This window comes from Comamonas sp. CMM02 (genome assembly GCF_014851485.1).
GTDB classification, from domain to species: Bacteria; Pseudomonadota; Gammaproteobacteria; order Burkholderiales; family Burkholderiaceae_C; genus Comamonas; species Comamonas avium.
This window is the reverse complement of the sequence record NZ_JACUZW010000005.1, coordinates 228056-275903: the sequence shown is the minus strand read 5'-3', so window position 1 is coordinate 275903 and position 47848 is coordinate 228056. Positions and strand designations below refer to the sequence as shown.

Annotated in this window: 44 protein-coding genes, 1 rRNA gene and 1 other RNA gene (1 of these 46 only partly in view); 23 read left to right on the top strand and 23 right to left on the bottom strand. The window is 56.9% G+C overall.

Translation table 11 applies throughout. From position 1 onward, the window contains the following. Positions 1-5: 5 nt before the first annotated feature. Together rrf and IB213_RS16575 are read left to right on the top strand one after the other, a co-directional pair. Positions 6-118 (top strand): 5S ribosomal RNA (rrf, locus tag IB213_RS16580). 189 nt (positions 119-307) lie between these two features. Continuing rightward, positions 308-1045 carry a 16S rRNA pseudouridine(516) synthase gene (locus IB213_RS16575; protein ID WP_192407905.1) on the top strand — a complete coding sequence of 246 codons (738 nt, stop codon included), beginning with the start codon at positions 308-310 and terminating at the stop codon, positions 1043-1045. A gap of 1075 nt (positions 1046-2120) precedes the next feature. Here the strand turns inward: IB213_RS16575 and IB213_RS16570 are convergent. Further along, complete coding sequence (locus IB213_RS16570; protein WP_192407903.1) at positions 2121-3041, bottom strand: Ppx/GppA family phosphatase; 921 nt, start codon at positions 3039-3041, stop codon at positions 2121-2123. Positions 3042-3239: 198 nt separating this feature from the next. Here IB213_RS16570 and ppk1 point away from each other — a divergent pair, with 198 nt between their 5' ends. Then, on the top strand, positions 3240-5363 hold the full coding sequence (ppk1, locus tag IB213_RS16565) for a polyphosphate kinase 1 (RefSeq protein WP_370551226.1): 2124 nt from the start codon (positions 3240-3242) through the stop codon (positions 5361-5363). 170 nt (positions 5364-5533) lie between these two features. On the opposite strand, the gene IB213_RS16560 is transcribed toward ppk1, so the two are convergent. After that, the gene (locus IB213_RS16560; RefSeq protein ID WP_192407901.1) at positions 5534-7006 is read right to left on the bottom strand and encodes a Ppx/GppA phosphatase family protein; all 1473 of its coding nucleotides are present in this window, start codon (positions 7004-7006) and stop codon (positions 5534-5536) included. Between the two features lie 275 nt (positions 7007-7281). Between IB213_RS16560 and pstS the strand changes: the two genes are divergently transcribed. From pstS to phoR, 7 genes are all read left to right on the top strand, one after another. Next, positions 7282-8322, top strand: coding sequence for a phosphate ABC transporter substrate-binding protein PstS (gene pstS, locus IB213_RS16555; protein ID WP_191724748.1), 1041 nt, complete (start codon positions 7282-7284; stop codon positions 8320-8322). A 90-nt stretch (positions 8323-8412) separates the two neighbouring features. Beyond that, on the top strand, positions 8413-9426 hold the full coding sequence (pstC, locus tag IB213_RS16550) for a phosphate ABC transporter permease subunit PstC (protein WP_191724794.1): 1014 nt from the start codon (positions 8413-8415) through the stop codon (positions 9424-9426). Beyond that, on the top strand, positions 9423-10307 hold the full coding sequence (gene pstA, locus IB213_RS16545; RefSeq protein WP_191724749.1) for a phosphate ABC transporter permease PstA: 885 nt from the start codon (positions 9423-9425) through the stop codon (positions 10305-10307). Before pstC ends, pstA begins: the two co-directional genes overlap by 4 nt. 17 nt (positions 10308-10324) lie before the next feature. Beyond that, complete coding sequence (gene pstB, locus IB213_RS16540; protein ID WP_191724750.1) at positions 10325-11125, top strand: phosphate ABC transporter ATP-binding protein PstB; 801 nt, start codon at positions 10325-10327, stop codon at positions 11123-11125. Between the two features lie 17 nt (positions 11126-11142). After that, positions 11143-11844, top strand: coding sequence for a phosphate signaling complex protein PhoU (gene phoU, locus IB213_RS16535; protein ID WP_191724751.1), 702 nt, complete (start codon positions 11143-11145; stop codon positions 11842-11844). A 19-nt stretch (positions 11845-11863) separates the two neighbouring features. Next, a complete protein-coding gene (phoB, locus tag IB213_RS16530) occupies positions 11864-12562 on the top strand; it encodes a phosphate regulon transcriptional regulator PhoB (protein WP_191724752.1) in 699 nt (232 codons plus the stop codon). A gap of 9 nt (positions 12563-12571) precedes the next feature. Next, the gene (gene phoR / locus IB213_RS16525; RefSeq protein WP_191724753.1) at positions 12572-13936 is read left to right on the top strand and encodes a phosphate regulon sensor histidine kinase PhoR; all 1365 of its coding nucleotides are present in this window, start codon (positions 12572-12574) and stop codon (positions 13934-13936) included. 166 nt (positions 13937-14102) lie between these two features. On the opposite strand, the gene IB213_RS16520 is transcribed toward phoR, so the two are convergent. The 5 genes from IB213_RS16520 to trxA all read right to left on the bottom strand — a co-directional run bounded on the left by IB213_RS16520 (position 14103) and on the right by trxA (position 19616). Beyond that, positions 14103-15455, bottom strand: a complete 1353-nt coding sequence (locus tag IB213_RS16520; protein WP_192407899.1) for an MATE family efflux transporter — start codon at positions 15453-15455, stop codon at positions 14103-14105. 15 nt (positions 15456-15470) lie between these two features. Continuing rightward, positions 15471-17168, bottom strand: coding sequence for a hypothetical protein (locus IB213_RS16515; protein WP_192407897.1), 1698 nt, complete (start codon positions 17166-17168; stop codon positions 15471-15473). Between the two features lie 193 nt (positions 17169-17361). Next, positions 17362-17607 (bottom strand): type B 50S ribosomal protein L31, encoded by a 246-nt coding sequence (locus tag IB213_RS16510; protein WP_191724756.1) that lies wholly within the window; start codon positions 17605-17607, stop codon positions 17362-17364. A gap of 138 nt (positions 17608-17745) precedes the next feature. Then, on the bottom strand, positions 17746-19008 hold the full coding sequence (gene rho, locus IB213_RS16505) for a transcription termination factor Rho (RefSeq protein WP_191724757.1): 1263 nt from the start codon (positions 19006-19008) through the stop codon (positions 17746-17748). A gap of 275 nt (positions 19009-19283) precedes the next feature. Beyond that, entirely contained in the window at positions 19284-19616 is a 333-nt protein-coding gene (trxA, locus tag IB213_RS16500) for a thioredoxin TrxA (RefSeq protein ID WP_191724758.1), read from the bottom strand. Positions 19617-19854: 238 nt separating this feature from the next. Here trxA and IB213_RS16495 point away from each other — a divergent pair, with 238 nt between their 5' ends. Further along, on the top strand, positions 19855-21186 hold the full coding sequence (locus tag IB213_RS16495; RefSeq protein ID WP_192407895.1) for a TIGR03862 family flavoprotein: 1332 nt from the start codon (positions 19855-19857) through the stop codon (positions 21184-21186). A 166-nt stretch (positions 21187-21352) separates the two neighbouring features. After that, positions 21353-22303: an arsenic resistance protein gene (locus IB213_RS16490; protein ID WP_192407893.1), complete on the top strand. Its 951-nt coding sequence runs from the start codon at positions 21353-21355 to the stop codon at positions 22301-22303. A gap of 354 nt (positions 22304-22657) precedes the next feature. Here IB213_RS16490 and ffs read toward each other — a convergent pair. Next, positions 22658-22753: signal recognition particle sRNA small type (ffs, locus tag IB213_RS16485), an RNA gene on the bottom strand. 102 nt (positions 22754-22855) lie between these two features. Between ffs and dnaX the strand changes: the two genes are divergently transcribed. From dnaX to recR, 3 genes are all read left to right on the top strand, one after another. Next, positions 22856-24874: a DNA polymerase III subunit gamma/tau gene (dnaX, locus tag IB213_RS16480; RefSeq protein WP_192407891.1), complete on the top strand. Its 2019-nt coding sequence runs from the start codon at positions 22856-22858 to the stop codon at positions 24872-24874. An 81-nt stretch (positions 24875-24955) separates the two neighbouring features. Beyond that, entirely contained in the window at positions 24956-25288 is a 333-nt protein-coding gene (locus tag IB213_RS16475; protein ID WP_191724762.1) for a YbaB/EbfC family nucleoid-associated protein, read from the top strand. Positions 25289-25355: 67 nt separating this feature from the next. Further along, on the top strand, positions 25356-25946 hold the full coding sequence (gene recR / locus IB213_RS16470; protein ID WP_191724763.1) for a recombination mediator RecR: 591 nt from the start codon (positions 25356-25358) through the stop codon (positions 25944-25946). Positions 25947-26005: 59 nt separating this feature from the next. On the opposite strand, the gene IB213_RS16465 is transcribed toward recR, so the two are convergent. Both IB213_RS16465 and gloB read right to left on the bottom strand, forming a co-directional pair. Further along, complete coding sequence (locus tag IB213_RS16465; protein ID WP_192407926.1) at positions 26006-27487, bottom strand: transglycosylase SLT domain-containing protein; 1482 nt, start codon at positions 27485-27487, stop codon at positions 26006-26008. Then, entirely contained in the window at positions 27487-28260 is a 774-nt protein-coding gene (gloB, locus tag IB213_RS16460) for a hydroxyacylglutathione hydrolase (protein WP_191724764.1), read from the bottom strand. The genes IB213_RS16465 and gloB overlap by 1 nt, the downstream gene beginning before the upstream one ends. Here gloB and IB213_RS16455 point away from each other — a divergent pair. Next, on the top strand, positions 28259-29032 hold the full coding sequence (locus IB213_RS16455) for a class I SAM-dependent methyltransferase (RefSeq protein ID WP_225561164.1): 774 nt from the start codon (positions 28259-28261) through the stop codon (positions 29030-29032). The two genes, gloB and IB213_RS16455, sit on opposite strands and share 2 nt — an antisense overlap. Further along, positions 29029-29478, top strand: a complete 450-nt coding sequence (gene rnhA / locus IB213_RS16450; protein WP_191724765.1) for a ribonuclease HI — start codon at positions 29029-29031, stop codon at positions 29476-29478. The genes IB213_RS16455 and rnhA overlap by 4 nt, the downstream gene beginning before the upstream one ends. A gap of 393 nt (positions 29479-29871) precedes the next feature. On the opposite strand, the gene IB213_RS16445 is transcribed toward rnhA, so the two are convergent. The 8 genes from IB213_RS16445 to IB213_RS16410 all read right to left on the bottom strand — a co-directional run bounded on the left by IB213_RS16445 (position 29872) and on the right by IB213_RS16410 (position 37126). Beyond that, the gene (locus tag IB213_RS16445; protein WP_191724766.1) at positions 29872-31275 is read right to left on the bottom strand and encodes a HAMP domain-containing sensor histidine kinase; all 1404 of its coding nucleotides are present in this window, start codon (positions 31273-31275) and stop codon (positions 29872-29874) included. Beyond that, the gene (locus tag IB213_RS16440; RefSeq protein WP_191724767.1) at positions 31259-31951 is read right to left on the bottom strand and encodes a response regulator transcription factor; all 693 of its coding nucleotides are present in this window, start codon (positions 31949-31951) and stop codon (positions 31259-31261) included. The genes IB213_RS16445 and IB213_RS16440 overlap by 17 nt, the downstream gene beginning before the upstream one ends. Before the next feature lie 60 nt (positions 31952-32011). After that, entirely contained in the window at positions 32012-33514 is a 1503-nt protein-coding gene (locus tag IB213_RS16435) for a tripartite tricarboxylate transporter permease (protein WP_191724768.1), read from the bottom strand. 3 nt (positions 33515-33517) lie between these two features. Beyond that, positions 33518-33931: a tripartite tricarboxylate transporter TctB family protein gene (locus IB213_RS16430; protein WP_192407889.1), complete on the bottom strand. Its 414-nt coding sequence runs from the start codon at positions 33929-33931 to the stop codon at positions 33518-33520. A 297-nt stretch (positions 33932-34228) separates the two neighbouring features. Further along, complete coding sequence (locus IB213_RS16425; protein WP_192407887.1) at positions 34229-34552, bottom strand: thioredoxin family protein; 324 nt, start codon at positions 34550-34552, stop codon at positions 34229-34231. A gap of 67 nt (positions 34553-34619) precedes the next feature. Continuing rightward, the gene (gene mobA, locus IB213_RS16420; protein ID WP_192407885.1) at positions 34620-35255 is read right to left on the bottom strand and encodes a molybdenum cofactor guanylyltransferase MobA; all 636 of its coding nucleotides are present in this window, start codon (positions 35253-35255) and stop codon (positions 34620-34622) included. A gap of 58 nt (positions 35256-35313) precedes the next feature. Further along, complete coding sequence (moaA, locus tag IB213_RS16415; RefSeq protein ID WP_192407883.1) at positions 35314-36450, bottom strand: GTP 3',8-cyclase MoaA; 1137 nt, start codon at positions 36448-36450, stop codon at positions 35314-35316. A 79-nt stretch (positions 36451-36529) separates the two neighbouring features. Beyond that, positions 36530-37126: a DUF2889 domain-containing protein gene (locus IB213_RS16410; protein ID WP_192407881.1), complete on the bottom strand. Its 597-nt coding sequence runs from the start codon at positions 37124-37126 to the stop codon at positions 36530-36532. Positions 37127-37403: 277 nt separating this feature from the next. On the opposite strand from IB213_RS16410, the gene IB213_RS16405 reads away from it, so the two are divergent. The 6 genes from IB213_RS16405 (at position 37404) to IB213_RS16380 (ending at position 44690) form a co-directional block, all read left to right on the top strand. Further along, complete coding sequence (locus IB213_RS16405) at positions 37404-37931, top strand: DUF962 domain-containing protein (RefSeq protein WP_191724774.1); 528 nt, start codon at positions 37404-37406, stop codon at positions 37929-37931. Positions 37932-38048: 117 nt separating this feature from the next. Further along, positions 38049-38579: an inorganic diphosphatase gene (ppa, locus tag IB213_RS16400; RefSeq protein WP_191724775.1), complete on the top strand. Its 531-nt coding sequence runs from the start codon at positions 38049-38051 to the stop codon at positions 38577-38579. A 131-nt stretch (positions 38580-38710) separates the two neighbouring features. Then, a complete protein-coding gene (locus tag IB213_RS18310) occupies positions 38711-40477 on the top strand; it encodes a methyl-accepting chemotaxis protein (protein ID WP_192407879.1) in 1767 nt (588 codons plus the stop codon). A 221-nt stretch (positions 40478-40698) separates the two neighbouring features. Continuing rightward, complete coding sequence (locus tag IB213_RS16390; protein ID WP_192407877.1) at positions 40699-42456, top strand: methyl-accepting chemotaxis protein; 1758 nt, start codon at positions 40699-40701, stop codon at positions 42454-42456. A 195-nt stretch (positions 42457-42651) separates the two neighbouring features. Continuing rightward, positions 42652-44298 (top strand): NAD+ synthase, encoded by a 1647-nt coding sequence (locus IB213_RS16385; protein ID WP_192407875.1) that lies wholly within the window; start codon positions 42652-42654, stop codon positions 44296-44298. 53 nt (positions 44299-44351) lie between these two features. Further along, a complete protein-coding gene (locus IB213_RS16380; protein ID WP_191724779.1) occupies positions 44352-44690 on the top strand; it encodes a P-II family nitrogen regulator in 339 nt (112 codons plus the stop codon). A 67-nt stretch (positions 44691-44757) separates the two neighbouring features. Here IB213_RS16380 and IB213_RS16375 read toward each other — a convergent pair whose 3' ends face one another. The 5 genes in view from IB213_RS16375 to IB213_RS16355 are tightly spaced (at most 46 nt apart) and all read right to left on the bottom strand, a layout consistent with a single transcriptional unit that may run on beyond the window. Then, a complete protein-coding gene (locus IB213_RS16375; protein ID WP_191724780.1) occupies positions 44758-45354 on the bottom strand; it encodes a TIGR00730 family Rossman fold protein in 597 nt (198 codons plus the stop codon). A gap of 29 nt (positions 45355-45383) precedes the next feature. Further along, positions 45384-45923, bottom strand: coding sequence for an RDD family protein (locus tag IB213_RS16370; protein ID WP_225561163.1), 540 nt, complete (start codon positions 45921-45923; stop codon positions 45384-45386). Between the two features lie 46 nt (positions 45924-45969). Then, entirely contained in the window at positions 45970-46929 is a 960-nt protein-coding gene (locus IB213_RS16365; protein WP_192407871.1) for a DUF3106 domain-containing protein, read from the bottom strand. A gap of 36 nt (positions 46930-46965) precedes the next feature. Then, positions 46966-47439, bottom strand: a complete 474-nt coding sequence (locus IB213_RS16360) for a DUF3619 family protein (protein WP_192407869.1) — start codon at positions 47437-47439, stop codon at positions 46966-46968. Next, positions 47436-47848 carry the 3' portion of an RNA polymerase sigma factor gene (locus tag IB213_RS16355; protein WP_191724784.1) on the bottom strand. Its footprint extends 160 nt past the window's final position, so the window shows 413 of its 573 coding nt (coding positions 161-573); its start codon lies beyond the right edge, outside the window — the gene reads right to left on this strand; it ends in the stop codon at positions 47436-47438. Before IB213_RS16355 ends, IB213_RS16360 begins: the two co-directional genes overlap by 4 nt.

The window sequence follows — 47848 nt, the reverse complement described above, 5'->3', positions numbered from 1 at the left end:
TTATGCCTAGTGACCATAGCAAGTTGGCTCCACTCCTTCCCATCCCGAACAGGACAGTGAAACGACTTTGCGCCGATGATAGTGCGGGTTCCCGTGTGAAAGTAGGTCATCGCTAGGCTCTTACAGCTGCAACACCCCCTGACCTTGAAAGAGGCAGGGGGTTTTGTTTTTGGGGATTTGAATTTAAATAGATAGCTGCTAGCGCTTGTATTGCCTAGATTTAAATATCAAATTACCAGTAAATCTTTGATAGATGAGCGCAAGGCGCTCTGTTTTTGAGACCGCTGGCTGCGGCAGAGGTGATGAGATGCAGTTGCAGGACATTCTTTACTCGCAAGGTTTTGGTATTCGCCGTGTGTGTTCAGGCTTGATTCAACAAGGCTGGGTGCAGGTGTATGAAGAGGGTGCGCCGGAGCCTGTACAGGTGACCGATTCCACGGCTGAATACGATCCACAAGGACTGCGCTTTCGCGTGCAAGGCGTGGATTGGGAGTACCACGAAAAGGGCTATGCGCTGCTGTACAAGCCGGCAGGTACAGAGTGTTCACAAAAACCTTCGGCCCACCCCAGCATCTACAGCTTATTGCCGATGCAGTTGCGCCAGCGGCCGAACAAGGGTGCTGTGCAGGGGCTGCAGGCGGTTGGCCGCCTGGACCAGGATACGACGGGTTTTTTGCTGCTCAGCGATGACGGGCAGTTTATTCACCGCATGAGCTCGCCCAAGAAACATGTGCCCAAGGTGTACCGTGTGACGGCCAAGCATGCAGTGACACAAGCGATGGTGGATAAGCTGCTGGCCGGTGTGGTGTTGGAGGATGACCCCAAGCCGGTAAAGGCAGCAGCGTGCGAGATCATTGCTGAAAATGTGTTGGATCTGACGTTGACAGAAGGTAAGTATCACCAAGTCAAACGCATGCTGGCAGCTGTGGGTAACCGTGTAGAAGGCCTGCACCGCTGGAAGATTGGCAGCATGGCATTGCCCGAGGATATGAAGCCTGGGGAATGGCGTTGGCTGAGTGCGCAGGATTTGGAAAAACTGCGCTAAGCGCTCAAAGCAGCGTGAGCAGCTGTTCTTCACTCCAGCCGGTCTAAGCGATAGAACAGGCGCGCGATGTAGAGCAAAGCTGAACCATGAGGTGCTGGTGGGGGAAGAGACGCCCCGTGCACCGAGAAAAACCAGGCCTGTCATTAACGGCTTGGTTTTTTTTATGGGCTGAGTGCTGGGTAGGCGTTGTGTTGCAGATGATTGAATACTCAAAAACTAGCGTTCCTTGCGTCGCAGTCGAGAGGTGCTGCAGGCAACTGTGACAACATGACAAACGTCTGCGAAGGAGCTGTCATGTTGATTGCCCAGCACAATGGCGCTACGACGATCCCTGTCACGCGTTTGGCCCTGCAGCATGTCAATGCTGCGGACAAGGAACCGGCACTGCAATACGGCTTGGTTTGAACTTGGTGCGCGAGTGGCGGCAGCGCACGGCGGTTCATGATGCCAGCCATAGGGGATGGACCGCCTGCAAGGTACGAGCAAAACGGCGAAGGAGGAGTTGGTCACCTATCTGCGCATTCAGTGCTGCAAGATGACTTATTGGCGTTGGTGGGGGCCATGATTAGCTTTGCGGTGGACCGTCTGCTGCGCCGGGGGAAACACTGCAGATTGCCCGTTTCAATAAACCTGAGGGCGAGCGTAAATCCTTTAGAGCCGATCTGTTGGCATGTGGATATGAAGTACCTGCACCAGATGCAGGGCAGGGACAAATGCTGTTATGTGTTTGTCGCCATCGAGTTGCCCGCCGCTGGGTGTTTATTGCCACCAAACGGCACAAGGCTGCAGCCGCTGCCAAGTCTTTCCTCGCAGCAGTGCGCAAAGCAGTGTCTTCAAGATACAGGCCATCGTCACCGGCAGCGGCAACGGCTCAGCGTTTACGGACCGGCTGTTTGGAAGTTGCAGACGCGGCTCTACAGGAGAGTATGGGATTGACCCGCTGTGCCAGGCGCTGGGGTGAGCACTGGCTGACCCAGCCCAAGAGCTGGAGCGTGAAAGCGCCTTACTTATTTGTCAAGAACGTACGCAATCATCCTGGACCTGGCAGGTGGGCTGAGACGAAAGCCGCGGTGATTCAGTGACCAGTCAGTGACTGGTGCAGCTCAAATATCAGCCCATGGCGCAAAGCGCCTTGGGCAATGCGCATGTGCTGCAGCCCAAGCACGTCAAAGACTGCGCACATGATGCTGACGCCCCCACCAATGACCGGGCGCAGTTCTTCACGCAAACCGTGCAGGGGCAGCCGGTCTATATGGCCAGCTTGCACCAGCTGTGCCTTGAGTTGAAATAGCCCTGCACGCGAAATTTCTCCGACAGGTAGACCCGCTTGCAGCAAAGCCTTGCTGATGGCTCCAGCCGTACCTGAGGAGCCAAATGCTTGCTCCCATGGCGCGTTGCCCAGCGGTGCGAGAGATTGTCTTAAAGCCGCTTGCGCAGCGTTGCCGGCAGCAGCAAAACGTTCAGCGCTCAATATGCCACCCCCAAAGAAACGCTGTGCCCACGCGACGCTGCCAATTGGGCAGGATGTGGCGATGTGCAGTGTCTGGTTGTGGCCCACGCAGATTTCGGTAGAGCGGCCCCCGATGTCGATGACTAGCCGGTTTTCTGGCAGCGCTGGCAGCAGGCGGGTGACACCTTGGTAGATTAGTGCGCCTTCACGTTCGCCTGAAATCAATTCCACTTCACATCCCAAGATGGCATGGGCTTGCGATAAGAACTCGTTGCGATTGCGGGCTTCGCGCAGGGTTTGGGTGGCCACAGCGCGGCGGTGTTCTTTGGCCACGCGAGTCATCAGCCCTGCATAGCGCCGCAAGCATTCCAGGCCGCGCTCCATGGCCTGGGCCTGCAGGTTGCCATGTTCATCCAGGGCACCGCCCAGACGCAGGGTTTCTTTACGCTGCAATTCAATCTGCAATTTGCCATCCACGATGCGGCCGATCAGCAGCAAAACGCTATTGGATCCGATGTCGATGCTGGCAAGCAGGGGAGCTTTCATAGGGCAAAAAGAGGTAGGCAGCCCGCCAGATTACCATCACAGCAAAGTCTTTTCAGTTGGCTGCACACTTTGCGCAGATGAAACAGTCATACAGCTGTCACTGTTTCGTCACATGCAGTGCGGATACTGGTGAGACATCGCCAAAAAGTTTCCATGTATTCAAAGACTGAACCATTCATTGCGCCGCTTCCTGCATTCATGGCACTGCCGAAATCACTGGGTGGTTCAATGCCTGAAGGCGGTGTGCCGCAGGTGGCCAGTGCCACGGCACAGCCGCTGTCGCTAGAGCCGCCCATGGCGCTGCTGCCGCGCGACCATTGCATTTTGGCGTTCAACGAGCGCGTGATGGCTTGGGCGCGCCGTGAAGATGTACCGCTGCTGGAGCGGTTGCGTTACCTGTGCATTGTGTCGTCCAACCTGGATGAGTTTTTTGAAGTACGCGCTGCGCCGCACATCACCGCTGTCAATAGCCTGGCACAAGGCGTATACAACGCGCAAGACGGGCTGGCCCTGCTGCACAAGGCGCAGGATCTGGTGGCGCGTCAATATGCGCTGTACAACGATGCATTGATCCCTGCCTTTGATGCGGCGGGCATTCGTATCGTGAACCACAAAGAGCGCACTGCCGCGCAGCGCAAATGGGTGCACAAGCACTTTAGGCAGGCTGTCAAGCCTTTGCTGGTGCCAGTGGCATTGGATCCCGCACACCCTTTTCCGCAGGTGGCTAACAAGTCGCTCAATATGGTGGTACGCCTGAAGGGGGGCGATGCTTTTGGCCGTGCCAATGAGGTGGCGATCGTCAAGCTCTCGCGTGCGCTGCCACGCCTGATGCAGCTGCCAGCGAGCATCTGCGGCAAAAAACGACTGTTTGTCAGCCTGTCTAGCATGGTGCGGGCACACATCTCGGAGCTGTTTGATGGCCGCGAGGTGGTGGAGGCGGTGCAGTTTCGCGTCACACGCAATACCGAATTGCTGGTGGAAGAAGATGAGGTGGATGACCTGCGCACGGCACTGCGCGAAGAACTGGCGTACCGCCAGTTTGGACAGGCGGTACGCCTTGAAGTGGGCAGCAATTGCTCGGAGTTTCTCGCCAGCACCTTGCAGCAAGAGTTTGATGTGCCGTCGCAGGCGCTGTTTCGGGTGCAGGGGCCGGTCAATCTGGTGCGCCTGTCGGAGTTGATTGATCTGGTCAATGAGCCCGCCATGCTGTTCACACCCTGGCAGGGCAACTGGCCACGCCAGCTCAAACCAGCGGTCAAGATCATGGCGCAGATGCGCAAGCAAGATGTGCTGATTCACCAGCCCTTTGAGCAGTTTGATGCGGTGCTGGAATTGCTGCGTGAGGCGGTATACGACCCTGCGGTGGTGGCCATCAAGCAGACTATTTACCGCACGGGTGTCAAGTCTCAACTGATTGAACTGCTGGCCCAGGCGGTGCGCATGGGCAAGGAAGTGATGGCCGTGGTGGAGTTGAAGGCGCGCTTTGATGAAGAGGCGAACATCAACTGGGCCGATGCGCTGGAGGCGGTGGGTGCCCAGGTGGTATATGGCGTGGTGGGCCTGAAGACCCACGCCAAAATGCTGCTGATTACACGCCGTGAAGGCCGGGGGCTGCGCCGTTACGGTCACCTTTCAACGGGCAACTACAACCCCAAGACCGCACGCATGTATACAGATTTGAGCTATCTGACGTGCGATACGGTGCTGACGGCCGATATGGATGCGGTGTTCCGCCACCTGGCCAGCCCGAATGTGAAGCCCAGGCTGGACAAGCTGGTGATGGCTCCTTTTGCCTTGCAGCACAGCATGCTGACCCATCTGGAGGCCTGCAAGCAAGCTGCGTTGAAGGGTGAATATGCCCGCGTGGTGGTGAAAACCAATGCCATGACTGATGAAGATCTGATTCATGCGCTGATTGACGCAGGCCAGGCCGGGGTGAAGATTGATCTGATTGTGCGCGGTGCATGCATGTTGCCACCGCAGGTGCCGGGGGTGACGGACAACATCCGTGTGCGTTCCATCATTGGCCGTTTTCTGGAGCACTCTCGGGTGTTTTACTTTGCGTGGGGCGACAGTCAGGAGCATGTCTACCTGTCCAGCGCCGACTGGATGCGCCGCAACATGACGCGCCGTGTCGAGCTGGCCTGGCCTGTGCAAGAGCCCAAGCTGCGCCAGCGCGTGATCGATGAATGCCTGGTGGCATATTTGCATGACAACCGTGATGCGTGGACACAGCAGCCCGATGGCAGCTACCTGCCGCCCGCGCAGCCGCAAGATGGCGATGGTATACAAAACGCGCTGATGCATCTGTACAGCACGTAGCTGACCATGGTGCGCGCACAAAAAAAGGATGCATATGGCATCCTTTTTTTTGTGAAGAAGTGGGTGTGGTTGCTTTAATAAAGAGAGCTTGTAACGCTTATAAATAAAAGGTTTCAGATATAAAAGACTTTGAAACCTATATAGATAAAGCGTTGAAAGCTCCTTTTTTCTTAAGCTAGCTGCAGCAGCAACTGCCAGTCGGTTTTTCCTACGGCTTCTGCCTCTTCGCGCAGCAACTGTGCGCTGAGTGGGAAGCGCTGCGCCCAGCCCGGCGCAGTTTGCAGCAGCAATTGCTTGCCATTGCGCTGTAACTGCAGGCCTTGCATATCGGGCGCACGGCGGTTGTTGCAAAGCACCACAGCCAGACGCAGGCACAGCAGTTGCTCTGCATTGGCTGGCAGGTGCATGAAGGCTTCCATTTTTTTGAGCTTGCCGCGATGACCCAGCACCAGCTGACCCAGCTGCGCCAGCTCTGCGGGGGCAAAGCCCGGGGCGTTGCTGTTTTCCAGAATGTAGGCGCTGTGGCGGTGGTAATTGCTGCGCGAGATGCGCCAGCCCACTTCATGGAGCAAGCCAGCCCAAGCCAGGTTGGCGGGGGGGAAGGTTTCTTGCGGGTGCAGCTGCATCCACAGTTGCTGAGCGGTTTCGGCCACATGGCGGGCATGCATGCTATGCACCCCAAAGCGTTGCATCAGGCCCAGAACGCTGGCGGTGTGGATGTCTCCGCTGGGTTCATCGTTGACCAGCCCGTACAGCACGCCCATGCGCAGTGCGCCCTGGGCCACGACCATGCGCTCCAGACCCAGCAAGTCAAACACGGCCCGCAGCACGCTCAGGCCACCGGCCACGACGGGGCGACGGTCTTCTTTCAGGCCTTCCAGCTTGATGCGGTCAATGTGCTGGGCGCGCAGCAGTTGCTGCTGCAGCCAATCGAGGCTGGCGCGGGTAATGACGCCGGGGTCAAACCCATTGGCAGACAGCGTGTCTCCCACTGCGTTGGCGGTGCCTGCGGAGGCGTAGGCAATGTCCCAGCTGCCGGGTGTAAAGGTGTCCAGCGCCTCATCGAGCACGGCACGTGCGGCAATCTCAGCAGTCTCGAAGGCCTCGGGCGTCAGGTGGCCTTGGGGGAAGTAGCGCAGCGTCCACGCCACGCTGCCAATGCGGTAAGAGGCCAGTGACTGCACCACGCTGGCCTGGCCCAATACAAATTCGGTGGAGCGCCCGCCAATATCAATTACCAGACGGTTTTCGTCCGATGCAGGCAACTGGCTGATGACGCCGCGGTAAATCAGGGCGGCTTCTTCTTCGCCCGTTATCACTTCAATGGGAAAACCGAGCAATTCATTGGCACGATCAATAAATTCGTCACGGTTATGGGCCTCGCGCAAGGTTTGTGTGGCCACTGCACGCACATGCTGCGGATCAAAACCGCGCAGGCGTTCACCAAAGCGGGCCAGACAGGCCCAGCCACGTTCCATGGATTCCTGGGTGAGGTTGCGGTTGCTGTCCAAACCATTGCCTTGGCGCACGGTTTCTTTGAGGTACTCGATGCGGTGAATCTGGTGGTGTTCATAACTACCAATTTCAAGGCGGAAACTGTTGGAGCCGAGATCTACGGCAGCAAGTGCAATCGCATTGTTCATTTGAAATGTGTCAGCTGGCGGCGCAAAGTGGGCAGCTTATCAGCCATGGCGGCGTTGAGCGCACAAATGTGGGGCATGACCGAGTGTGAAACAGGGCTGCGATTCTAGATGGCCGTCATGACTGGTTTGTGACATTTTTTTGAATTCACTGAACTGTGGTTTTTGAGGAGGAGTAAATTTTTTTATGTGTCACAAGCTCGTCATAAACGGTTTTTACATTCACGTCATCGAAGTTTTCTTCGACCCCTTGTTCTGCAATCTAAAGAGGTGCTTCCATGAAAATGTCCATGACGCGTGTTTTAGTGACGGGTGCTTTGGTATCCGGCGGTTTGTTCAACATGGCAGCCGCGCAAGATGCAACTGGCGCAGGTGCCAGTTTCCCCGCTCCGCTGTATTCCAAGTGGGCCGCTGATTACAACAAGGCCACAGGCGTGAAGATCAACTACCAGTCGGTGGGCTCTAGCGCAGGTCTCAAGCAAATTGAAGCCAAGACCGTAGATTTCGGTGCTTCGGACGAGCCACTGAAAGACGCAGACTTGCAAGCCAAGGGTCTGGTGCAGTTTCCCACCGTCATTGGCGGGATTGTTCCGGTAGTGAACATCAAGGGCGTGCAGCCTGGCCAGCTCAAGCTCACAGGCCAGATTCTGGGTGACATTTATCTTGGCAAGATCACCCACTGGAACGATGCCGCCATCACGGCGCTGAATCCGGGCGTGAATTTGCCCAACGAAAAAATCACGGCTGTGCGCCGCGCTGACGGCTCTGGCACCACTTTTGGCTTTACCAACTACTTGAGCAAAGTAAATGCCGAGTGGAAAGAAAAAGTGGGTGAGGGCAAGGCAGTGAACTGGCCCACAGGTGCGGGTGGCAAGGGCAACGAAGGCGTGGCCGCTTTTGTGGGGCGTCTGGCCAACTCCATCGGTTACGTGGAATACGCTTACGTTAAGCAAAACAAGCTGACTTTTGCACAGTTGCAAAACAACGAAGGCGCGTTTGTCTCGCCTAACGAAGCCAGCTTCAAGGCCGCTGCTGCAGGCGCTGACTGGAGCAAAAGCTTCTACCAGATCTTGACCAGCCAGCCTGGCAAAGATGCATGGCCAATCACCAGCGCAACGTTCATCTTGATGCACAAGGTGCAGGACAAGCCTGCGCAAGCTGCGACTACGCTGAAGTTCTTTGACTGGGCGTATAAGAGCGGTGACGCCACTTCGAGCGACCTGGATTACGTACCTATGCCTGACTCGGTCAAGGCGCAGGTGTTCAAGGCCTGGGGTGAAATCAAAGACAGCGCTGGCAAGCCAGTAGCTTGGAAGTAAACGACTGCTTGAACAGTCACACCCTGCTGGGCGCGTGTGCGTCTGGCAGGTCTTGTTATTTGTAAAGAGGTGACACCCGTGTCCTCATCCATGTCTTCTGCCAACCCGGTGACCAGCCGGCAACAGCCGATTGCCAGCCGCGCACAGCCGCCTCGCCGCAATCGTTGGATATCTGCAAGCTTTGCCGATCGCCTGTTCGCCTGGATGGCCAAGGGTGCTGCCTTGATCACTCTGGGCTTGCTGCTGGCCATCATGGGCTCGCTGCTGATCGGTGCCTGGCCCGCCATTCATGAATACGGCCTGGGCTTTTTCACGCGCACCGAGTGGGACCCCGTGCAGGACCAGTACGGTGGTCTGGTGATGATCTACGGCACTTTGATGACATCGCTGATTGCGCTGATCATTGCGGTGCCTGTGAGCTTTGGGATTGCGCTGTTCTTGACAGAGCTGGCACCCAGCTGGCTCAAGCGCCCTCTGGGCACAGCCATTGAACTGCTGGCTGCGGTGCCATCGATTGTGTACGGCATGTGGGGCTTGATGGTCTTTGGCCCGGTGCTGGCCACTTATGTGCAGCAACCACTGCAAGCCCTGTTTGATGGCGTGCCTTATCTGGGCGCACTGGTCTCGGGCCCGCCAGTGGGAATTGGTATTTTGTCGGCCGGCATTATCCTGGCCATCATGATCATCCCGTTCATTGCGGCGGTGATGCGCGATGTGTTTGAAGTGACTCCCGCGCTGCTCAAGGAGTCGGCCTACGGTTTGGGGGCCACAACGTGGGAAGTCGTCTGGAAGGTAGTGCTTCCTTACACCAAGGCCGGGGTGCTGGGCGGCGTCATGCTGGGCCTGGGACGTGCTTTGGGTGAGACGATGGCGGTGACTTTTGTGATCGGCAACATGAACCAGCTCAACTCGGTGTCCATGTTTGAAGCCGCTAACAGCATTACCTCTGCATTGGCCAATGAGTTTGCCGAAGCCGGCGAAGGCCTGCACCAGGCATCGTTGATCTATCTGGGGCTGGCACTGTTCTTCATCACTTTCGTGGTGCTGGCATTGTCCAAAATTTTGCTCAACCGCCTGCAAAAGAATGAGGGAGCGCGCACATGAGCACCTCCAGTCAAAAACTGATTTCTGCCGAGCGCCAAGATGCAGCGCGTCAGGCGCGTTTTGCCGCTCGCAAGCGCCTCAACCAGGTGGCACTGGCGCTGTCGCTGGCGGCAATGGCTTTTGGTGTGTTCTGGCTGATCTGGATTCTGTGGGAAACCATTCGGCTGGGCATTGGCGGGCTGAGCCTGGCGCTGTTCAGCGAGATGACACCACCTCCTAATGAGGCAGGTGGTCTGGCCAATGCCATTTTTGGCTCTTTCGTCATGGTGACTTTGGCCACTTGCGTGGGCACTCCGATTGGGGTGATGGCAGGCGTTTATCTGGCTGAATATGACAAAAACAGCTGGCTGGCCAGCACGACGCGCTTTGTCAATGACATTTTGCTGTCTGCCCCTTCCATCGTGATTGGCTTGTTCGTCTACGCGGTAGTGGTGGCCAAGTTCAAAAGTTTCTCTGCTTATGCAGGCATTGTGGCGCTGGCCTTGATTGTGATCCCCGTGGTCATTCGCACCACAGAAAATATGCTGACCCTGGTGCCCTCAGCATTGCGCGAGGCGGCCTACGCTTTGGGTACGCCCAAGTGGAAGGTGATTTTGGCGATCACATTGCGCGCTGCACGCGCCGGTGTGATTACGGGTGTGCTGCTTGCGGTGGCGCGGATTGCGGGGGAAACCGCACCGCTGCTTTTCACTGCACTGAATAACCAGTTCTGGAACGGCGATCTGGGCAAGCCGATGGCGAGCTTGCCAGTGACCATCTTTAAGTTTGCGATGAGCCCCTATGAAAACTGGCAGCAGCTGGCGTGGGCAGGCGTATTTCTGATTACTGTGGCCGTGCTGGGCCTGAATATCTTGGCCCGCGTACTGACGCGCCAAAAGTAAATTGCAAGGATTTGATGATGCCAACTGCAACATTGACGACACCCGCTATTGCACCGATTTCTGGGCGATCCAAGTTATCTGTGCGTGATCTGAATTTCTACTATGGCAAGTTCCATGCGTTGAAAAACATCAACCTGGAAATTCCCGAAAAGAAGGTGACGGCTTTTATTGGCCCGTCCGGCTGTGGCAAATCTACGCTGCTGCGCACCTTTAACCGCATGTACGAGCTGTACCCCGAGCAGCGTGCGCAAGGGCAAATCTTGCTCGACGGCGAGAACCTGCTGACCAGCAAGCAAGACGTTGCACTGATTCGTGCCAAGGTGGGCATGGTGTTTCAAAAACCCACGCCGTTTCCGATGTCCATCTACGACAACATTGCCTTCGGCGTAAAGTTGTTCGAGAGTCTGGATGCCGCAGACATGGAAGAGCGCGTGGAGTGGGCACTGCGCAAGGCGGCGTTGTGGACCGAGGTGAAAGACAAGCTGCACCAAAGCGGCGCCAGCCTCTCGGGTGGCCAGCAACAGCGCCTGTGCATTGCACGGGGCATTGCCATCAAACCTGAAGTGCTGCTGCTGGACGAGCCTTGCTCGGCCCTGGACCCAATTTCTACCGCCAAGGTGGAAGAGCTGATTGCTGAGCTCAAAGACGACTACACCGTCGTCATCGTGACGCACAACATGCAACAAGCCGCGCGCTGCAGTGATTACACCGCGTACATGTATTTGGGTGACCTGGTGGAGTTTGGTGAAACAGAGCAACTGTTTTTCAAGCCCCAGCGCCGCGAAACAGAAGACTACATCACAGGCCGATTTGGTTAATTCCGCAGGAGACAGATATGTCAGATAAGCATTTGTCGACACAGTTTGACAGTGAACTCAATCGTATTTCATCGCGAGTGATGGAGCTGGGCGGGATCGTGGAGCGCCAGATCAGCCAGGCGGTTTTTGCCTTGACCCAATTTAGCCTGGAGGCCGTGGAGCAAGTGGCTGCGCTGGAGGAGCGGGTCAACGCCATGGAGGTGGAAATTGACTATGAGCTGTCTTCCATCATTGGCCGCCGCCAGCCGACAGCACGTGATTTGCGCATGCTGATGGCGTTCTCCAAAGTAACGGCCAACCTGGAGCGCATGGGCGACGAAGCGCACAAGATGGCGCGCATGGTCAAGTCCATCATTGAAAGTGGCGCATCACGCGCCTTGCCCTCCGGGGAGCTGCGAGTTGCGGCAGAAATGGCCTCGGCACTGCTGCGCAAGGCGCTGGATGCTTTGGCCCGCCTGGATACCAAGGCCGCTTTGGGCATCCTGAAAGAAGACGACCTGATTGATGATGAGTTTGATGGCTTTGTGCGCAAACTTATCACTTACATGATGGAAGATCCGCGCACAATTTCTGCCAGCCTGGACCTGCTGTTCCTTGCCAAGGCGGTGGAGCGCATTGGTGATCACTCCAAAAATGTGGCCGAACTCATCATCTACTTGGTGGAGGGCAAGGACATTCGCCACCAGTCCATGGATGTGATTGAGTCGGCGGTGCGTTAAACAAGCCCAGGTAAGAAGCATGAAGAAATTGCCGCAAGTACTGATTGTTGAAGATGAGCCCGCCATTGCCGAGCTGATCGCAGTGAATTTGCGCCACAACGGTTTTACCCCTGTGTGGGCTGAAGATGGTGTGAGCGCACAGCGGGAGCTGGATGCTGCGCTGCCCGACGTGATCTTGCTGGACTGGATGCTGCCTGGTGGCTCCAGCGGCCTGAATCTGGCGCGCAAGTGGCGCGCAGATCAGCGCAGCAAGCACGTGCCCATCTTGATGCTGACAGCGCGTGGTGACGAGCCTGACAAGATTGCAGGCCTGGACGCGGGCGCCGATGACTACATCACCAAGCCGTTTTCAACCCAGGAACTGCTGGCGCGTATTCGCGCCGTACTGCGCCGGCGCACGCCTGAGCAAGCTGGCGAGCGAGTACAGGTGGGAGATCTGGTGCTGGACAGCGAAACACACCGGGTGACTTACCAGGACCAGCCACTCAAGCTGGGGCCCACGGAGTTCAAGCTGCTCAACCACTTTATGCACAACCCAGAGCGCGTGCACAGCCGCGGGCAGCTGCTGGATAAGGTGTGGGGCGACCATGTCTACATTGAAGAGCGCACGGTGGATGTACACATCAAACGCTTGCGCGAAGCATTGGGTGAGGCTGGTAGCCTGGTGGAGACCGTGCGCGGTGCGGGCTACCGATTGTCTGCAGGATCAACCGCCTAAGGATGCGTGATGGCTTTGCGCTGGATGGAGTTATTGCTGTTGCAAACGCTGCTGGTGGGTATCGCAGCTTGGCTCTGGGGGCCGTGGGCAGGGCTGGCCGGGGCACTGCTGGCTACATGGCTGTGGATGCTGTGGGACAACTGGCAGGCGCAGCGCTTGCACCACTGGCTGGTGCGGGGGGATATGACTGTGCAGCCACGCGTGCGTGGGGTGTGGAGTTTGCTGGCCACTTACATGCGCCGATCTGCCCGTTCACGCGAACAGGCTGTGGTTGCCGCTGAGCAGCGCGTGCAGGATATTTTGGCGGCTTTGCAAGCCAGCCCCAATGGTCTGGTGCTGATGGATGCTGAGGGCCATATAGAGTGGTGCAACCACATGGCTGAGCGCCACTTTGGCTTTGATGCTGAGCGTGACATCCAGCAGACCATTGGCAATTTGGTACGCGATCCTGCATTCAGTGGTTATTGGGCGAGCCAGGATTTCTCTCAGCCCGTGCTGATGGCTGGGCGTGAAAGTTCACCTTCACGGCCAGTGATGCTGTCGGTACACATCTACCCCTATGGGGATGGCCGCCATTTGTTGCTGGCACGTGACATCACTGCGCTGGAGCAGGCCGAGGCCATGCGCCGTGATTTCGTTGCCAACGTCTCGCACGAGATTCGCACACCACTGACGGTGTTGGTGGGTTTTGTGGAAACTTTGCAAACTTTGAATTTGTCGCCTCAAGAGCACAAGCACTATCTGTCGTTGATGGCACAGCAGGCCGGACGCATGCAAAACCTGGTGCAAGATTTGCTCACGCTGTCACGGCTGGAGGGTAGCCCGCTGCCGGGTTACAGCGAATGGGTGCCCGTTGCCTCCATGCTCTCGCAATGCACGGTCGAAGCGCAAGCGCTGTCCAAACTACTGACCAAAGGTGCGGCCGGGCATGTCATCAGCTTTCCCCAGCCCGGTGCGCCGGGTATGGACTGGGACATTGCGGGCGCGCAGGCTGAGTTGATCAGCGCCTTCTCCAACCTCATCAGCAATGCTTTGCGCTATACACCTGCGGGTGGCACTGTGCAGGTGCGCTGGGACGTCTTGCCCGATGGTGGCGCGCGCTTTTCGGTTCAAGACTCTGGCCCCGGGATTGATCCCGCACACATTGGCCGTTTGACGGAGCGTTTTTACCGGATCGATCGCAGCCGCTCACGCGATACCGGTGGCACAGGCCTGGGCCTGGCGATTGTCAAGCACGCACTGCAGCGCCATGGTGTCAAGCTGGAAATTCACAGCCAACTGGGCGCCGGTGCAGTGTTCAGCGCCGTCTTTCCCGCGCACCGCTTGCGTGATGCACAGCGTGTGCATGCATTGCCAGAGGCTTTGCCCAAGTAACCCTCGCTGGCAAAAGCATGGATATTGCGGGGGCAGTGGGCAGTGGGCAGTGGGCAGTGGATTGCATTTGCCCGATCTGAGCGGCTGACACGCTGCGGTGCCTGTGGAGCAAGGCTCGCGCAGTACAGGTTTCAATCTTGGTGTAGCTGCAGCGTAGGCGCCACGTCTAGCGAGCGTCAGCTAGCTGCGCCTGAAAAACCTTATGCAGTAGAAAAACAAAAAGACTAGCTACCAGCGTAAGCGCCAAGCCACTTCCAATCCAAAAAGGCATTGGATTTGTTGACCAGTAAGCGCTGGTAGCTTCATTTTTATAAGCAAGCCAGTAGCCTCCGCCCAGACCGCCGCCCCATAGCAAGCCGCAATACACCACCAATGGTGCAACGGTTACGCGCCAGCAGCGCAGCAAGAAAATACAGACGCACTGAATGCTGTCGGATGCGTGGTACAGCGCTACCCAGAGCAGCAGCGATGAGGTGAGCGCGATCACGTGCGGGTCTGCCGTGTAGATGTGGGGAATGTAGGCGCGGGCCAGCAGCAAACTGCTGCACAGCACCAGACCACTGGCCAGCGCAATCTTCACACCCAGCCAGGCCAGCTTTTGGGCCTGGGCTTCATTGCCTGCGCCACGCCACCAGCTGACGCGGGCGCTGATGGCAATGCCCAGCGACAGAGGCACCATGTAGCAAACACCAGCCAGGTTGGCTGCAATCTGGTGGCTGGCTGCGGCCATGGCCCCTTGGCGTGCCACAAAAAGTGCCACCAGCGTAAATGAGGTGACCTCTACCAAGATCGACAGCCCTGCGGGCACGCCCAGGCGCAGAAAAGCGCTGATGCGCTGCCAGTCAGGCGCTTCCATGCGCTGCCATATCTGCAGGGGGACATACAGTTTTTGGCGGCGCATCAGCACGATGGCGACGATGGCGATGGCGTAGTCCACCAGCAAGGTGGCCCAGGCGCAACCGGCTGCACCCTGGGGCTCAAGCCCCCAGCCGCCAAAAGTAAACCAGATGGACAGCGGCACTTTCAACACCAGCGCACCCACCTGCAGCCAAGTGACCAGCTGTGGGTGCCCCAGCGCCTGGTTGAGCGTGGCATACAGTCGAAAAAACATGGCCGAGGGCAGTGCCCAGCCCACAATCATGAGGTAGGCGCGCACATCGGCCTGCATGCTTTGCGGCACCTCGGTCCAGGTCAGGATGGGTTCTGGAAAAACCAAAATAACCATGCCCAGCAACGTAAAGCCAAGCGCCAGATACAGCGACTGGCGAAACGATGCGCCAATCGCCGTGGTCTCGCCTTTGCCGTGCTGCTCGGCCCAGATTGGCAGCAGGGCCTGCAAGATGCCCATGAGTGAGACGTACACACTCACAAACACGGCAGAGGCTACCGACAGGGCGGCCAAGGCTTCTGAAGAAAAGCGACCCGCAACAATGGTGTCAGTCACACCAAAGGCCATGATCGCCAGTTGCCCGGCAAGCACGGTGCCTGCATGCCGCGCAATCGTGGCAAGTTCATGCATAGATGGCCTCTGACTTCAAGGGGTGCGGTGCAAGACCAGCAGGTTGTCTTTGCGCTCTGTCGGGCGTGTCACTTGCTGCACGAATTGCCACTGCGCGGCTGCTTCGGTGTCTACGGCAGACCAGGCGGCAGGTGTTGCAATCAACCAGTTGCACTGGGCATCAGTGGCTGTGGCAATGCCGCGCTGCAATTGCCAGGGTGCGTAAAAACGAAACGCAGTGGTGAGCGCCGGCGTAAAACCAAGTGTGCGCACACAGGACACATCACGTGGAATCACGTGTGCCACGGCATTGACGTGTGGGGTATAGCTGCGGGCATAGTCCAGCATGGGAAGCCACAGCGTCATCAGCAATACCCAGCCTAAAACGGTTCCGCCAGCAGGCACTGCCAGGCTTTTCCATATCGCCGCACGGTGCCGACGTGTGCGCCATGCCACCAAAAGGACCCAGCCAATCGTTGCGGCCACGGCCACTAAGAAGGAGAAAAGCGAAAAGGACGGCTCAAAACCAATGGCCAGACGCTGTATGTTTTCAGCAGGCTTGGCGGGGAAGCCCGTTTGCACAGAAATCCATACCACCCAGATCGTAATGGCCGAAATGGTGAAAAAGAACAGTGTGAGCCAGTCGATCAGTGCCCCCAGACTGCGCTTGAACGTGGGCAATGCAAAAGCAGCCAGCGCTGCAATACCGGGTAAGGCCAAAATCAGTGAGCGATCACCATCCATTGTGAAGATGGTGCAAAACACCGCTATGACCCAGAGCCACAGTGGCCAGGCCAGGTGCGAGTTGTGCCGTGGGTGTACCAATTGCCCGCGCCAGCGCCACAGCGCCCACAGTGCCAGCAGCCACGCCGGCCAGCTGAACCACATCAGCAGGCGGGCAATACTTTGCCAGTCTTTGCCTTGCTGCCAGGGGTTGATCAAACGGTATTCCCACAAGCCAAGCAACCAGGCTGCACTGGCAGCCACTGCCATGGACAGAATCCACCAGGCAGCCCAGCTATAGCGCTGCTGAAGTTTGGGTGTTTGAACGCACAGCGTCATGGCCACAGCGCCCAGACCCAGGAACATGGCCATCGAAGGCGCACCCGAAAGAGCCAGCGCAAGCATGCCAAGCAAGGCTGCAGCGGCAGATAGCTTGGGTTGCCACCACATACAGGCCGCTGCAAAGAAAAGGGCGCACACCGCTGTCAGCTGCACCAGCGTGTGGCTGGTTTCATGCGAAAACTGGGCCAGGCCCAGGCAGGCCATGAGGGCGAGCAAGCCGCCATCAGCCAGCGCGCGCGCGTAGTCAGTAGGGGAGGCTTCTCCGCCAAAAGCAAACACTACAGGCTGTGCCCCGGGGGTGCGAGCCAGGCTAAACACCGCACGCCATGTACACAGCAGGGCCAGAGCCAGCAGTACCATAAAAGGCAGGCGTACCACCACATCTGCAGGCATGGTGGACGGGAGCAACCGCAGTGCCCATGCCCCTAGCCAGTATTGCAATATGCCCGGGACATCAGGCTTGATGCCGTCAATCAAGGGCTGTGTCCAGCTTGTCTCGCTATGCGCCATGGCCTGCATGTAGCCAAAGGCAGCGATGTCGACATCACGCCAGGGCTCGCGACCTACAAAGCCGGCAAGGATGTAAGTGATGCAAAGCAGCAGCATGATCCAGCGTGGCAGGCTGCGGACCGCGTTTTGGGCAACGATGGCGGGTGAGGGCGGATTCATGAAAGCAAAGTAGGCATGCCAATGGAGCGCATGCAGGTAAAGCAAATAACTGGGTGGTGCGCGCTAGCATGCCACGACTACGTGGTGTCTGCAGCCATGTCCATGCTTGTTGCATCCACGTGTCTTACATGTGCTGCAAAAGGAAAAGGCAGCCGGGTTGCCCTGGCTGCCTTTTTGGCGGGAAAGTAAAAAATTACTTCTTGCCGAAGCGGTTGCGGAAGCGCTCCACACGGCCGCCCATGTTGTCCACCGACTTTTGAGTGCCGGTGTAGAAGGGGTGCGATTCAGAAGAAGTATCCAGCTTGAACAGGGGATATTCCTTGCCCTCGAAAGTTTCTGTTTCCTTGGTGTTGGCGCAAGAACGTGTCACGAACTTGAAGTCGTTAGACATGTCAACGAACAGAACTTCGCGGTAATTGGGGTGAATGCCTTCTTTCATGATCTTCCTTTAGTCAAGTGCGGTAGCCGTGCCAAACCCGAAGCAACCTTTGCTTCGAAAATGCATTCAACATACTTTCCGCAATAAAGCCTCTCATTATAGCGTGAGAGGCGAAATTTTCGCAAAACGCGCAGCGGCTTAGCCGCCGCGACGCATCATGTCGAAGAATTCGACATTGTTTTTTGTCTGCTTCATGTTCTTGATCATGAGCTCCATGGACTCAATTTCGTCCATATTGTACATGAATTGACGCAAGATGCGCGTCTTTTGCAAGATTTCGGGTGCCAGCAGCAACTCTTCGCGGCGTGTGCCGCTCTTTGTCAGATCAATCGCAGGGAATACGCGCTTTTCGTACAGGCGGCGGCTCAGGTGAATTTCGCTGTTGCCTGTGCCCTTGAATTCTTCAAAAATCACTTCGTCCATGCGCGAACCGGTGTCAACCAGCGCAGTGGCGATGATGGTCAGAGAGCCACCTTCTTCCACGTTGCGCGCTGCGCCAAAGAATCGCTTGGGGCGTTGCAGGGCGTTGGCATCCACACCGCCGGACAGCACTTTGCCCGACGAAGGCACCACGTTGTTGTAGGCGCGAGCCAGACGTGTGATCGAGTCCAGCAAGATCACGACGTCTTTCTTCAATTCCACCAAGCGCTTGGCGCGCTCAATCACCATCTCGGCGACGTGCACGTGGCGGCTGGCGGTTTCGTCAAAGGTGGATGCAATGATTTCGCCCTTCACGGAGCGTTGCATTTCTGTCACTTCTTCAGGGCGTTCATCAACCAGCAGCACCATCAGGTGCACGTCGGGATTGTTGGCCGTGATGGCGTGGGCGATGTGCTGCATCATCATGGTCTTGCCGCTCTTGGGAGGGGCAACAATCAGTGCACGCTGGCCGCGGCCAATGGGGGCAATGATGTCGATGATGCGGCCAGTAATGTTCTCTTCGGACTTGATGTCACGCTCAAGCTTCATCTGCTCCTTGGGGAACAGCGGCGTGAGATTTTCAAACATCACCTTGTGCTTGTTCGACTCGGGGGAGTCGCCGTTGACCTTGTCCAGCTTGGTCAGCGCGAAGTAGCGTTCCCCATCTTTAGGGGTGCGCACTTCGCCTTCAATCATGTCGCCCGTGTGCAGGTTAAAGCGGCGCACCTGGCTGGGGGAGATGTAGATGTCGTCGGTGCTGGCCGTGAAGTTGGTGTCTGGGCTGCGCAGAAAGCCAAAGCCGTCCGGCAAAATTTCCAGCACGCCATCGGCGAAAACTTGTTCACCGGCTTTGGCTCGCTTTTTAATAATTGCGAACATCAGCTCTTGCTTGCGCATGCGACCGGTGTTTTCAATGTCAAGCGCTTCGGCTTGCTTCAACACTTCAAAGACGTGCAGGGCCTTGAGTTCGTTAAGGTGCATCTGGAGTTACTCCTGGCGGAGTTCAAAGAAATCTGGGGATGTGGCGAATGCCAGAGTAATCGGCGAGGAGCGCAGTACGTCGATGGCTTGCCAAGATGATCAGAAACGGCCGCCAATGCTTTGGGCCGTGATCGGGTTTTATTATGACAGGAAAAGCGGGCAAACTGCATAGTAGTTTGTGTAATGCAGTTTGCCACATGCTGCGGCTTCAGGTTGACATGGGCCTGTGCGCCGTGCCAGCGCAGCCTTCACAGCAGTGCGCTGGCTTTTAAAGATCAGCCAACATGCTGGTCAATGAAGGCGGTCAACTGGGGTTTGGCCAGTGCACCTACCTTGGTGGCAACGAGTTCGCCGTTCTTGAAGATCATCAAGGTAGGAATGCCGCGAATGCCGAACTTGGCGGGAATTTCGCGGTTTTCGTCTACGTTCATCTTGGTGATGGTGATCTTGCCTTCGTAGGCTTTGGAGACGTCGTCCAAAATGGGGGCAATCATCTTGCAGGGACCGCACCATTCAGCCCAGTAGTCCACCAGTACGGTGCTGCCGGGCTGCAGTACATCCGATTCAAAGCTGGCGTCAGTGACATGCTTGATGAGTTCGCTGGCCATGGATTTCTTCCTTGTTGTGAGTGTGGGGGCGGGGCGCATAAAGCGCACGAAAGTTCGAATAATTGTGACAGAAACGAATGTCCAGACGTGCCTTGTGGCTGGGCAAAAACAACTATGGCTTTTATAGGCGTGCCCAATGGGTGGCATTGGCGTGGTTGCCCCCGGGTCTTCGAGCAGGCGTTATGCTGCCTGCCCTTTGGCGCTTGGTCGCCGGTATTTGTGAAAGATAGGTTTGTCTATGTCTGCTGCCACTGCGCTGCCTGCGCTCAAGTGTGATGTTGCTATTGTGGGGGCAGGGCCTGCGGGTTTGATGGCTGCAGAGATGCTGTCTGCCCAAGGCGTGCAGGTGCACGTGTTTGATGGCAAAGCCTCGGTGGGGCGTAAATTTCTGCTGGCAGGCAAGGGCGGTTTGAACCTGACACACGCTGAAGCCTTTGAGCGTTTTGTCGAACGCTATGGCGATACGCAGTCCATGCTGCAGCCTTTGTTGCAAGAATTTGGCGCGGAGCAATTGCGCGCCTGGGCTGAAGGCTTGGGTATCGGCACTTTTGTAGGCACATCGGGGCGCGTTTTTCCCACGGACATGAAAGCCGCACCGCTGCTTCGCGCCTGGCTGGCGCGTTTGCGTGCCCAGGGGGTGGTGTTTCATATGCGTCACTTGTGGAAGGGCTGGAGTGATGCGCAAGCGCTGGTGATGGAGTCACCCGAAGGCGTATTGCCCGTGCAAGCCAAGGCCGTGTTGCTGGCTTTGGGCGGCGGCAGCTGGGCGCGCCTGGGCTCTGATGGTGCTTGGGTGGCGTTGCTGCAAGCCAAAGGCGTGGAGGTGTCGGCGCTGCAGTCGGCCAATTGCGGCTTTGATGTGGGCCAGCCTGTGCACGCAACAGAAGAAACACGCCGTGAGTTTTTCAAAGAACTGGTGGGGATTGCGCCTGCACCCGGTAAAGGCTGGAGCACGCATTTCACCGAGCGTTTTGCAGGCGCTCCGCTGAAGTCTGTGGCCCTCCGTTTTACGGACAGTCTGGGGCGCAGCTTTGATCGCAGGGGTGAATTTGTTGCTACGGCCACCGGGGTGGAAGGCAGTTTGGTGTATGCGGTCTCACACCTGCTGCGCGATGAAATCAAACGACAAGGCTTTGCCACTTTTGAGCTGGATCTGCTGCCTGCATTCAGCGCTGAGAAGGTGCTGCAGGAAGTGCGTCACCCACGTGGCTCGCGCAGCCTGTCCAGCCATTTGAAGGGGCGTTTGGGTCTGGACGGCGTCAAGGCGGCGCTGCTGCATGAGTTGCTGAATAAGCAGGACATGCAAGACCCGGTGAAGCTGGCCCATGCCATCAAGGCTTTGCCGATCACGGTGGTGGCTACGCGTCCTCTGAATGAAGCCATCAGCACCGCTGGCGGCGTAACGTGGAATGCCTTGGATGAGGCTCTCATGTGCAAGGCGCTGCCCGGTGTGTTCTGCGCTGGCGAAATGATTGATTGGGAAGCTCCTACGGGTGGCTACCTGCTCACCGCTTGTTTTGCTACGGGCGTGCGCGCGGCACGTGGCATTCAAGCGTATGTAACTCAATAAATGTATAGCTGTCAGCGCTTGCTATCTAATGTTTTTGGATGCTTTTGTATCTGAAGTCGTTGTAAATACTGCGCAGGCAGCTATATTTTTATGCATATGCACCGAGAGTGAAGCGAAAGGTGGGCGGTATTTGTAAAGCCTATTCGGGCTCAGCAACAATGCACGCATGCCATCATTTCGTGACACCTTAGAGCGCTTGCAAGCGCCTATTTACTTGGCCACCGTTGCCGTTGCCGCCTTTTTTGCATGGACGTTTGCAGGCGCGCAGGGCTTGGAGCGAGCGATCAACCCCGCGCTGGCGCTCATGCTCTACGTCACTTTTTTGCAAGTACCCGTGCCCGCATTGCGTGCCGCTTTAAAGCAGGGGCGGTTTTTGCTGGCGCTGCTGGTGACTAATTTTGTTGCCATACCGCTGCTGGTCTGGGGCTTGAGTTTTGGTTTGCCCGATGACGGCCTGGTGCGCTTTGGCGTCTTGCTGGTGCTGCTGGCGCCGTGCATTGATTACGTGGTCACGTTTGCGCACATGGGCAAGGCCGATGCGCGCTTGCTGCTGGCATCTACTCCGGTGCTGCTGGTGGTGCAAATGCTGTTATTGCCTGTTTATCTGCGCGCCATGCTGGGGCAAGAGGCCGCGGCATTGGTGCAGGCTAGGCCTTTTGTGGATGCCTTTGTGTGGCTGATTGCGCTGCCACTGCTGCTGGCCGCATGCACGCAGTGGTGGGCCGCTCGCTCGGGCGTGGGCGCGCGTATTTACGCGGGTTTGGGCTGGCTGCCTGTGCCTGCGACGGCACTGGTGCTGTTTGTGGTGGTTGCCGCCGTGGTTCCGCAACTGGAGGCCGCAAGCCACGCAGCCTTGCGCGTGCTGCCTGTCTATATGGCGTTTGCGGTCCTGGCTCCTGTGGTGGCATGGCGGGTGGCCAAGCTTTTCAAGCTAGACGTCTCGGCAGTGCGAGCCATTGCCTTTAGTGGCAGCACGCGCAACTCCTTGGTGGTGCTGCCCTTGGCGCTGGCCGTGCCGGGTGCTATTCCTGTATTGCCCGCCGTGATCGTGGCGCAAACGTTGGTGGAGCTGGTCAGCGAGCTGGTCTACGTCAAGCTTTTGCCCAAGTTGCGTTGAATGGCTAATTAAAGAGGCCAAACGCGGCAATGCATGGGGGGGCGCTTCGCTTGAGTTGGTTGCGGGCCGGTGCGCTGGCATATTTTTTTGCAGGTGGCAGCTGGTGCTGGGCAGCACCAGCTGCATCTACTTGACGCGTATCGGCGCACGCTGCGCAGCGTCTGCAAATGGCTGCAGCGCTTGTGGTTCAAAGCGTCGTCAATAACGCTGGCGCTGTGCCTTCATGCGGCATGGAAGTGCAATGGCCTGCGCGCGAAGGCTCGCTGCCAAACTATTGGCATATCAGTCATGTTTTTTGAAAAGCATCGCTTCAAAAAGAGCACCTCTTGCTGATGAAGAGGGTTCTGAAACGAAGTTGACAAGCCTTACCTCGGCACTGGTTTCACAGTTAGGGCTGCTTGGTTCCCCACCTGACCCGGTTGGCTGCTTCCCCATGCGAGGGGGCCTGTCAGCGTCAATTATAGGTGCGTTTGTGTCACGCAGATGGGACACGTGAAGATAAACAAGCAAGCTGACATGGTGTAAAGCTCGTAGCCCGTAGAATTCGCCCCTATGTCTTATCTCGTGCTCGCCCGTAAATACCGTCCCCGTAACTTTGCCGAAATGGTGGGGCAGGAGCACGTCGTGCAGGCATTGGGCAACGCGCTGACTCAACAGCGGTTGCACCATGCATATTTATTCACCGGTACGCGTGGCGTGGGCAAGACCACGGTGTCGCGTATTTTGGCCAAATCGCTGAACTGCACAGGCGCAGATGGCCAGGGTGGAATTACGGCTACGCCTTGTGGCGTATGCCCTGCCTGTACTGAAATCGATAGTGGACGTTTTCCTGACTATATTGAGCTGGATGCGGCCTCGAACCGAGGTGTGGACGAGGTGCAAAGCCTGCTGGAGCAGGCGGTGTACAAGCCGGTGCAGGGACGCTTCAAGGTCTTCATGATTGATGAGGTGCACATGCTCACCAACACGGCTTTCAATGCCATGTTGAAGACGCTGGAAGAGCCCCCTGAGTACCTGAAGTTTGTGCTGGCCACGACCGATCCGCAGAAAGTACCTGTGACCGTGCTTTCGCGTTGCCTGCAGTTCAATCTGCGGCCTATGGCACCAGAAACCGTTTTTGAGCACCTGACGCAAGTGCTGGTGAAAGAAGACATTCCTGCAGAGCCCCAGGCGCTGAAGCTGCTGGCCCGCGGTGCGCGCGGCTCCATGCGAGATGCGCTGTCGCTGACTGACCAGGCCATTGCTTTTGGTTGCGGGCAGTTGCAAGAAGCATCTGTGCGGCAAATGCTGGGCAGCGTGGACCGCAGTTACGTGTTTCGCTTGATTGCCGCTTTGGCACAAGGCGATGGCCGCACAGTGGTAGAGACCGTAGATGCACTGCGCTATAACGGCATTTCTGGGGCATCCACTCTGGAGGAAATGTCCACCGTGCTGCAACGCATGGCCGTTTTGCAGGCCGTACCGGATATGGCCGCTGCGGTGGACGCTTCAGATCCAGAAGCCGCAGAAATGGCTCAGCTGGCACAGGCGATGCCTGCCGACGAGACGCAGCTGCTCTACAGCATTTGCCTGCATGGCCGCCAAGAGCTGGGCTTGGCACCAGATGAATACGCTGCGCTGACCATGGCGCTGCTGCGCCTGCTGGCGTTCAAGCCACAGGGTGAGCAAGCATCGGGTACCACAGCCCCATTGGCTGAAAAAAAAACACTGAAGTTAGCTGAACTGCCTGTGCAGTCGCTGGCAAAGGCGCAAGCTGAGCCACAGCCACAGCCACAGCCACAGCCACAGCCACAGCCACAGCCACAGCCACAGCCACAGCCACAGCCACAGCCACAGCCACAGCCACAGCCACAGCCACAGCCACAGCCACAGCCACAGCCACAGCCCGAACCGGCTGCGGTGAATGCGATGCCAGCCCCTGCAGCACAGCAGGCCGTGGAGCAACCCGCAGTTGCTGAGGCTGCCGCCCCTGGGCGGGAAGATGCCGCGCAAGACATGCCACCTCCGTGGGAAGACTTGCCTCCTGAATCGGCGCAGGCAGAGCCTGCATACGGCAGTGATGAGCCGCCCGTATGGGATGAGGTGCCCATGGAGGCATCGGCACCGTTTGCAGAGCCTGTGGTTCAGGCCAAGCCTGCGGTTCAGGCCAAGCCTGCGGCCATAGATGTTGCTACAGAGCTGGAGCCAACCCCTTTGGGGGATGCATGGCACGCAGTGGTGACCCAACTGGATGAGGCGCAAGCCATCACCGCTTTGGTGCGCGAGCTGGCCATGCAGTCACAATTGGTGGCGCAATCGCAAGGTGTGTGGACGTTGCGTGTGCAGCGCACATCCCTGAACCAGCCTATGCCCCGCGAGCGCCTGCTCAAGGCTTTGGCGCAAGTCACAGACTGCGTCAGCCTTGAAGTTGAAAATGGCAAGGTGTCTGACACCCCTGCGCTGCGCAATAAGGCGCAGGCTGAAGCACGGCAAAAACGGGCTGAAGCGATTGTGATGAACGATCCGCAGGTGCTGCATTTACAGCAAACCTACGGGGCAACCATCGTGCCCGGTAGCATTCGACCTGTATAGGCGAAACAAAGGCCGGGGCATGCCAAGTCGTGGCACTATTGCCCCATCAGATTTTTAAGTGACGAATAAAGGAAACCTACCATGTTCAATAAAGGACAACTCGCCGGTTTGATGAAGCAAGCCCAAACCATGCAAGACAACCTCAAGAAGGCGCAGGATGAGCTGGGCAACGTCGAAGTAGAAGGCGAGTCGGGCGCAGGTTTGGTCAAGGTGGTGATGACTTGCAAGCACGATGTCAAGCGCGTCACGATTGATCCCAGTCTGCTGGCTGAAGACAAAGACATGCTGGAGGATCTGGTGGCCGCTGCGTTCAACGCGGCTGTGCGCAAGGCCGAAGAAACTTCCAATGAAAAAATGTCCAAGCTGACAGCGGGCATGCCCGGTTTGCCCGGTGGCATGAAGTTCCCTTTCTAATTGCTGGCGACGACGTCGATTGAGGGAAAGCCGTGGTGCTTTCCCTTTTTATTTGGGTGTTTGAAATATGTCTGACCTTCAGCCGCTGGAACCATTGATTCAGGCGCTGCGCCGCTTGCCTGGCGTAGGGGTGAAGTCCGCGCAGCGGATGGCATTTCACTTGATGCAGCGCGATCAAGAGGGCGCACGTGTGCTCTCTCGTGCCTTGGTGGAGGCGGTCGATTCGGTGCAGCACTGCACCCGCTGCAACACTTTTACGCACGAGGCGGTATGTCCGATTTGCCAGGATGCAGGCCGTGATGCAGCGCGCTTGTGTGTGGTGGAGACACCCGCCGACCTGGCCGCGATGGAGCGAACAGGTGCCTACAGTGGCTATTACTTTGTGTTGATGGGGCGCATCTCTCCCATGGATGGTGTTGGTGCGAAAGATGTGGGCTTGCCGCAATTGGTACAGCGGGCACTGGATGGCAAGGTGCAGGAAGTGATCCTGGCCACCAGCTTTACGACCGAAGGTGAAGCGACGGCCCACGCAGTCACAGAGCTTATGCAGGGGCGTCAGATTCAGGTGACACGGCTGGCCCGTGGCGTGCCTGTAGGCAGCGAGCTGGAGTATGTGGATCTGGGCACGATTGCCCATGCGCTGGTAGAGCGCAGATAAAAAACGCCCTGCAATGCAGGGCGTTTTGCTTGGGTCCATCAGCAATCAGAAATGGGCGATCAACGCTTTTTCTTGGTGGGTGTGCCACCTTTGCTTTTCTGGGCCACTTTGGCCGGTGCCGCTTTCTGAGTGCCTGCGGTGCGCACTTTCTTGGTGGGTGTGGCCTTTTTGGCGCTGGCACCTGCGGCCGAGACTCTGACTGTTTTATAGATATCCAGCGACTGGCCTGCACGCAGCTTGGACGAGATGGACATGTCGTTCCAGCGCGCCAGATTGGCAGCCGAGACACCATTGCGGCTTGCCACCTTGGCCATGGTGTCACCCTTGCGAACTTTGACGGGTGTGCGGCGCGTAACTTCGGTAATTTCGGGGGCCAGCGCCAGTTTGCCGTTGTCGGCAATGTGGGTGGCAACGTCGCTTTGGTGCTGGGATGTGCGTGGCACCATCAAGGCCGAACCTGCCTTGATCATCATGCGTGGAGGAATGCGGTTGACGCTGCGTAAATCGGCTTCGCTCATGCCCACGCGCTGGGCTGCGTTGGCGACGGTCATGGTGCTGGGGGCGATCCACACCGTCCAGCTTGCGTATTGGCCGTCGTGGTAGGCAGCCAGATTGCGCTGGAACACCTTGGCGTTGTCCCAGGGCAGCAAAATTTGAGTGACGCCGGCTGCAAAAATGGTGGGGCGGTGAAACGAGGGGTTCAGCGCCTTGAAGTCATCCAGGCGCACGTCTGCCAGGCGGGCCACCAGCTCTACGTCCACATCGCGCTTGATTTCTACGGCCTGAAAGTACGGGTGGTTTTCAATGTTGGGCAGCTCAATCTTGAATTTTTCAGGATTGGCAATGATGTTCTTGACCGCCTGCAATTTGGGGACGTAATTGCGGGTTTCGTTGGGCATGGTCAGGTCGGTATAGCTGGTGCCCATGCTCTGGCGTTCATTGCGCTTGATGGCGCGGCCCACGCTGCCTTCGCCCCAGTTGTAGGCGGCCAGGGCCAGATGCCAGTCGCCAAACATGCGGTGCAGTTTTTCCAGGTAATCCAGTGCAGCCTTGGTAGACGCCAGTACATCGCGGCGGTCATCGCGGAAAGCGTTTTGTGTCAGCTCGAAGTACGAGCCTGTTGCAGGCATAAATTGCCACATGCCTGCCGCTTTGGCGCTGGAGACGGCTTGGGGATTGAAGGCACTTTCGATGTAGGGCAGCAGCGCCAGCTCTGTGGGCATGTTGCGCTGCTCCAGCTCTTCCACGATGTGATAGAGGTATTTGCTCGAGCGCGTGGTCATGCGGTCGATGTAATCCGGGCGGCTGCCATACCACTGCTCCTGGACATCGACCAGCTCGTGCTGCAGATCGGGAATGGCAAAGCCTTTGCGGATGCGTTCCCACAGATCGTTATTCGATTCCAGCGACGTAACGTGGGACGACAGGGGACGCGCCTGGGTAATGGGTTTGAGCGGGCCATCTACGGAGTTGGACGGCGATGTCGCACAACCGGCGAGCCAAACCACGCTGAAGGCAACAAGAAGGTGGCGCAAGTTCATCAAAATGCGTTTTTCCATTCACGCAGCGCTGCAAAAACGCTGGCGGGGTTTTGGGAGATTAAGTCAGGACGAAAGCTTTGTGCGCTGTGCACAACCTCTATAACGTCGCAACGCAGAAAAGGGTTGATTGCTAATTCTTGTGCCAGCAAAGACGGTAGCGTGGGACGCTGTTGCTGGCGCAGGGTTTCGCAATGCGCGCGGTATTGGAGCAAAGCAGTGTTGCTAGGTTCCACGGTGCACGCAAATTTCAGATTACTCAGAGTGTATTCGTGGGCGCAAGCCACTCGGGTGTTGCCCGGTAAGCGTGCCAGCAGTTGCAGTGACGCGTGCATCTGCTCGGGGGTGCCTTCAAACAAACGGCCGCATCCCCCGGAAAACAGGGTGTCACCACAAAACAAAATGGGCCCACCTTCTGCGTCTGCGCTGTACCACGCAATATGGCCTGCGGTGTGACCGGGCACCTCCAGTACCTGCCATGTCAGTCCAAGAAGAGACAGTGTGGTGGATGCATCGACACGTGTGACGGGTTCAGGCAGTGTCTCAAAAGCGGGGCCATACACTGCAGCACCTGTGGCGGTGCGCAATGCGTCAACACCACCGACATGGTCAGCGTGGTGATGGGTCACTAGAATGGCCTGCAGTTGCAGACCATGGGTTTGCAAGGCCGCTTGAACGGGCGCAGCGTCGCCGGGATCGACCACCAAGGCTTGTCTGCCGTTGTGCAGCAGCCAGATGTAATTGTCAGAAAACGCAGGCAACGGCAACAGGTTCATGAAAGAGAAAACTGAAGTGCACCATCCGTGGATGGCAAAGGCTTTTGGCCGCTACCTGCTCGAGTGGGAGCAGCAGCGGTGCGACGAGGCGGTGGCGGACATTTTCGGCTATCACAGCCTGCAATTGGGATTGCCCATGCTGCAGGCATTGCGAAACAACCGAATGCCGCACCAGTGGGTATCCGCGCCCGGCTGTGATTTAAACCTTGATCGCACGGCTTGCCAAGCGCCGCAAGGTGTCCAACTGTGTTGTGCGCCCGAGGCGCTGCCGTTTTCTGAGTCCAGTCTGGACCTGCTGGTCATGCCGCACACTCTGGAGCTGTGCCAGGACCCGCATGCTGCGTTGCGTGAAGCCGTGCGGGTGCTGGTGCCTGAAGGGCGGTTGCTGCTGTTTGGGCTCAATCCCTACAGTTTATGGGGCGTACAGCATAGGCTGGAGCGCGTGCAGGCCCCGGGTCTGAATGCATGGCGGGGTCTGCCTTACTGGCGTGTGCGCGACTGGATGCAAGTGCTGGCCATGGACGTAGTGGCCGCGGACTTTGGCTGCCATGTGCCCGCAGTGGACGAGCAGGTGTGGCTGGAGCGGTGGCGCTGGATGGATAAGCTGGGCAACAAGGCATGGCCTGTTCTGGGCGGTGCATACTGCGTGCTGGCTGTGAAAAAGGTGCATGGCATGCGGCTGATGGAGCCTGCGTGGCGCAAGCACAAAGCGCCCGCACAGGCTGCCCCTGCAGCCGCTTGCCAGCAGGCGCCGCAAAGGAAAGAAATTTGAACCAGGTTGTGATTTATACGGACGGGGCCTGCAAGGGCAACCCGGGCCCCGGAGGGTGGGGGGTGCTGCTGCAAGCGGGCCCTCACATCAAAGAAATGTTTGGTGGCGAACGCGAGACGACCAACAACCGCATGGAGCTGCAAGCCGTGATTGAAGCGCTGCGGGCTTTGAAGCGGCCTTGTGATGTGACCCTGTTTCTGGACAGTGAATACGTGCGCAAAGGCATTACTGAATGGGTGCATGGCTGGAAAGCCCGCGGCTGGAAAACAGCGGCCAAGCAGCCTGTGAAGAACGCAGAGCTGTGGCAGGAGCTGGATACCCTGGTGGCCACTGCAGGGCATCGCATCGAATGGCGCTGGGTGAAGGGCCACGCTGGTGATCCGGGCAATGAGCGTGCCGACGAACTGGCGAACAAGGGCGTAGACAAAGCCCTGGGCCGCATCTAAAACAATTGGGAGCCGTTCACAGCACCCCAGCGCCGATTGTTGTCAGGGTGTGCTGCACGACTTATGCCGCCTGCGGTTTGAGGCCTCGTGGCCAGCGCAAACCTTGTGGCTGCTGGGTGATGGCTGTCGGCGCCCAAGCTGCGTGAATTTGCATAAAGCGCTGCTACAACTAGCTGATGTATAGAAAAAATAGCTACTAACGATTACTGAATAAGGACTTCAGATACTTTTGTATCTGAAGTCCTTTGTTTGTAAGCGCTAACAGCTATTAAATTAATTAAACCACCACTCGCGCAGCCCTTGGTGCGCCATTGCCCTGCCTGGTTGCACGGCTGGTACTGTCTGAGGCGTTGGGTCTCGCCGCTAGCGCCCATCATTGCTTGGGCTGAGGAATTAGTCGCTATCCACACGTGGTGTATGCGGAAGCTCCAGCACGGTCTGCAGCCCGGGCGCAGCGTTGCTCCATGAGATGCTCCCCCGGTGCAGGCGTGCAATCGCTCGCACACTGGCCAGACCAATGCCATGGCCGGGCAACTGCTGGTGGCTGCTGGCACGAAAGAAGTGCTGACCGATGCGTGCCAGCGCCTCGGCGGGCACGCCGTGGCCATGGTCGCGCAGTTGCAGTGTGACAAGGCCTTCGTGGGCCTTGAGGGTAATGTCCAGTTGCAGTGCACTGTCGCCCGCACCGTATTTGAGAAAGTTGTCCAGCACGTTGGACAGGGCGTTGGCCAGCAGGTGCGAGTCACCCATGATCCACGCATGGCGCTGCAGATCGGTATGCAGCTGGGCCTGGCGGTCTTTAAACAGGGGCTCGTAAAACTCCAGTACTTCTTGCAGCACGGTGTGCAGGTTGATGCGTTCAAAGCGCTGCTGGGCCACGCCCGATTCCACCTCGGCCAGCAGCAGCATTTTGACAAACAGGCGGCTCAGTTGCTGCAGCTCTTCTTGCGCCAGCTCCAGTTGCGCCTGACGCAAAGACTCTGGTGCATCCATGGCCGCCTGCACGTGGTGCAGGGTGCGGTTGAGCGGGGTGCGCAGGTTGTGCGCCACCATGTTGGAGACGTGGCGTATGCCGTGCACCAGTTGCTCGAGCTGCTCGAGCATGGTGTTGATGTCCTGCTCGAGCAGGCTGAACTCATCACTGCGGCGGCTTTGCGGCAGGCGAAAGTGCAGGTTGCCCTGACCTGCCTGTCGCATGGCGCGGCGCAGCTCACCTGCGCGCTGGTCCATCAGCCGGCGAAAGGCGACCGCTGCCGCCAGCGACAGCACCAGCGCCAAGGCCAGCGCCGCACCCGTGGCTTTGAGGTAGCGGTTGCGAATGTCAGTCAGCGGCAGCACATCGCTGCCCGCCAGCAAGAAAAGGTTGCCACCCAGAGCGTGCACCTGCACGCGAGCGGTCAGGCTGCGGTTTTCTTGCTCAAACAGCACGTCCTGCAGCTCGGCGCCGGGTTTGACGGTGTGCATGCTGGCGACGGCGTTGCCGGCCAACACTTTGCCGTGCACGTCTTGGAACACCAGTACCTCGCTTTGGCTGTCGATGCCGTCGCCCAGCAGCATGTCAATTTCGCGGCGCAGGCCCTCATCGCCTTGCTGGGTGTGGATGTTGAGCAGGCGCTTGCTGGTGCGCAGGGCGTAGTCATCGAGTTGCTGGCTGGCCGTGCCCACGATTTCGACGTAGTACACAGTGAAGGTGCCCGCCAAAATGCCCAGCACCAGAATGCAAAAGCACAGAGCCAAGCGAAAAGAGCTCGATTGCCAGGCGCGTGGCAACCAGCCTGATTTAGGGGGCTGGGGCATGAATGCTGTAGCCCTTGCCGCGCACGGTACGGATCAGAGAGGATGCGCCTTTTTCATCAATCTTCTGGCGCAGATGGCTGATGTGTACATCAATGATGTTGGTCTCTGGCTGAAAGTCATATTCCCAGACATTTTCCAGCACCATGCTGCGTGTGACGGTTTGGCCGGCATTTTTAATCAAATAGGCCAGCAGCTTGAATTCACGCGGATTCAGAATGATTTTCTCTTCGCCGCGATAGGCTGTATGCGTCAGTAAATCAATATGCAAATTACCAATTTGCATGGTGTGTACAGCGGGGGCATGGAGGTGATTGCTGCGGCGAATGACGGCTTCAATCCTTGCCTCTAATTCATCAATGAAAAATGGTTTGGGTAAATAGTCATCGGCTCCAGCCTTTAAACACCGAATGCGTTCATCGGTTTTTTCTAAGGCACTGACAATAATTACGGGCGTGGTATTACCCAGTGCGCGCAGTGCTTTTAAGATGTCAATGCCATCTACATCCAGGGGCAGCATGCGGTCTAAAAGCACGCAATCCCATTTTTGAGATAGCGCGGTTTTCAATCCAGCGCTGCCATCGGTAATATGGGTGAGCTGGTAATTAGACTTTTCCAGATTGCTGCTGATATATGCAGCAATACCAGAATCATCTTCAATTAATAAAATATGTTTCATTCAGAAAAATAATCCCTGGGCATGAAGTGCCGCAGGGATTATTTTAGAAAGTTATGCAGCTTATGGGATGTGTCTTCTACGTAGCGAGCGCTGCAAAAACTTGAACATCGTCCAGCTCAGCATCAGCACCGTAATGGCCAGCAGCGTAGCGCTGATGGGGCGGTCTACAAAGATGGAGGGGTCACCGCGCGAGAGCAGCAGGGCGCGGCGCAGGTTCTCTTCCACCATCGGACCCAGAATGTAGCCCAGCAGCAGGGGGGCCGCTTCAAACCGCAGCAGCATGAACAGGTAACCCACCACACCCAGCACCGCCACCATGTAAATGTCAAAGTGGTTGTTGTTGACGCTGTACACGCCGAGCGCCACAAAGACCAAAATGGCAGGGTACAGCCAGGTGAAGGGAATGCGCAGCAGCGACACCCAGATCCCGATGGTGGGAATGTTCAGCAGAACCAGCATGATGTTGCCGATGAAGAAACTCACCACCAGGCCCCAGAACATTTCAGGCTGCTCATTGATCAGCATGGGTCCGGGCTGAATGCCGTGAATGATCAGCGCACCGAGCATGATGGCCATTACCGCATCACCCGGAATGCCCAGAGACAGCGACGGCACAAACGCGGTCTGTGCAGCGGCATTGTTGGCCGACTCCGGTGCAGAAATACCTTGCACAGCGCCCTGGCCAAACTCAGCGGGGTTCTTGGCCACCTTTTTCTCAATCGCATACGCCATGAAGGCAGCAATCGACGGGCCTACGCCTGGCAGTGCCCCCAGTGCAGAACCCAGTGCCGAGCCACGCAGCATGGCCGGGTAGGAGCGGTTCATCTCTTGCTTGGTAGGGATCATGGAGCGCAAAGTCACCTTCTCGATTTTTTGCGTCTCGTCCTGACCGTGAATGCCACGCACCACTTCGGCCACGCCAAACAGGCCCATGGCCAGAGCCACCAGATTGATGCCGTCCATCAGCTCTGGAATGTCCATGGTAAAGCGTGCAGCGCCAGAGTTCACGTCGGTGCCCACCATGCCCAGCAACACACCCATGACCACCATGGCCAAGCCCTTGATGGGCGAGCCTGTGCCCATGGATGAGGCTGCCACCAGGCCCATGACCATCATGGAAAACAGCTCAGCGGGGCCGAACTTCAGGCCCACTTCGGCAATCGCTGGCGAGAACAGCACCAGCAACACCAGGCCAATCATGGCGCCAAACAGTGAGGCAATGGTGGTGATGAACAGCGCAATCCCGGCTTTGCCTTTGCGTGCCATCGGGTAGCCGTCCAGACAGGTGACGGCGGAGGCCGGTCCACCGGGCAGGTTCATCAAGATGGAGGCCGTGGAGCCCCCGTACTGGGCACCGTAGTACACCCCGGCCAGCATCACGATGGCGGCAGTGGGTGACATGTGGTACGTCATGGGCAGCAGCAGCGAGATGGCCGCCAGCGCACCAATGCCAGGCAGCACGCCCACTGCGGTGCCTAAGAACACGCCAAAAAAGCAGTACCAGAGAATGGTGGGGTCTGATGCGACCTGAAACCCCAGCAACAGGTTGTCAAATAATTCCATTTTTTACAGCGTCGGGAACAGTGAGACAGACATTTCCAAACCTGCAATAAAAATCAGGCAGGTAATAACTGCGATGGAAATGGCAATGATGCCGCGGACACCAAAATGCATGCGTTTAGGAATGCTGGCAATCAAGACCGAAATAATGGTGCTCAAAAACACACCCAGCGTATTGAGTATGAAAGCAAAGACGACCAGAGACACCGTTGCTGCCAGCAAACTGTCCCAGTGCACCTCAATGCGTTCGCCTTTTCGGAAAAAGGCGGGAATCATGATCAAAACACCCAGGATAAATAAAATCCATCCTAAAACCACCGGCATATAGCCCGGTCCCATGCGACTGGCAGTCCCAAAGTTGTAGTTGGTTCCCACAAGGGCGAAAAATAGCCCCACGATGCTGACAAAAATGCCAGCCAATATGTCTCTCAAATCTCTATTTAGCATTCCACCTCCATTGCTTAGAGGGGGTGATTGTTATTTTTGTGGATGTGGCGAACGCTTGTGATACTACGTACGAGTCTGTTTGTTAACTCAAGTTAATCTCAATTATTAAATTAAATTAACTTTTCGCCGATAACTTAGTGATTTCGTTGAATTGATTGACCTGATTTAATACCTGACTGCTGGAACCCTGCAATGGTGTACAAAAAATAATGTGCAACCCATAAAAAAAGAGGCTCTATATAGAGCCTCTGCTTTGAGGGGGAAATATGGCTAGATCGCCACAGGAAGCTGTTCTTCGACTTCCTGTATGGACTGGGGGCGTGTGGTGCGACCAATTTCCTGGCCGTTGCGCAGGACCACCAGCGTGGGCCACAGCTTGACCTTGAAGTGGCGCCCTAGCTTACGGCCGGGGCCGTCTTCGATTTTGATGTGCGTGATATCGCGCCTGTCTTGCAGGGCGCCACGCAAGACAGGCTGCGCGGCCTGGCAGTGCGGGCACCAGTCCACGCCAAATTCCACCGCCACGGTACCGGGTAAATCGGCCAGGTCTTCCGGTGCGGGGGCCGGGTCGGTGAAAGCGGTCGCAAAAGCCATGGAAGTCTCCTGTTGTTCGTGTTGGCAGTGTGTCAGTGCAGGGGGGGGCTGCAGCGGACTATGGTTGTCAATCTAAAGCCGTTTGCCCCTGCAGCACGCGCAATTCTTGCAACGTGTTGGCGTTGGCAAAGGCCTGTGCATCATCGCTGGCTTGATCAAAGCGGCACAGTGCGTGGGGGTGTTGCTGCGTCCAGGTGTCAATCTTGCTGCCGCCTTCTTGCACAAAGGTTTGCAGACTGGGCAGCAGGTTGCGGTGCAGCAATGCAAATACCGGCTGGGGGCGCACACTGACTGCGCCGTCACGGCCCGCTTGCGGGCCTGCCGCAAGAACGATGGTGGCCTGCGCATGCACTGCTGCTTGGGCCATGCGCTGGGCCAGGTCCAGAGGAAAGCAAGGGCTGTCGCAAGGCACGGTGAGCAGCCATGGTGTGCTGCAGTAAGTCAGGCCTGTCAAAAAACCGGCCAAGGGGCCGGCATAGCCCGGCAGTACATCTGCATGTACGGGGACGCCAAAGCTTTGGTAGGTATCCAGGTGGCGGTTGGCGTTCAGCATGCAGGGGCCAACCTGGGGCTGCAAGCGCTGTAAAGCGTGCAGGGCCAGTGGCTGGCCCTGGAAGGTCTGCAAGCCTTTGTCCACACCACCCATGCGGCTGCCACGGCCACCCGCCAGTACCAGGCCGGTGATGTCTTGTGAAAAAATCATGTTGCTGTGTGCCTAGGACGCTTTAAACAGGCACAAAGTATGGCGTGAGAAATTGGGCTTAACCGCCGATGTAGCTCATTTCCACACGTTTACGCCCTTGTGCCGATTCGGCGGGCAGGCTGGCGCGCAGCTCAGAGTAGCGGTCAGAGCGCTGCCCCCAGATGTGGGCAATCGCGTTGCTGATGGTTGCGTCATCTGCATCGGTGCGCAGCAATTGGCGCAAATCCCAGCCTTTGTCTGCAAACAGGCACAGGTACAGACGTCCTTCGGTTGACAGGCGTGCACGGCTGCAGTCACCGCAAAATGCCTGGGTCACGCTGCTGATGACACCGATTTCGCCCAGCGATGCATCGTGTTTGCCATCAGCACCTGCGTAGCCCCAGCGCTTGGCGGTTTCACCAGGCGAAGTCGGCTCCAGCTGTACCAGTGGCATTTCGGCGTGCAGCAGTTTGACGACATCGGCAGAGGGCAAAACTTCGTCCATGCACCAGCCATTGGTGGCACCGACGTCCATGTATTCGATAAAGCGCAGCGTCACGCCGGAGCCCCGGAAATGGCGCGCCATGGGCAGGATTTGATCGACGTTGGTGCTGCGCTTGACCACCATGTTGACCTTGATGTCAGACAGGCCCGCTTCGCGCGCAGCGTCAATGCCGTCCAGCACATCTGCCACGGGAAAATCCACATCGTTCATGCTGCGAAAGATGGCATCGTCCAGTCCATCCAGACTGACTGTGACGCGTTTGAGGCCTGCCTTTTTGAGTTGCAGGGCCTTGCGCCGCAAAAGAGATCCATTGGTGGTGAGCGTGATGTCTAGCGCATCACCTTCAGGGGTGCGCAGCGCTGCCAGCTGGGCAATCAGTCGATCCAGATCTTTGCGCAGCAGGGGCTCGCCCCCTGTCAGGCGCAACTTGCGCACACCATGGGCCGTAAAGAGGCGTGCCAGGCGGGTAATTTCTTCAAAACTGAGCAGTGCCTGGTGTGGCAGGTAAGGATAATCTTTGCTAAAGACATCCTTGGGCATGCAATACGCACAGCGGAAATTGCAGCGGTCTGTGACGCTGATGCGCAAATCGTGCAAAGGCCGCGCACGCTGATCCAGCAAGTGCCCACTAGGAGTACTTGGCAGTGTGTTTAACGGCGCTTGAAGAACTCCATACCTTTGTTCAACCAAAGGGATTATGCGATCAACCATAGGAGCGAGATTGTGCCCCAAGGCGGGCAGCAATGCTGCCTGCGGGGATTGCTAAATGGTGTGTAGCGCGGGATGGTGCTTATTTTTCTGTACTTGCAATGGCCTGCGGGGCAAGGGCTGGGCCTTTGCCATCTGGAATGTGCCAGCCAGCAAACTGCGGGTAGTACTGCATGACGGCGGGGCCATTAAAACTCCAGCCTGTACAGCGCCCCAGGTAAGCCGGGGGCTGGTCAGGGGTGGTGCTGAAGGCCGAGACAATGCTCTGGAATGTGGCTGTGGCCATGTTGTTGAGCAACTCGCGCATGTGGGTGCAGCCCGTGATGCCCGCCAAATTGGTTTCGATGGCCTTGCGCCATCCACGGGCCATGCTGCAGCCCACCATGCGCTGCATGGCATCCAGTGCCGCTGGGCAGCCTTGTACAGGGTGGGCTTGCATGGAAGCCTCAATCGCTTGTACCACCAGCTTTGTGTTGACGGTGACTCGAATCAGCATATGGTGGATGGGGTCACCGGCTTTGCGAATCCCTTCGCCATTGGGGCGTGGCAAGTCGATGGCTTTGGTATCCAGCAGCTCGGCTTCGATGTCCCACAAGCCATCTTCACGTTCAAAGCTGCGGTAATTAACTTGGCGAATGTGCTGAGGGGTGCGTGCGATAGTGGGCTGAGACAGGGGCATATGCTTTTATTTCTAGAGCTGCCAGTGCTTATCTATCCAGCACTTTGCAAGTGCAATGGCTGGCTAAATCTGACGCTGACTTGGTGGTCACGCAATTGTGATCAGGTGCGCCGCAGGTGTCAGTCGCATAAATTACGGTTTCTAGGTTTTTAATTGGCTTGGGTCTCTTGATTTATAAGCGTTGGCAGCTATTGATTTTGTATAGGGCAAGCCCTGTAGACAGGTTGTGGCTGGCGATTGACCATGCAATGGTCTTAGCTGTGCTTCGGAGGCCTTGATGAAAACTTTGGTCGATCAACTCTCTCAGTACGCGGCTTACCACCGCGACGGGCGCAACATCCTCACGCATTTTGTGGGGGTACCCATGATTTTGTTTGCCGTTGTCATCTTGCTGTCGCGCCCCGCGTGGGTGCTGGGTGACAGCGGCATGGTCATCAGCCCCGCCGTGCTGGCGGCGCTGGCTGCCTCGGTGTATTACATGTTGCTGGATACACGCTATGGCATTGCGCTGGCTGTCGTGCTGGGACTGATGCTCTCGGTGAGTGTATGGCTGGCAGCACAAAGCACAGGCCTGTGGCTGGCGTGGGGTGCTGGGCTGTTTATTGTGGGCTGGGTGATTCAGTTTGTGGGCCACTACTGGGAAGGTCGCAAACCCGCTTTTATGGACGATGTTGTGGGTTTACTGATTGGCCCGCTCTTCGTTCTGGCCGAAATGGGCTTTGTTCTGGGGTTGCGCAAAGAGGTGCAGCACGCCATTGAGCAGCGCTCAGGCCCCGTGCGCCATACCGCCAGTGCTGCCTTGTAAGCTGAGCGTTGCGCGGATATTCATGGGGTTTGAAAGAAGCGAGCAAGGGCATGGCTCTAAAATCGTCAGGTTTTCCCTCTAACGGGAATGTTCCGTTTCACAACCTGACTAACCACCATGTCCTTCGAAAAACTGACTCCTGGCAAGAACGCCCCCGAAACTTTCAATGTCGTGATCGAGATTGCCGCCAACTCCGACCCTGTGAAGTACGAAGTGGACAAAGAATCGGGCTGCGTGTTTGTGGACCGTTTCATGGGCACCGCCATGCACTACCCCGTGAACTACGGTTATGTGCCCCAGACTTTGGCGGGTGACGGTGACCCCGTGGACGTGCTTGTCATGACTCCCTTCCCATTGCCTACAGGCGTGGTCGTGCCTTGCCGTGCTATCGGCATTTTGCTGATGGAAGACGACGGTGGCGTAGACGGCAAGGTGCTGGCAGTGCCCACCAAGAAGATTTTGCCTGCCTACGACAAGATTGAAACTCTGGCCGACGTGCATGAGCTGACCCTGAACCAAATCCAGCACTTCTTCGAACACTACAAGGATCTGGAAAAGGGCAAGTGGGTGAAGATCCAAGGCTGGAAGGGCATTGATGAAGCCAAGAAGGAAATCACGGACGGCATCGCCAACTACAACAAGGCTTAAAAAAATGCTTTGGTGAAACGCTTGTTTTGCCGATTTATTTTCAAAACTCTGTAAATCTTTGTTAATGTGCAGGTCCTATCGCGGGGCCTGCATTTTTTTTGCCTGCCTCGCCAGACTTTCAGGGAGAAGAAATGTTTTTGGCGAATATGCGCATGGCTTCTAAAGTGGGCCTTGGCTTTGCGTTGGTAACTTGCCTGACACTGGCTTTAGGTTCCATTTCTCTGTGGCAGATGCGTCAGATGGATGCCAGCACACAAGCTGTTGTGCAGCATGCGATGCCCAGCGTGGTGGACGTCGGGAACCTGCGGACTTTGTGGAATCGATTGCGCCGCGCTGAGGCAGGTATTTTGAATGTGAACAGCGTGGCAGAAGTAGAAGGCTACGTTGCGCAGATTCAGAAAATTCTGGAAGAGATTCAAGCCAACGAGCGCAGCTTTGAAGCGTTGCAGCGAGATGCGCAAGAGCGACAGCTGATGGAGCACTATCAGAAATTACGCCAGCAATTTCTGGCGGAGCAACAGAATTTTCTAAAGCTGGCGCGTGACAAAGACTACAGCGTGCAGGATGGCGATCTGTTGCTGGGCGATGCAGTGACCAATTTTTATGTAGGCACCGCGGAGCCCATTTTTGTTCCGTTGGTAGAAGGGCTGGGTCAACTGGCTGCGCTCAGTCGTGCGCATGCAGATACAGCCAAACAAGATGTGACCCGCAGCTTTCAGTTTGCCGTGGTCTGGGTGCTGGCGGGAATGGTGCTCAGTGCAGTGGTAGCCGCAGTCTTGGGCTGGCTGATTGCCCGTGCCGTGACCGTGCCCGCCAAGCAGGCAGTGCGTGCTGCACGCAGTATTTCTGAAGGCGACCTTACCCAAGAAATTCCTCTGGGTGGACGCGATGAGATGGGCGGCTTGCTGCAGGAGCTGGCCACCATGCGCAATAACCTGGAGAGGGTGGTGAGCCGTGTCCGCAGCAATGCGGATGGTGTCGCCATGTCCAGTGAGCAGATTGCGATGGGCAATACGGATTTATCCAGCCGCACCGAAGAGCAGGCCAGCGCCCTGCAACAGACGGCGGCTTCGATGGAGCAAATGTCTTCTACGGTGCGCCATAACGCGGACAGCGCCTTGCAGGCCAACCAATTGGCGATCAATGCGTCAACGGTGGCTGCGCGTGGCGGCGTGGTGGTCGGGCAGGTGGTGAGCACCATGAAGGACATTGATACCAGCAGCCAAAAAATTGCAGACATTATTGGTGTGATTGACAGCATTGCCTTTCAAACCAACATCTTGGCGCTGAACGCCGCTGTGGAAGCGGCACGTGCCGGAGAGCAGGGGCGTGGTTTTGCCGTGGTGGCTGGCGAGGTCCGAGCCCTGGCAGGGCGCAGCGCTGATGCCGCCAAGGAGATCAAGCATTTGATCGGTGAGAGCGTACAGCGCGTAGCGCAGGGCACAAGCTTGGTCGCACAGGCGGGTGCAACCATGAACGAGGTGGTGACAGCCATTGGTCAAGTGTCTGATCTGGTGGGCGAAATCAGCGCAGCCAGCAAAGAGCAAAGCCAGGGAGTGGGTCAGGTCAGTGACGCTGTTGCGCAGATGGACCAGACCACGCAACAAAACGCGGCCTTGGTGGAAGAGAGCGCGGCAGCGGCCGAAGGGCTGAAGCGACAAGCCCAGGAGCTGGTTGAGGCGGTCTCAAGCTTCAAGGTCAAGCAGACCTTTGCAGCAGCACCACTGGCCCCTGCTGCTGTGCACACCAAGTTGGAAGCGGTGGTGGCACAACCTGTCCGCGCAGACAGCAGTCCTTTGTCCAAGGCCAGTGCACAGCCTAAGTTGGCAGCGCAGCAGCCACAGAAAAGCCTCAATCAGATTTCTGCAAAAGAAGAAGAAAACTGGGAAACCTTCTGACGCATTAATTTCAGCAGTACAAAAAGAAACACCCCATTCCGTCGGCATGGGGTGTTTTTTTTTGTAGGTGCGGTGATGACATGTGGCGTGTTTATTGCTTCGCCAAGCAGAAGGTAGATGATTGGTAATTTTTTGTAATTGAAAATTTAATTAGGCTGTGCTGGCAAGGTCGATTCATTGGTCTATTTGCAGTGCATTGAATGTGCTCAAGAGAGGGAGTCGTGAAAAATCTTAAAATCTCAACGCGTTTATCTGCAGCATTTACGCTGCTTGTCGCTGCGTTATTAATGATTGCCGGTGTGGCTGCCATGCAGCTTTCATCCATGCAAAAAACGCAGACACACATTACGGAAAATATTTTAGTCAGCGTGCAGTTGATCAACCGTTTGAATACTGATCTGGTCAAGGCGCGGTTGCTTGAGTTGCGGCATGTTTTTAACGATGCAGTCAGCTACAAGGAAAATATTGAAAATGAAATGAAAACTCTGCAATCCGAAATGGATGCAATAAAAAAAGAATACGTTCCACTGATTAATTCAGATAAAGAGAGAGAAACCTACGAAGAGCTGCTGGCAGAGCGCAAGGAATATGTGAAGCTCATGGAGGTTCTGTTTGTTACCTCACGATCTGGAGATGCAGAAAAAGCGCGAGAAGTTCTGGGTGGACGTTCTTTGGAGCTTTTCAATACATCATCAAAGACCCTGGCCAGCATTATTGCTATCAAGAACCAGCAATCCGCCGATGAAGTGGCTGCTGCAAAGCGTGTCTACGACCGAGCGTTGGCGATCTTGGCCATTGCCGGGGGGCTTGCAGTGGCCCTCGCGATTGCCGCGGCAATATGGATCATCCGCTCCATTCAGCGGCCTTTGCACAGTGCGATAGAGGTTGCCAACCAGGTGGCCGAAGGTGATTTGACGGCAAAGATTGATATCCGCAGCCAAGATGAACTGGGTTTGCTGCTGGCAGCATTGCAGCGCATGCAGGCAAGTTTGGTTCAAACGGTTCACAACGTCCGCACAGGGGCGGAAGGCGTGGCTTCAGCCAGTCATCAGATTGCGATGGGAAATACGGATTTATCGAGCCGTACCGAAGAGCAGGCCAGTGCATTGGAGCAAACGGCTGCATCTATGGAGGAGCTCGGTTCTACCGTGCGCCAGAATGCGGACAACGCCCGCCAAGCCAATCAACTGGCACTGAATGCATCGAGCGTTGCTTTGCAAGGTGGCGAGGTGGTTGGGCGGGTGGTCGATACCATGCGTGGTATCAACGAAAGCAGTCGAAAAATTGCCGACATCATTGGTGTGATCGACTCCATAGCGTTTCAAACCAATATCCTGGCGCTCAATGCTGCAGTGGAAGCTGCTCGAGCAGGCGAGCAAGGCAGGGGGTTTGCGGTGGTAGCCGGTGAAGTGCGTAACTTGGCGCAGCGCAGCGCTGAGGCAGCCAAAGAGATCAAGAGCCTGATTACCGATAGCGTCGAGCGTGTTGAGCAAGGCAGCATGCTGGTTGACAAAGCGGGTAGCACCATGAATGAGGTAGTCACTTCTATCCGCAGAGTGACTGACATCGTTGGAGAAATCAGTGCGGCCAGCAGTGAGCAAAGTCAGGGGGTGGCACAAGTGGGCGAAGCTGTCACTCAGATGGATCAGACCACCCAGCAAAATGCCGCTCTGGTGGAAGAGAGCGCAGCCGCGGCAGACAGCCTGCGCAAGCAGGCGCAAGATCTGGTGGACGCAGTGGCTGTATTCAAGCTCGACAGTCGAGCACAGCCCATGCCTGCTGCAAGAAAAAGCGAGCCATTGATGCGCAGTGTGCCGCAGCCCAATCGAGGCAGCCCTGAGATGTCGGTGCGCAGCGCGGCGGCCACTGCAGAAAAAACGGCGCGCAAGCCTGTGGCTCCAGCCAGGGCTGTGACCAAGCCTGTCCAGTCCGCCAGACACGATGAAGCTGCGCAGGAAGATCAGTGGGAAAGCTTCTGAATAGTGAATGTGTGCGCCAAACTCCAGCCGCGTTGCTTTGCAATGCGGCTTTTTTATATGCATGTCCGAGGCTTCTCATTACATGTGAGAAGGGCACGGCCGAGAAGGTGATAATTGACGCTTACGCGAGCTGAGCCGGTGGCATACCATTGAGCAACTGCTGATCGCGCTTAGGCCTTGTGGGCCCTTCTTTTCATGATCACATCCATTTGTATTGCACAGCTCAACTTCTTGGTGGGCGATCTGAGCGGTAACGCGCAAAAAATCATTGAAGCTGCACGAGACGCTCATGCGCAAGGCGCAAAGCTGCTGATCACGCCTGAGCTGGCGCTGTGTGGCTACGCTGCAGAAGATTTGCTGTTGCGCCCGGCGTTTCAGCAAGCCAGCGATGAAGCGCTGCAATCTATTGTGAGCGCCAGTAAAGCATGGCCGGGCATGACGCTGCTGGTGGGGCACACGCAAGCGACCGCAGGCACTTTGCACCGCCAAAACACCGCAAGCTGGATCGGCAATGGCCGCATTCAGGCCAGCTACGTCAAGCAAGCGCTTCCCAATTACGGCGTATTTGATGAGCTGCGTTATTTCACACCGCAGCACCAGCCTTGTCTGATTGAGGTGGCAGGCATCAAGATAGGTGTTTTGATTTGTGAAGATGCATGGGTGCAAGAGCCAGCGCAGGCCGCAAAGATGGCCGGTGCGCAAATGCTGGTCGTCGTGAATGCATCGCCCTATCACTTGGGCAAGCAGGCAGAGCGGCAGGCTGTTCTCGCACAGAGAGTGGCTGAAACAGGTCTGCCTGTGGTGTACGCCCACATGGTGGGCGGCCAAGATGAACTGGTGTTTGATGGCAGCAGCTTTGCGCTCAATGCGGATGGCTCAGTTGCTGCACGCGCTCCATCGTTTGAAACAGCTTTGGTGACGATTGCGCTGCAACAGCACGCTGACCGGATTCAATTGTCTGGTGATGTCGCTTTGGTGCAAAGCGGCAACGCTTATCTGTGGAGTGCCTTGGTGCTCTCAGTGCGCGATTACGTCAGAAAAAATGGTTTTCCCGGTGCATTGCTGGGTTTGTCGGGGGGGATTGACTCTGCTTTGGTGCTCGCCATTGCGGTGGATGCGCTGGGCAAAGACCGGGTGCGTACCGTCATGATGCCTTCGCCCTATACCGCTGACATCAGCTGGAAAGATGCGCAAGAAATGGCAGATCGCGTGGGTGTACGCCATGATGTGATTGATATCGCACCGCAGTTTGAGGCATTCAAGGCAGCCTTGGCAGACCAGTTCCACGGCTTGGCTGAAGACACCACAGAAGAGAACTTGCAAGCACGCATTCGTGGCACTTTGCTCATGGCGCTGTCCAACAAGTTCGGCTCCATTGTGTTAACCACGGGCAACAAGAGCGAGCTGGCGACGGGCTATTGCACCTTGTACGGTGACATGGCTGGCGGTTTTGCTGTGATCAAGGATCTATTCAAAACACGTGTATTTGAACTGGCTCTTTGGCGCAATGCCAATGACCCGTTCGGGACCGGGTTGAACCCGATTCCTGAGCGGATCATCACGCGCCCGCCAAGTGCTGAGTTAAGGCCTGACCAAAAGGATGAGGACAGCTTGCCGCCTTATTCCTTGCTGGACGACATCATTGGCAGATACATGGAAAATGACGAGTCTGTTGAGGCGATTGTGGCTGCTGGTCATGATCGTGCCAACGTCGAGCGCGTGGTTCGGCTCATTCGAATCAATGAATACAAGCGCAGGCAGGCCCCCGTGGGGCCTCGTCTGTCTCATCGCAGCTTTGGCAAAGACTGGCGCAACCCGATCACCAACGGTTTTCGGGGTTGAGAGCAAGCCATCACGCAATCGATCAAGTTTTAAATTCCACTGGAGCGTTCACCATGAAAATGATTACTGCCATCATCAAACCGTTCAAGCTCGAGGAGGTACGTGAAGCCTTGGCCGAGTGTGGCGTGACTGGTTTGACAGTGACGGAAGTCAAGGGCTTTGGCCGTCAAAAAGGCCATACCGAGCTTTACCGTGGTGCAGAGTACGTGGTGGATTTCTTGCCCAAGGTGAAAATTGAAGTGGCTGTAGCCACTGAAGATGCTGACCGATGTGTGGATGCCATCGTGACCGCAGCACGCACCGGCAAGATCGGTGATGGGAAGATCTTTGTGACCCCCGTTGAAAAGGTAGTGCGTATTCGCACGGGTGATCTGGATGACGCAGCCATTTAAGCCGGCTGTTGAGCACAAAAAAGCGATCTTTAAAGATCGCTTTTTTTTGTAGCTGAAGCGGCAGTGTTTATATGACTTCGCGCAGATTTTTGCTTTCTGGGGCCGTGCCCGCAGACTCCACCAGAAATTTCAGCAGATCTTCAGCGTTCTCACTGGTGCGAATCAAATCCATCTGCCAAGCGCCCATGAACCCGTTTTGGACCGTGGATTTCAGGAAATCGAGCATGCTGGCGTAGTAGCCATTCACATTCAGTATGCCAATGGGCTTGTCGTGATAGCCCAGCTGGCGCCAGGTCCACACTTCAAAAAGTTCTTCAAAAGTGCCAATGCCGCCCGGCAAAGCCAAAAACGCGTTGCTGCGCTCTGCCATCATGGCTTTGCGCTCATGCATGTTGGCCACGATGTGCAACTCATCACAAGCTTGATTGGCCAGTTCTTTATCCACCAATGCCTGAGGGATGACACCAACCACGCGGCCACCAGCGGCCTTGGTTGCGTCAGCCACCACCCCCATCAGACCGGTACGCCCGCCACCATAGACCAATTGACCACCATGCCGGCCAATCCAGGTGCCTACTGCGTGCGCAGCTTCGGCATAGGCCGGGAGCTCTCCAGGGCGAGAGCCGCAATAGACGCAAATGGAAAATGCAGGGCGCTGTGTCATGGCTTTGTCTTTAAATGAGGTAGCAGGGTTCAGGCTTGTGAAGTCTTCTTGGCCGGCGGTATCGAGGTGCGGGCGTCGATCAGGCGTGTGCCAGCCAATAGATCGTGCAGAAACTGGCGCTGTGGGTGAAAACGGCTCAATAGCGCCCATACGGCCACCCATCCCAGTGTGAGCACCGCCACTTCGGTCATCGGCAGGTGAAACGGCTTCACAGCAGCCAGCGGGGGAAGTAGCCATAACCATGTCAGCGCATAGCGTGCAAGCGCTCGAATGCGTGTCAAAGGGCGGCCATATTTGTCGACCACCTGGATGTGCCATGTTTTCATGGCCAGCGTTTGCCCCTTGCTCCAGAACCAGGAGAAGTAGCAGCCAAGGACTAAAAACAAGATCGCTTGCAGCGTGCTTGGAGAAAGTGGGTGGCTAAAGAGCACACCTGCACTGCCAAGCACCAGCCCGCCGACGAAGACGATCCCAAATAGCAGCAGACCCTCGTAGAGCCAGCAGGCCATTCGACGGCGCAGGCTGGGTGCAGGCAGTGAGACAGATGCGGCGGGGGCGGGTAAAGACATGCAGGCTGGTTCAGAAAACGGGAGCCTCATCGCAAAAGGCGCACTTTTATTGGGCCGGCGTGGGTGCGATGAGTGGTGGTTTGGAGAGCTCCTGCTGGCTGGCAGGGTGATGTGACTCAGGGGTGTGCGGCGCCAGTGCGGCACCGGGCTCTGTGGTGTGCGCAGGCATTGGGGGCAGAACCAGGTTGGGCGCAGCCTGAGGGGCCGAGATGGGCTGGCTCGTTACAGAGGGTTTGCGCTCAAGCGGGCTGATATGCACTGAAGGCGCCGCCTGCGGTGTCAAGACCGGAATGGTTTCTACCACTGACGGTGTTGCCACGGGGTGTGTGGTTGCCGTAGCAGGGGCGGCAACGGCGGAATGCTCGGCAGGAGGGCTGACAGGCTTGGGTGGCGGGGGTAGAGCCAGTCTGCGCTTGGATTTCTTGGCTGCCTTTGCTTTGCGCGCTTGCTCTGCCAGTCGTTTTCTTTCAGCTTCGCTGAGCGCCTGGTATTCATCCCATTTTGACTGGAGCTCTTGTGCAGACAGGCGCTTGGTGCTCTCAAAATTGATTCGGGCCTGATTGCGTTGCTGCACGCTCAGGTTGGCCCAGGTATTCATGCGGCTGACAAGTTTGTTGCGCTCTGACTCGTCCATGCTGGGGTAACGGTCAGCCAAAACCAGCCAGCGCCGCTTGGCAAGGGCGCCGATGGTGTCCCAGCGATCGCGCAAAGGCATCAGAACTTGGCGCTGTGCTTCTGTAATCTCTCGCCAGGCAGGGCCCGAGGCCGTGAGGCGAAGGTGTGAATGGGCATCCGCAGTCAAGGAGTTGCGAGCGTTTTCTCCCTCGACCGACAAGCTCGGAGGGACCGCGCTTGGCACCATGGCCACCTGGCCCATGCTCCAGACCCCCACTGCGGCAAAACCGAACAACAACACGCACGCCACGGCAATGGCGAAGATGGAAGTGCGAGGGGTTGTTGGGGTGTCAGCAGTCAGGGGCATGTATTGCCAAGTGTAAAACTGCATGGAGTCACAAAAAAGTGAAACATGCAGTTGGCAAGTTTAAGGGGTGTCGGAAACGGTGGTCTGCAAATACTGCTGGAAACCTGGGTCGGTATAGGCAGCAGGCGGCAGTTCACTGGTCAGCAGCGCTGCATCAACTTCAGCAACGTCAATGATAGTGCGACTGTCTTGGTCGGCGCCAATAAATGCAAGGGCTGCGGCCAGCGCGATCAAGGGGATGGCTGTCAGCAGGCGGCGTACCCAGATCGGGGTGTTGTCGTGGTTGTTGCCAGAAGCACCCAGTGACACCGTTCCATCACTTTGAATGCCCAGGAGCGAAACCGCAGACTCGGTGCTGGGGGCACGCAAAGGAGCGCTGGTGCGCTTGCGCATGGACAGGGCCTGAATGCGAGAGGCACGCAGGCGTTCCGTGACCACATAGGGTAAACCCGCTTCTGCCATGGACAGGTGCGCTGTCAGCTTGCGCGCAAATTGCTCTGTCGCAAGTTCATCGTGGTGCGAAGGTGTGGTCATAACTCGATTCCTTTTGCTTTGAGCGCTTTGCTCAACGATTGAACCGCTCTAAAGCAGTGCGTTTTGACACTGCCTTCGGAACAACCCATGGCCGCAGCGGTTTCTGCAACATCCATGTCTTCCCAGTAACGCAGCAAGAAAGCCTCCCGTTGACGCGCGGGCAAAGATTGAATTTCATTTTCAATGCTTTTTAGCAGTTGGGCGCGCTGGGTGAGTACCTCTGCACTTTGTGCTGCTTCGCCTTCTTCGTTGGCTGCATAAGTCTGCATCCAATCAAACCCATCGTCATCGCCGTCATCTCCATGTGCGAGGTCGCTCATATTGGTAAACAGCGCATTTCGAGTTTTTTGCCGTCTAAACCAGTCCAGTGTGCAGTTGGACAAGATCCGGTGGAACAGCATGGGCAGCT

Bases quoted from the DNA above. Each gene is read 5' to 3' on its own strand.
- IB213_RS16575 (WP_192407905.1), top strand. From the start codon at position 308: ATGCAGTTGCAGGACATTCTTTACTCGCAAGGTTTTGGTATTCGCCGT.
- IB213_RS16570 (WP_192407903.1), bottom strand. From the start codon at position 3,041: ATGAAAGCTCCCCTGCTTGCCAGCATCGACATCGGATCCAATAGCGTT.
- ppk1 (WP_370551226.1), top strand. From the start codon at position 3,240: ATGGCACTGCCGAAATCACTGGGTGGTTCAATGCCTGAAGGCGGTGTG.
- IB213_RS16560 (WP_192407901.1), bottom strand. From the start codon at position 7,006: ATGAACAATGCGATTGCACTTGCTGCCGTAGATCTCGGCTCCAACAGT.
- pstS (WP_191724748.1), top strand. From the start codon at position 7,282: ATGAAAATGTCCATGACGCGTGTTTTAGTGACGGGTGCTTTGGTATCC.
- pstC (WP_191724794.1), top strand. From the start codon at position 8,413: ATGTCTTCTGCCAACCCGGTGACCAGCCGGCAACAGCCGATTGCCAGC.
- pstA (WP_191724749.1), top strand. From the start codon at position 9,423: ATGAGCACCTCCAGTCAAAAACTGATTTCTGCCGAGCGCCAAGATGCA.
- pstB (WP_191724750.1), top strand. From the start codon at position 10,325: ATGCCAACTGCAACATTGACGACACCCGCTATTGCACCGATTTCTGGG.
- phoU (WP_191724751.1), top strand. From the start codon at position 11,143: ATGTCAGATAAGCATTTGTCGACACAGTTTGACAGTGAACTCAATCGT.
- phoB (WP_191724752.1), top strand. From the start codon at position 11,864: ATGAAGAAATTGCCGCAAGTACTGATTGTTGAAGATGAGCCCGCCATT.
- phoR (WP_191724753.1), top strand. From the start codon at position 12,572: ATGGCTTTGCGCTGGATGGAGTTATTGCTGTTGCAAACGCTGCTGGTG.
- IB213_RS16520 (WP_192407899.1), bottom strand. From the start codon at position 15,455: ATGCATGAACTTGCCACGATTGCGCGGCATGCAGGCACCGTGCTTGCC.
- IB213_RS16515 (WP_192407897.1), bottom strand. From the start codon at position 17,168: ATGAATCCGCCCTCACCCGCCATCGTTGCCCAAAACGCGGTCCGCAGC.
- IB213_RS16510 (WP_191724756.1), bottom strand. From the start codon at position 17,607: ATGAAAGAAGGCATTCACCCCAATTACCGCGAAGTTCTGTTCGTTGAC.
- rho (WP_191724757.1), bottom strand. From the start codon at position 19,008: ATGCACCTTAACGAACTCAAGGCCCTGCACGTCTTTGAAGTGTTGAAG.
- trxA (WP_191724758.1), bottom strand. From the start codon at position 19,616: ATGGCCAGCGAACTCATCAAGCATGTCACTGACGCCAGCTTTGAATCG.
- IB213_RS16495 (WP_192407895.1), top strand. From the start codon at position 19,855: ATGTCTGCTGCCACTGCGCTGCCTGCGCTCAAGTGTGATGTTGCTATT.
- IB213_RS16490 (WP_192407893.1), top strand. From the start codon at position 21,353: ATGCCATCATTTCGTGACACCTTAGAGCGCTTGCAAGCGCCTATTTAC.
- dnaX (WP_192407891.1), top strand. From the start codon at position 22,856: ATGTCTTATCTCGTGCTCGCCCGTAAATACCGTCCCCGTAACTTTGCC.
- IB213_RS16475 (WP_191724762.1), top strand. From the start codon at position 24,956: ATGTTCAATAAAGGACAACTCGCCGGTTTGATGAAGCAAGCCCAAACC.
- recR (WP_191724763.1), top strand. From the start codon at position 25,356: ATGTCTGACCTTCAGCCGCTGGAACCATTGATTCAGGCGCTGCGCCGC.
- IB213_RS16465 (WP_192407926.1), bottom strand. From the start codon at position 27,487: ATGAACTTGCGCCACCTTCTTGTTGCCTTCAGCGTGGTTTGGCTCGCC.
- IB213_RS16455 (WP_225561164.1), top strand. From the start codon at position 28,259: ATGAAAGAGAAAACTGAAGTGCACCATCCGTGGATGGCAAAGGCTTTT.
- gloB (WP_191724764.1), bottom strand. From the start codon at position 28,260: ATGAACCTGTTGCCGTTGCCTGCGTTTTCTGACAATTACATCTGGCTG.
- IB213_RS16445 (WP_191724766.1), bottom strand. From the start codon at position 31,275: ATGCCCCAGCCCCCTAAATCAGGCTGGTTGCCACGCGCCTGGCAATCG.
- IB213_RS16440 (WP_191724767.1), bottom strand. From the start codon at position 31,951: ATGAAACATATTTTATTAATTGAAGATGATTCTGGTATTGCTGCATAT.
- IB213_RS16435 (WP_191724768.1), bottom strand. From the start codon at position 33,514: ATGGAATTATTTGACAACCTGTTGCTGGGGTTTCAGGTCGCATCAGAC.
- IB213_RS16425 (WP_192407887.1), bottom strand. From the start codon at position 34,552: ATGGCTTTTGCGACCGCTTTCACCGACCCGGCCCCCGCACCGGAAGAC.
- mobA (WP_192407885.1), bottom strand. From the start codon at position 35,255: ATGATTTTTTCACAAGACATCACCGGCCTGGTACTGGCGGGTGGCCGT.
- moaA (WP_192407883.1), bottom strand. From the start codon at position 36,450: ATGGTTGATCGCATAATCCCTTTGGTTGAACAAAGGTATGGAGTTCTT.
- IB213_RS16410 (WP_192407881.1), bottom strand. From the start codon at position 37,126: ATGCCCCTGTCTCAGCCCACTATCGCACGCACCCCTCAGCACATTCGC.
- IB213_RS16405 (WP_191724774.1), top strand. From the start codon at position 37,404: ATGAAAACTTTGGTCGATCAACTCTCTCAGTACGCGGCTTACCACCGC.
- ppa (WP_191724775.1), top strand. From the start codon at position 38,049: ATGTCCTTCGAAAAACTGACTCCTGGCAAGAACGCCCCCGAAACTTTC.
- IB213_RS18310 (WP_192407879.1), top strand. From the start codon at position 38,711: ATGTTTTTGGCGAATATGCGCATGGCTTCTAAAGTGGGCCTTGGCTTT.
- IB213_RS16385 (WP_192407875.1), top strand. From the start codon at position 42,652: ATGATCACATCCATTTGTATTGCACAGCTCAACTTCTTGGTGGGCGAT.
- IB213_RS16380 (WP_191724779.1), top strand. From the start codon at position 44,352: ATGAAAATGATTACTGCCATCATCAAACCGTTCAAGCTCGAGGAGGTA.
- IB213_RS16375 (WP_191724780.1), bottom strand. From the start codon at position 45,354: ATGACACAGCGCCCTGCATTTTCCATTTGCGTCTATTGCGGCTCTCGC.
- IB213_RS16370 (WP_225561163.1), bottom strand. From the start codon at position 45,923: ATGTCTTTACCCGCCCCCGCCGCATCTGTCTCACTGCCTGCACCCAGC.
- IB213_RS16365 (WP_192407871.1), bottom strand. From the start codon at position 46,929: ATGCAGTTTTACACTTGGCAATACATGCCCCTGACTGCTGACACCCCA.
- IB213_RS16360 (WP_192407869.1), bottom strand. From the start codon at position 47,439: ATGACCACACCTTCGCACCACGATGAACTTGCGACAGAGCAATTTGCG.